This window comes from Stappia sp., from assembly GCF_965276915.1.
In the GTDB taxonomy this organism is placed as follows: domain Bacteria; phylum Pseudomonadota; class Alphaproteobacteria; order Rhizobiales; family Stappiaceae; genus Stappia.
In genome coordinates this window covers 3688526-3744296 of the sequence record NZ_OZ255709.1, presented here as the reverse complement: position 1 = coordinate 3744296, position 55771 = coordinate 3688526, and the positions used below count along the sequence as shown (strand labels likewise).

The following is a 55771-nucleotide window of genomic DNA, read 5'->3' as shown; positions in this document are numbered from 1 at the left end:
TGCGCGCGACGAGGCTTGATGTCTTCAGCGGCCCGGCGCGCACGGCAACATCGATGCGTTCGGCGAGAAGGTCGACGACCATGTCGGTCTGGACGAGATCGAGCGTAATTCCAGGGTGACGGTCGAGGAACTCAGGCAGGATTGGTGCCAGGATGTGCGTGGCATAGGAGGCGCTGGTGTTGAGCCGGATGCGGCCGGCCGGCTGTTCCCCCGCGCCGGCGCCGCGTTCGGCTTCTTCTATGTCTGCCAGAATGCGGGTTGTGCGCTCATAGAACGCACACCCCTCCGGGGTGAGTTGCAGGGCACGCGTCGAGCGGTTGACGAGCCGAGCGCCAAGCCGCATCTCCAGCCGCGCAACCAGCTTGCTGACAGCGGAAGGTGTCATGCGGCAAACGCGTGCGGCAGCGGAAAAGCCGCCCTGAGCGACAACCTGAGCGAACACCTCCATTTCACGGGCGCGATTGATCTCGGAACGGGTCATTGGTCCTTCAATTCATAAATGATGTGCCAATCGGCATACTATATCACCTTGCTTGCAGGTTCTATCTCTCGTCCAGGATTTCAAAATCGCGGGACAGGACATGCCACTCGCTCTCCACGCTCTGACGGCCGGTACCTTTGGCAGAGGCGCTACCGACTTCGCCAGCATGGGCCTTCTGTTGGAGGGCAGCCGCGATTTTTCCTGACCTTGCCATTGCCACCGCGCTGATTGCCGTTCGTTCCGGCAAGCGCATGGCGCCCACGCCTCCACACGCAATCTGATTTCACAAGGAGCATTCCCGTGGACTATCGATCACTCGGAAAGTCCGGCCTCAAGGTGCCGGTCCTCAGCTTCGGCGCTGGCACATTCGGCGGCTCCGGCCCGCTTTTCGGCAATTGGGGCACCTCCGATGCAACGGAGGCCCGCCGCCTCGTGGACATATGCCTGGAGGCTGGCGTCAACCTGTTCGATACCGCCGACGTCTACTCCGGTGGGGCTTCGGAGGAAGTGCTTGGCGAGGCAATCAAGGGCCGGCGCGATGCGGTGCTGATCTCGACCAAGACCAGCTTGCCGATGGGCGAGGAGCCCAACGATGCGGGTTCCTCGCGCTTCCGGCTTATCCGTTCCGTCGAGGATGCGTTGCGCCGTCTTCAGACCGACTATATCGACCTTTTGCAACTTCACGCCTTCGACTCGGGCACGCCGGTCGAGGAAGTTCTGTCGACGCTCGATACGCTCGTGCGCGCCGGCAAGGTCCGCTATGTCGGCGTGTCCAACTTTTCCGGCTGGCAGATCATGAAATCGCTGGCGGTCGCCGACCGCCACGGCTGGCCGCGCTATGTCGCAAATCAGGTTTACTATTCGCTGACCGGCCGCGACTACGAATGGGAACTGATGCCTTTGGGCGAGGATCAGGGCCTTGGTGCGCTGGTCTGGAGTCCGCTTGGCTGGGGACGGTTGACAGGGAAAATCCGCCGTGGCGCATCGCTCCCCGAAGGCAGCCGCCTGCACGAGACGGCAAGTTTCGGTCCGCCGGTGGATGAAGAACATCTCTATCGTGTGGTCGATGTTCTGGACGCCATCGCGGAAGAAACGGGCAGGACGGTGCCGCAGATTGCGCTCAACTGGCTCCTTCAGCGCCCGACCGTCTCATCGGTCATCATCGGCGCGCGCAACGAGGAGCAGCTTCGCCAGAATCTTGGCGCGGTCGGCTGGAAGCTGGAGCCCGGCCAGATTGCCCGGCTCGATGAGGTGAGCGTCGTCACCGCGCCGTATCCCTACTTCCCCTACCGCCGACAAGAAGGCTTTGCGCGGCTCGATCCGCCGATTGCAGGCTAGTTTGGTTTTATTGCAAGGACCGGCATCAGATGCCCCCTGGGGCGTCAGGCGCCGGCTTGCTCCGCAACTGCCTTTAAATCGGACCATGCGTTTTCCACTCAGGGATGGGGATCAGCAGCAACCTGGTTCAGGAGTGTCTTGTAGGGCTATGGCGTAGATGTAGTTCTCGGTTTCATCGTTCTCGTCCCGCCATTTTCTGACTTCGGGCTGTCGCCCTTCGGGCTGTCGCCCTTCGGGCTGTCGCCCTTCGGGCTTCGCTCCAGTCAGGGCCTCGCATAAGCTCGGGCGGCCCTTGGCCTTGCGAACCCGACGGGTTCGAAATGTCTGCGTGATGCGCCCTGATCCGGCTGCAGCAGGATGACACGGTCTGCTGTTGACCCTTTCGGGAGGCGGGGCTAATCATGCCGGGTCTGAAACAGGTTAGGTTCGGGAAGGTTGGCCCGGCCCCCGCTTCGCGGGTCCTTCCGCTGCGCATGCAGCGGCCCAAGACTGTCGTCAAGGTGCCTGCATCGTGCGGGTGCCGACAGGAAGGGTATATGGACATGCAACCACGTATTTCCGTTTTCACGCTCGGCGTGGCCGATCTCGAAAAATCGCTCGTCTTCTATCGCGACGGTCTCGGCCTGCCGACAGAGGGCATTGTCGGGCGGGAGTTCGAACATGGCGCGGTCGCCTTCTTCGACCTGTCGGGAGGGCTCAAGCTCGCGATCTGGGCGCAGAGCGACCTGGCATTCGACACCGGTCTTCCCCGGCAGCCTGTCAGCTCCACGGCTTTCACCATCGGTCACAATGTTTCGCGCCGCGAAGAGGTGGCGCGGATAATGGAGGCGGCGCGGCGCGCCGGCGCGGAGATTGTCAAGGAGCCGCAGGACACGTTCTATGGCGGCCATGCCGGGTATTTTCGCGACCCCGACGGGCATCTGTGGGAGATCGTCTGGAATCCGCAGATGCTTCCCCCGCAGGACTGATCCCCGTGTTCTGAAATGCCACGGGCTCCCGAAAGGGGAGCCCGTGCTCGCTCAGAAGCGCGATCCGGGTGACGTGTCACCGGATTTCGGCCCGCCATTGCCTCAAAGGGCGAAGGCTGGTCGTTCGTCCTGTCTCGCCGTCAGGCGGAGAACCGCTGGTCGTATTCCGCCCTGAGACGCTTCCAGCCATCCCAGAACGGCTCCGGCTCGCGCGCGTTCATGCGCGCCAGCAGAATGTCGAGATGCATGTGCCAGCCGGCACTCACCCCAAGAAGGGCGCCACGGCTTGCAAGGCGGTTGTGGACGATGGTCAACAGCGTCTCGTTGCCGCGCGGCGCGAGTTCGAAGGCGACTTCGCCATCGCCCTCCCAGGTGATGACGAGCCTGCGGGGCGGGTCCAGCTCGACGATGCGGCTGTCCATGCGCTCTTCATCGCCATATCCCTCCGGACGGTTTCCCGGTTGGGAGGGACGCGAGGCAAGCTCGTCATTGCGCCAGACGAGTTCGAAGGACGTTCCGGCCTTCATCGTCATGTCGCCCGAGGCGAGCCACTGGCGGCGCAGCTTGCTGTCTGTGAGGTAGTCCCAGACGCGCTCGACGGAGGCCGGCAGGACGCGCCGGATCTCCAGCGTCGCCGGTTCGATGAGCGTGCCGTGGGCTTCAAGGTTTGCCAGTTCCGTCATTTTCTTCTCCTTCGGGTTTCGTAAGGGGGGTGGAGGATTTCTCCTGGCGCAGGAGCCCTTCGAGCACGTCCAGACGTTCGGTCCAGAAGCGCTCATAGGCGCTGAGCCATTGGTGAGCACTGGCGAGCGGGCCAGGCTCGAGCGAGCAGACATGCGTGCGCCAGCGGACCTCGCGGCGGATGAGGCCGGCGTTTTCGAGGGCCTTGACGTGTTTCGAGGCAGCTGCGAGCGAGATGGCAAACGGTTCCGCAAGCTGGCTTACGGTCCTCTCGCCATCCGCGAGTTCGTGAAGCATCCGGCGGCGCGTGGCGTCGCCGAGTGCATGGAAGACAGCGTTGAGCTGGGGTGTGTTTAATTCAACCATGAGGTTTATTGATAGCGGGATTTTCGCATGAGTCAACCATTTGGTTTAATGAATGCGATTTTTGTTGGCACCGCCCTTGCTCGGCGGGCGCGGCGGGGCGATCCGGGCGTAGCGCGGGGCCGAAGGGTGCGCATCCTCTGAATGTGTTCCGAATTCACTCAATCTATGGGTGAAATTTTCAACTGGGCATGTAACCCGCATGGCCGCGATCGAGCGGTATCGAGGCGTTCTTCCTCTTTCTTTTTCAACGCGATCCAACTGGTTTGACAGGCTTGATCCCTGCGAATTTCTGCCATGTCATTCTTCTCATTCGTATAAATCTTAGTAATATCTAAAACATATTACCTGGACTGTTTTAATGTCATAGGTTCAATATTTCGACATAAGTCGAAAATGGGAAATGTGGTCTATTTATTTGTATTAACTATTTAAGTAGATCTTAGTTAAGTCATTGGAATTATTTCAAGGGTGCTTGGTATGTCGGAGCCTGCGAAGTTCGATGTCGTGCTGGAATTGACGGACCTGTCGCAGAACAGCCTGGAGGTCAGAAGTTCCAGCCTCTTGGCGTTTCTTGAGGGTGTGAAAACCGCCTATGCGGACGGATGCCCGGAAGGAAGGGTCCCTGATCCGGCAGCGGGGGACGACTACATCACGCTGAATTTCCATCTGGTCGTCGACCGGTCGGATTGCGGCGCCGGGGCGGGAGGGGACGGCGAGGAGGAGAGGACGTTGCTGACCAGACGCCAGACCGAAATCGCACATCTGCTCGAGCGCGGGCTGACCAACAAGGAAATCGCCAACAAGCTCAATATCAGCCCGGCAACGGTCAAGAACCATGTCCACGCCATCCTCGGCAAACTGGATCTGGACCGGCGCAGCAAGGTGGCCGCCTATCTCAGGTCGCGGTCCCAGCTCGTGGTCTCCGCGCAGGGTGCGGGCGCCTCCCACGGGGCGTCCCAGGGCGCAGGCTCTTGAGCCCTGTGCGGGTTGTGGTGCGGGCTGTGGCGCGGGTTTTGTGCGCACACCTGGGCGGGCATGAAATCACCGGAGCGTCTCGACCGTGTAACACAACCTGTGGTAAATTTTTCCGCGCCGCCAACTGGAGCAAGTTGTATTCGCCATGGCCGTTTCGAACAAGCTGAACGGAACGCTGCGGGACTTTGTCGTGCAGCGCGAGATGTTTTTCGTGGGGACCGCCGCGCCGCAAGGACGGGTCAATATTTCCCCGAAGGGGCTGGATACGCTGCGCGTCATGAGCGACACGCGGATCGTTTGGCTCAACCTTTCCGGGAGCGGCAATGAGACCGCCGCGCATCTGCGCGAGTCGAACCGGATGACACTGATGTTCTGCGCCTTCAACGGCGAGGCCCGGATCCTGAGGGTCTATGGCAAGGCCAGGGTGCTGCATCCGCGCGACGAGGGGTTCGGCGCGCTTGCCGCGCTGTTTGCGGAGATGGCGGGCACGCGCCAGATCTTCGACATGGAGATCGACATGGTGCAGACCTCCTGCGGCTCCGGCGTCCCGGTGATGACGTTTCAGGAGCAGCGGGGCGAGGAGGAACTCGTGCCCTTCTATGCCGAGATGGGCGAGGAGGGGGTCGAGGCCTATTGGCGGCGCAAGAACAGCCTCAGCATCGACGGAAAGCCGACGGGTATAGATCCGTGAGCGGTTCGGGCCTTCAGACGTTTCCCCTGACGGCGGAACGGTTCGCCGACTTTGAGCGGCTGATGGGGCCGAAGGGCGGATATGGCGGCTGCTGGTGCATGCTCTGGCGCCTGGGCAAGGGCACCTATGACGAGTTGCGGGGCGAGGGGACCCGCGCGGCGATGGAGGATCTGGTGCGCACCGGGCCGCCGCCGGGCGTGCTTGCCTATGACGGCGAGACGCCTGTCGGCTGGGTCTCCGTCGCCCCGCGCGAGGTTTTCGTTCGCCTGCGCACCTCGCGGGTGCTGAAGCCGGTCGACGCGCGGCCGGTCTGGTCGGTCTCCTGCCTCTATATCGCCCGCAGCCATCGCCGGAAGGGCGTGTCCGCGGCCCTGCTCGCGGGCGCGATCGAGCTCGGCCGGGAGCTTGGCGCGGAATGCCTGGAGGGCTACCCGGTGGCGCCGGAAAAGTCGTCCTATCCCGTCTCCTATGCATGGACCGGCTTTCGTGAGAATTTCCTGCGCGCCGGCTTCAAGGAGGTGGCAAGGGGCTCGCCGACCCGGCCGATCATGCGATACGACCTGGCCGACTGAGGCACCTTCCCCGGTTCTTTTCATCGCGGGCGCGGCGAGGGGAGATCCAGATGCGCGCTTATGGTGAGCGGATACTGCGCGCGCGCACCCGCAAGGCTGTCCCGCGACAGGTTGACGACAACGAGCGGATCGTCGGGCCTGGTGAGCGCAAGCACCTCGCCGCCCGGCGCCACCGCAAAGCCGCTGCCGCCGAAGGCCGGAACCGCCCCTCCGCCGCCGCTCCTGTTGGAGCTCAGCACATAGCAGCCGTTGACGATGGCGGTGGCCCGGGCGACCGCGATCCAGCGGTCGAGCCCGTCGGCGGTGCTGGCCCTCGGCACGAGCAGGACATCCGCGCCGGCGCGCACGAGCGAGCGGCCGACCTCCGGCACCATCAGCTCCGAGCAGATCGCGAAGGCGAAGCGAAAGCCGGCGTGATCGAGCAGGCCGAATGTCTGGTGTCCCGGCCGGAACCAGGTGTTTTCGTGAAAGCCCGCTTCTTCCGGCAGGCACAGCTTGTGATGAAGCGCGTGGTAGCGGGTCCCGATCCTGGCGAACCCCTCGTTGATCAGCCCGTCCGGCGCCGGCAGCGCCGTCGAGCCGAACAGCGCCGGCACCTCGATCGCGTCCAGAGCGGCGACGCCGGCCGCGTGTGCCGCCGCTGCCTGTCCGGCCTCCAGCAGGCTGAACCGGGGGGCGGCAGCCGGCCATGCGCCGAATGGCAACTCATTGAGCAAAAGGGCCTGCGGGCGGTGCGTGCCGACGAGGGCGACGAGGCGTTGCCATGCCGCATCGCCAGGGGTGAGGCCGTCCGGCAGTTCGCACACGGCCATGGCGAGCGAGGCATCGCCGTCCGGCGCGCGGGGCAGGGGGCTCATCGGTCGCTCTCCGCAGGCTTGCGCATCCGCATGGGGCAGGTTCCGGAGGGCGCCGTGTTGGTCTCCGCGAGCCCGTATTGCCACCATTCGATCTCACCGGCCTCGAAGCTGCCGAGTGCCGGGCTGTGCGGCAGTCCGTCATAGGCGTGGATGCGCTTGCGCAGCCGCTCGCGCACGGCGCGGCCGCGAGGATTGTCGCCGGCGACGATGTCGAAGCGTTCGCGCGGGTTGACGATGAAGGCGAAGGCGCGCCCGAGATTGCGGCTGCGGCGGATGCGGTGCGCCGGATTGCTCATGTTGACGAAGAGCTGCATGCCGGCAAAGCACATCGTCCAGAACGGGCTGGCGGGCACACGCGAGACCTCGTCGGGCCAGGCGGCCGGGTCAAGGTCATGCCAGGCCTGCAGCACCTGCCAGCCGATGTCGTGATAAGCCTCGACCGTATCGGCCGCGACCGTCGCGGGATCGAACAGCACGACCAGCGGTTCGGCGGTCGCGACGTCGCCGTCCCACTCCCTGGAGCGGCGCACATAGGCGCCGAGATCGTCGGCGGTGCGGGCAAGATCCCGAGGCGCGAGACTGTCGACGAAGGCAAAGAGGATGCGGCCCCGGCGGCAGGCGTTCTGGGAAAAGAAGCAAGGGAAGTTCGTCGGCATCCGCAGGCGCTCGAGAAAGCCGAGGGCCGCCGTTTGCTGCCACGGCGTCAGGTCGCCCGCGTCGGTCTCGACCTTTGTCTGGGCGGTCAGCGTCATGTCGTCGTCTCCTTGTTCGTGGTCGCCTGTGCCGCGGCGTCGAGGGCATCGCGCAACAGGGCCGGGCGATGCAGCAGGGCGAGATGGGTGGAGTGGTCGTAGTGGCGACGCATTGCCGGCGGCAGGGCCGCGATCCGGCGGGCCATGGACTTGCCGGCAAAGCCGTTCAGCTTCCGGTCCCGGCTGGCGATGGCAAAGCCCCAGGGGACGGCGAAGCTGGGGATGTACTGGTCGTAGATCACGACGTCGGCGAACAGGTGCCGCAGGCGCGCCGCCGTACGTGCCTGGAAGCCGACAGAGGCGGGATGGCTGTGGCCGACATGGGTGGCGAGGAGGCCGCCGGGGGCGAGCAGGTCGGCCGCGGCGGCAAGGGTGCCGGTCTCGAACACGGTGTTGGCGTAGGACGTTCCGGCGGCGTCCGGAAGGTCGAGCAGAACGAGATCCGCCCAGCCGGCGAGATCGCCGCGCTGGCGCGCAAGCCAGGCGTGCGGGTCGTCGAACTCCATCCGGTAGTCGAAGGGAAACGGCGTTTTCGGCTGCAGGTGCGGCATGTGATAGCGGCACAGTTCGGCGAGTGCCGGGTCGAGGTCGACATGGCGCACGGCGCGCAGGCCCGGCAGGTGCTGCAGCTTGTTGAGGATGCCGCCATTGCCGCCGCCGACCACCACCACCTTGCGCAGGTTGCCGTGAAGGGCGGCCGCCGGCGACATCAGCATCTCGTGGTAGAGGCCCTGGTCGAACTCGCTGGACTGGATCAGCCCGTCGATCAGCAAGGCCCGCCCATAGGCGGCGAGACGGGCGATCCGGTAGCTGGTCAGCCCGGTGTCGCCTTCCGCCAGGACGGCAGCGACCTCCAGCAGACGGCTGTCGGCCGCCTCGAGCACCGGATGCTGCAGGGGGGCAAGGCCTGTCACGAGACCGCCTCCGCGATCACCGCGGCATAGCCCAGAAGCCCCTTTTTCGAGACGTCGTGTTCATAGGCGGCCAGTGCCAGCGAGGTTTCGAAATAGTCCTGCGAGGTGGCTGCGACGATTTCCTCGCGCAGTGCCTTGCGGGCATCGACGGAGCGTTCCTGCCAGAGGCGGAAGCGCTCGGTCGTGTCAACGACATGGCGGACCCGGAAACCGGCGACGGCCAGGAGCTCCCCATATTCCTGCGTGGTGTAGACATGCGGGCATTTCCAGTCGCGGGTGAGCCGGTTCCAGTCGTCGGCATCGATGTCGCCGAGGCGGGTGCGTTCGAAGATGGCGAGCCGGCCACCGGGTCGCAGCAGCGCCCGGGCGCGGGCGAACAGCCGGGCCGCGTCGAAATGACAGGCGGCGCCGGTGCTGTAGATGCCGTCGAAGGGCCCGGGAAAGGCATGTTCGTAGACATTGCCGGCGATCAGTTCGACATCGTGATCCCGGTCGCGGCCGGCGGCCACGGAGACGAGCGAAAGGTCGATGCCCGTGACCGACCACTCCATCTCGCGCGCCAGGAACGCGGCGACGAGGCCGCGCCCGCAGCCAAGGTCGAGGACGCGGGATCCTGGCGCCAGCTGCATGAGCGAGCCCATCAGCCGCAACTCGTTGGCGCTGTTGTCGCTGAACTGGCCGATATACTGGTCCGGGCCGAAGACATGCGGGTAGATGAGGTCGTGGACGCGGGCATTGTCGGCCATGGTCTCGTCGTAGAGGGCCTGGACGCCTGCGAAGTCCTCGGGTGCGGGCGATGGATTGCCGTTCATGAAAGTTCCTCCTGAAAGGCCGACACGGGCGTGGTGCCGCGCGCGGCCAGGCGCGCCCGCAAGTCCTTGGGAAGCGACACCATGTGCCGGTGGGTGATGCCGTCGTAATAGGTCAGGGTCCCGTCCAGCCGGGTCGCCAGCAGCCGGTCGACGATGCTGGCGGAACGGCCTTCCAGATCGAGGTCGCGATGCGATCCGACGGAGAACAGCCACGAGGTGCCGTAGGACTGGGCGTGGCAGACAAGGCCTTCGGCGCGGGCGAAATGCTCGGCCGTCAGCGCGTGTATCCTTGATGCCTCGTGGCCGGAGCAGGGACCGGCGGCCCCGGCCCAGGTGACGAAGGCGCCCCGGGTCGAGACCAGTTGCGCCATCGCGGCGAAATGCTCCGGCGAGAACAGGAACTCGGCAGGGGAGCCGGGCAGGGGCTCGCTGACATCGTGGATGACGAGGTCGAAGGGCAGCGGCGCCGAGGCGAGGTAGTCGCGAATGTCGGCGATCACCAGGCGAAAGCGGGGATCATCGTGGAACCCCCTTGCGACATGCGTGAAGTGACGACGGGCAAGATCGGCCATCCGCTGGTCGATCTCGACCTGGACGACCTCCTCGACAGACAGGTGCTTCAGCGCCTCGCGCACCGCGCCGCCCGGACCTCCGCCGACGACGAGCACCCGCTTCAAGGCCTTGCCGACGGCAAGCGCCGCCGGATGCACGATCGCCTCGCTGTAGATGTATTCGTCGCCCTCCAGGTGCTGGATACGGCCGTCCAGCAGCAGCCCGCGCCCGAAGGAGCGGGTCCGCACGACCTCGATGCACTGGTCGCCGTCATCGGCCAGGAACAGGCGCTCGACGACCTCGTGGCAATGGGCCTCGCCGGAGGCGATGCCCTCGAAGGTCCATGTGCGGGGCCAGTCGGACGGCCGCGCACCCGATGCCGGGTGCGGGGACGCCGCGGGGTTGGCGGCCCGCCTCACTGGACCGCCTCCTCGGTCACGTCGCCCGGACGGATCAGCGTCAGCCCGCCGGACTTGCTCGCCAGGTATTCGGGCGGGTAGGTCTGGCCCAGAAAGCGGGTGATCATCGAGTAGCAGTAGGACCCGGCCTGGTCGAACTCGAGCCATTCGCCGATCTCGACCTGCGGGATCGTCTGCCGCCTTGTCAGGAAGTCGCGGGAATAGGTGGTGTTGCCGACAACGTCGACCGGCTGGTCGAAATCGGGGCGCGGGCCGCCGCCATTGCTCATCACGCGGACGGGGTTGTAGTCCTCGTAGAACATCGCGCGCGGGATCATCGAGGCGCTGGCATCGACGCAGACGAAGTAGTGGCCGTCCCGCTTCTTGATGTCGGTGACCTGGGCGTAGAAGCATGCCGCGTTGCCGAACATCGCCCGGCCCGGCTCGATGACCAGCCGTATCGGTCGCCCGCGCTTTTTGGAGAATTCCGTGAGCAGGGCCGTGATGCGGGCGTTATAGTCGTCGAAGTCGAAACGCGTCTCGTCGAGCGGGAAGCCGCCGCCGACATCGACATAGGCGAGATCGGGAAACCGGTCGGAGAGTTCAAGCGAGCGCTCGACGCCGGCGATCATCTCGTCGACATCGACAATGTCGGTGCCGATATAGACATGGCTGCCGGTTGCCGTCAGGCCGAGGCGTTCGCAGGTGTCGAGCGCCTCGTCGAGCTCGTGGTCCTGGATGCCGATCCGGCTGTCATTGCCCGAGAACGGGCTGATGCGGGAGCGTTCCGACGTGTTCAGCCGGAGCCCGACCTCGGCCTTGATGCCGAGCGTGCCGAACAGCTCGATCTGGCTGATCGAGTCCAGATGCAGCTTGATGCCGCGCGCAACCAGGTAGCGCATCATCGCGGCGGTCAGTCCGGTGCTGGCGAAGATCACCCGGTCGGCGGGAAAGCCGCAGGATTCCGCCAGGCGCAGGTGCTTCAGCGAGTTGACGAACAGACCCATGCCGCGCTCGCGGATCAAGGTCAGGAGGTGGGGATTGTCGTTCGCCATGGAGGCGAAGAAGACATCGGTGTTTCCGTAGGCAACACTTTCGAAACGGGCGAAGTTCTCCTCGATCTTCTCGGTGCTGTAGAGATAGAAAGCGGAATTGATCTTCGAGGCGCGCATGTCCATCAAGTAGGCGGTCTGATCCATGGTGTTCTCCAATGCTTGCGTGGGGGGTCAGCGATAGGTTGCGATCGGCGTGCCGAAGGCGTCCTCGTGGGGGGTGAGGCCGAGGCCGGGGGCTTCGCTCGGGACGACGAAGCCGTCGGTGATGTGCGATGCGCCGCAGGCGTAGGTTTCGGTGTTGAATTCGCGGCAGCTCCACAGGCCGAAGAGGTGATCGCGCGGCGTGGCGGCGGCGACATGCAGGGCCGCCATGTCGGCAATCTCCGTGCCGCCGGAGGACGCCCAGCTCAGAGAAAGGCCGGCGATCTCGCAAAAGGCGGCAAAGCGGCGGGCGGCGGCGATGCCGCCGATGCGCGACAGCTTGACGTGGACGATGTCGGCCGCGTTGTCTCGCGCCAGCCGTGCCAGCACGTCGCCGTCCAGCACGCTCTCGTCGAGCGTCACGGTCGCCCTGGTGGCGCGGCGCACCCGCAGGCAGGCCTCGTAGGTGCCGCAGGGCTGCTCCAGGTTGAAGCCGAGCGGCTCGATGGCGCGGGCCACCTTCAGCGCGTCGGTGAGCGTCCACAGGCGGTTGGCGTCGGCGATGAAGGTCTCTTGCGGCTGGCGGATTTCGGCAAGCCGCTCGTAGAGGCGGATATCGGAAACGGCTTCGCCGCCCGGCTTGGTGGAGAAGATCCGGTAGCCGGGTCCCTCCCGGTAGGCTGCGATCCGCTCCGCCATCTCGTTGAACGGGCCGTGATAGACGGCGCAGTTCATCGGAATGCGCTCGTTGGCGCGGCCGCCGAGAAGCCGGTAGACGGGCAGGTTGGCGGCCTTGCCGAGAAGATCGTGCGCGGCAATGTCGAAGCCGGACTTGATATAGGCGTGGCCGTCCAGGTGCCGGTCCATCAGGGCATGCAGCCCGGCGATGTCTGTGGGATCGGCGCCGATCAGGGCGGGTGCCAGGACGTCGATGCCGACGCGGGCGGCCTCCGCGAATTCCGGGAGATAGGTCCGTCCCCAGGGGCTGACCTCACCCCAGCCGGTGAGCCCCTCGTCGGTGTCGATCTTCAGGATCGTTCCGTCGACGCTGTCCTGCGCCTTGCCGGAGGAGCCCGTCGCATAGCGGGTCTCGCCGAAGCCGATCGCCAGGCGAAAGATGGTGATGCGGTCGATTTTCATGATGTTCCCTCCGCCGCCGGAGCCGGCGCGCGTTGGCTGTAGAGGATGGAGAAGACGACGGCGGTCATGACCACGAACCCGCCGATGACGGTGGCAAGCGGGGGCATGTCGGCGAAGGCGATCCATACCCAGAGCGGGGCAAGGGGGACGTCGAGCGTGCTGATCAGGGCCGCCTGGCCGGAATTCAGGTGGCGGGCGCCAAGCGTCAGGAAGAGGATGCCAAGGCCGAGCTGGGTGATCCCGAAGGCGACCAGCAGGACGAGGATCTCCCCGTCGATGGTGCCGAAGTCCGCCAGCGGTAGCGTGATCAGGAACGAGGCGAAGGCGGAGGCGCAGGCCATCGCCACCATCGAATGCGCCTTGCCCCAGCGCACCGCGACGATCATCAGCGCCATGAAGAAGGTCATGGCCATGGCGTAGGCATCGCCAAGCAGCCCGCCGCCTTCCAGCGAGCCGCCGACGATGACGACGACGCCGAGAAGGGCGACGAAGCTCGCCCACAGGGTCGAGGCCTGCACCGGCTCTCGAAGGAGGAGCCACGAAAAGCCGGCCGCGACGAAGGGGGCGGTGGCGTAGATCAGCACCACGTTAGCCACCGAGGTGTTCAGGTAGGCGTTGAGGTTGAAGATCATGGCGAGCACGCTGGCGGCGATCGCGACCAGTCCCGGAGCGCTCCGGAAGACGCCGAACTGGGCGAGGCCGGCGCGCCCCTCGCGCGCCAGCATGATGGCCAGGATGAAGAAGCCGGCCACCAGCCCGCGAATGCAGAGCATCGTCCAGACGCTGGTGTCGATCAGCCGGGTGAAGAGCCCGGCCGTGCTGTAGCAGGCCGCGGACAGCACCAGCAGGATGATGCCGATGCGTATCTGGCGGGCGGTGTCGGACATGTCCTGCATGGGGTCCGCCTCACTGCGCCGGCGCACGGCCGAGCCAGCCGTCGACGGTTGCCGGGTTTGCCGCAAGCCAGTCCCTGGCGACCTCGGCGGGCTCCTTGCCCTCGACGCCGGTCTCGGTGACCCAGCCGTTGATCACGGCGGGATCGAAGGAGACGCGGGTCAGGAATTCGGCCGCCTTCGGGAAGCGGGTTTCCAGCGAGCGGGAGTGGAAGACGTAGACGCGGCTGGTCTCGAAGGCGCAGGGGAAGGAGGAGGCCTCGAGCCAGTCGTCGCGCTCGGACGGGGTGAAGACCGTGTCGCAGCCCTTGTAATAGGCGGGCTCTGCGACCTGGGTGAGGTCGTGGACCGAGAACACCCATTCCGGCGTCCAGTGGTAGAAGATGACGGGGCGTCCCTCCTGCGTGGCGGATTTGAGCGCTGCCTTGAAATCCTCGTTGCTGGCGATCCAGGGCTCCCACAGGTCGTCGAGGCCGTAGGACTTCATCTTGATCCGGTTGAGCCGGGTCGCGCCCCAGCTTTCCTCGCCGGCCCAGTATTCGCCGAGCCCGTCGCCGTCCGTGTCGAACCGGCGCGCGATCTCGGGCGATTTCAGGTCCTCGATGGTGGAGATGCCGAGCGCCTGCGCCGTTCCGGTCGGCAGGAAGAACCCCTGGACGGCGTCGTAGCCGGCATTGTGGCCGATGGTCTTGCGGGTATCGATGTAGGTCTCCCAGGCCTTCTGCTGGTTCGGCATCCAGATGTCGGGGAAGACGTCGAGCTTGCCGTCGCCCGCATCCATCGAGATCAGCGAGGTCTTGGTGTCCGCCTCGAGGATCGCGGTCGGGGCGCCGAGTTCGTTCTTCATCACCTGCGTCAGGACCTGGGAGATGACCTTGGCGGCGTCCCAGTTGAGGCCGGTGACCGTGATCTTGTCGGCGGCGGTGGCGGGAAGCGCGGAGGGCAGCAGCGCGACGACGGTGCCGAGCAGTGCGAGGCGGCGGGAGATGCGGGACATGGAAGGTTCCTCTCGGGTTTTGGATGCCGGATTTCGGGCGCAAGTGTCCTGATGCGCGCGCGGGATCGGCTCGCGCGGGCAAGGGTCAGTCGGTGTTTTCGTGCAAAGGCCGGTGGCCGGGCGGCGGGGCTATTCGCGCTGCGCCGCCAGAAGGTGCTCGATGATCGCGGCGCGCACCGGAACGCCGTTATGGGCCTGCTCGAAGTAACGGGCCTGGGGCATGCCGTCGACGTCGTGGGCGAGATCCTCGACGCGGGGCAGGGAGTGCATGACGATCGCGTCGGCGCGCATCTCGGCGAGCCTCGCCCGGTCGAGGGCGTAGAAGCTGTCGACGGGCTCGCCGCGACGTTCGGTGATGCCGTTGTGATAGATCACGTCGACATTGCGCTTCACCTCGTCGAGATGACCGATGCGGGTGAAGCGGATGCCGGCGCGGCGGTAGTGTTCCGCGTCCGCGAACTCCATCCAGAACTTGTCCGGGCACAGGACGAAGAGCTCGACCTGCGGGAAATGCGCCAGCGCGCGGATCTGGGAGCGGAAGGCGCGCAGATGCGTGCCGCCGATGATCAGGATCTTCAGCCCGTCGATCCGCCCGAAGGCCTTTTCGATGGTGAAGAGGTCGATCAGGGCCTGGGTCGGGTGCTCGGCGCGCAGTCCCATGCCGTTGCCGGCATTGATCACCGGGATCGTGCTGGCTTCGGCGAAGTCGTAGACCCCGTCCGCCTCGGAATGGCGGATCACCGCCAGGTCGGCGAAGCCGGAGAGGACGCGGGCCGTGTCGGCAAGGCTCTCGCCCCAGTTCGATCCGGCCCGCGAGTTTTCCAGGTCGACGCTGATCACCCCGCCGCCGGCCCGCAGCACGCTCGACTGGAACCCGTACTGGGTCCGGGTCGAGGGAGAGAAGAACAGCAGCGCGGCGATGGCGCCCCGGGCGCGGCTCTGCGCCCCCGCCGCCAGCTCCCGGGACCGGGCGAGGATCGCCCGGATGGTGTCGCCGTCAAGATCGTCGATGGACAGCAAGTGGCGTGTGGTCGATTGACCAGACATGGCGAGCTCCCGGTATGGGCTGGTGGGACAGGCGGCGGGGGGCGGGATCAGCTGGCGGCGCGCCAGTCGAAACCCGGGGCGAAATGCTTCTCGTGAACCCCGTCATTGGCCCAGTCGCCATCGAAGGCGTAGAAGCCGGCGTCGAAGGTGGCGGTGTCGACCAGGTAGTAGGCGGGGATCGGCGGCAGCGGCTCGCAATAGGGCGCCTTCTCCAGGTCGCACAGGGCAAGGACGGAGCGGGCGGCGACATAGCCGCAGGCGATCGGGGGAACCGCGCCGAGGATCGGGATGTTGCCGATATCCTCCATCCATTCGTAGACGGTGTCGCGCCCGGGGAAGCGGGGGAAGTAGTTGGCCTGCATCTTGATCAGGCGCTCGACGTCGTCGCGGTCGAGCGTCTTGTCCTCGGGAATGCCGAGCAGGTCCTCGTAGGTGACGCCGTCCTTGTCGAACTTGTAAACGGTCGAGGCCCAGCCCCAGACGCAGGCGCACAGCATGGTGATCGCCGTGGGGCTGGCCCGGTAGGCCCTGTGCAGCGCGTAGCGTTCGGAGATCAGGTAGAAATCCGTCATGTCGAGCAGCAGGTCACAGCCCTCGACGAAATCCTCGGCGGTATGGCGCTGAATGCCGTCAGGATAGATCTCGACGGTCACGTCGGGCGTCATCTCGTGCACCATCTCGCCGACGACCATCGCCTTGTTGCGGCCGACCGTGTTCTTGCCCGAGCCGAGCTGGCGGTTGATGTTGGAAGCGTCGAAGTGATCGGGATCGGCGAGCTTCAGGTGGCGCACGCCCATCCGGGCAAGCTGCACCGCCAGGTAGGAGCCGATGCCGCCGCATCCGGCGACGCCGACCGTGGCGTTGGCCAGCTTTTCCTGCGAGAGCCGGCGCTGCTCCTCGTCGATGCCGAGGAAACACAGCGAGCGCGATACCCGCTCGTTGTAGAAGGTCTCGTCATAGATGCCGTCCAGTTTGATCTTGCGTGCTTTCTTGAGCATGTGAACTGTCCTTTCGCTCAGGTGTCGAAACCGTCCCCGTCGGGGTATTCCTCGAGATTGGTGTAGCGGATGGTCACTTCGGCGCCGGCCGCGACCGGCTTCAGGACGCGCAGCTGCAGCCACAGGCCGTCGGCCTCGAAGCTCCACTGGATGACGGCGTTGTTGTCCGCCGCATGGTTGCAGTAGGACATGCCGCCATTGATCAGCGCGTAGGTGTTGCCCGGATTGCCGGGAGCGTAGTCGGCGGGATTGGCGAGCAGATGGTCGAAGACGGCCGTCGGCTTGAGTTCGGCGCTTCTTGGTGCGTCGAAGAAGATCCCCGGCGCCCGCTCCAGAAGATCGCCGGCGGCGAGATCCTTGAGTGCATAGACGCCGCGCCCCTTGCGACCTGCAGCCCGAACCTCGATTTTCATTTCTGAAATCGAAGTTTGTTCTTCCTGGAGTGCTGAAACGTCTTTGAAGGACGACATGATTTCTTCCTTGAAGGGGTGATGTCCCGCTGTTCAAGGAGAGACTATTGTGCATGAACACGTGCGGATATGATCCGCACGGTTCATTTTGTGCCTACCTGTGCGTGTGATTTCGATTGATGCGCGCCGGTTTTCGGCGCTCAGGCCTGGCCGCGGCAGAAGCGTTCCAGGAACCGTGTCTCGCCGTCCGGCGTGAAGGAGACGATCCGGGTCTGCCGGTCGCGGCGGGCCCAGCCAAGGTCCTCGATCCGCCCGAGGATGGCACGGCCAAGGCTGCCGGCGAGATGCGAGCGGCGCTCGCTCCAGTCGAGGCATTCGCGGCAAAGCCGGGATTTGCCGGCGTCGAGCGCGGGGAGGTCTATGCCGAAATCCCCGGCGAATATGCGTCCCGACGGGGTGAGGGCGAGGTCGTCCGCATCGCGCTCGATGAGACCGCGTGCCAAGAGGCTGTCGAACATGCGCGTGCCGAGATCGCCTGCCAGATGATTGTAGCAGACCCTGGCCTTGCGCAGCGCCGGGTCGCGGGGACCTGGCCGGTTGCGCAGGTGGCCATGGCCGGCGGCCAGTCCCATCAGCCCTTCCAGCACCCGGGCGACGTCGTCGCTGGCGAGGCTGAAATACTTGTGCCGGCCCTGCTTGCGGGGCGTCGCCAGACCGCCATCGCAAAGTTTCGCCAGATGGGAACTGGCGGTGGGCAGGGTGACGCCCGCCTCGGCCGCCAGCTCGCTGGCGGTCAGCGCCCGCCCGCCCATCAGCGCCGACAGCATGTTGGCGCGGGCGGGGTCGCCGATCAGAGCGGCAATCTGGGCGATATCCGGACCTTCCTTCATGGTTCGATCATAGTCGAACCATGAGTGTTCGGCAATCGGCTAGCGTGGCGCCGTGTTCAACCGACAAGGAGCCCGACATGCTGACCTGCGTCATCCGTTATCACATCGACCCGACGAAGAAGGCGCAGTTCGCGCAATATGCCCGCAACTGGGGGACGGCGATCCCGCGCTGCGGCGCCGACCTTGTCGGCTATTTCGCCCCGCACGAGGGGTCGAGCACGCTCGCCTACGGGATCTACAACATCGCCAGCCTTGCCGATTACGAGGCCTACAGGGCGCGGCTTGCCGCCGATCCGCTCGGCCGCGAGAACTACGAGTTCGCGCAGGCCGAGCGGTTCCTGCTGCGCGAGGATCGGACCTTCGTGAAGCTCGTCTCGGCGCCGCATGGAGAAGGCTCGTGATCGCGGTGATCTTCGAGGTCGTGCCGGCGAAGGGCGGCGGACGGGAGCGCTACATGGAGATCGCCGCAAGCCTGCGGCCGGTGCTGGAGAAGATCGACGGGTTCATCTCGGTGGAGCGCTTCCAGAGCCTCTCCGATCCGGACAAGGTGTTGTCGCTCTCCTTCTTCCGCGACGAGGCGGCAGTGCGGACCTGGCGCAACCTTGAGAGCCACCGCTCGGCGCAGGGACACGGGCGCGGCGGGGTGTTTAGCGACTACCGGCTACGCATCGCGGACGTATCGCGCGACTACGGCATGTTCGAGCGGGCGCAGGCGCCCACCGACAGCCGGGCTGTCCACGACGACGGCGGCTGAGCCGCCGCGACGAGGTCCCGGCTCAGGCCGGATCGAGGAACCAGCGTCTGGCGTTGCCGTAGCAGATGTCGCGGACGAGCCGGTCGGCAAGCTCCGTGTCCGGCGGCATCAGCCCGCTCTCGATCCAGCCGCCGACCATGTTGCACAAGAGGCGGCGGAAATATTCGTGGCGCGGGAAGGAGAGGAAGGAGCGGCTGTCGGTGAGCATGCCGACGAAGGTGGAGAGGAGGCCCATCTGGGCGAGCTGCGTCATCTGCCGCTCCATGCCGTCGAGCTGGTCGTTGAACCACCAGCCGGAGCCGGCCTGCACCTTGCCCGGTACAGTGCCGTCCTGGAAGTTGCCGGCGGTGGTGACGATCACCTCGTTCTTCGTCGGGTCGAGGCAATAGAGGATGGTGCGCGGCAGTTCGCCGGTGCGGTCGAGCCGGTCGAGCAACGCGTTGAGCGGCCCGGCAAGCGGCAGGTCGGCGATGGAATCGCCGCCGACATCGGCGCCGAGGCGGGAGAGGAGCGCGCCGCGGGCATTGCGGATCGCGCCGATATGGAACTGCATGACGAGGTCGCGGGCCGCGTAGGCGCGGCCGAGGGCGACGAGCACGGCGGTCTGGAAATCGGCGACTTCGTCCTCGTCCGGCGTGGCACCCGAAAGCCGCTTCGACAGGATGGCGTCGAGCCGGGCCGCGCCGCATTCGCGGCCGTGGCGAAGGACCTCGATGCCGTGGTCGGCGGCGCGGCAGCCGGCGGCGACGAAGTGATCGAGTCGGGCGACAAGCGCGCCCATCAGGTCTTCGAAGGTGGCAATCGGCTGACCGCAGGTCTCGGAAAGCCGGGTGAGATAGTCGGCAAAGCCGTCGAGCTCGATCTTGAAGGCCTTGTCCGGACGGAAGCTCGGCACCATGCGGAAGCCGAGCGCCGCGTCGTCCTTCAGGGCCATGTGGTGTTCGAGCGTGTCGCACGGATCATCGGTCGTTCCGACCAGCTCGACTTTCATGCCCTGCAAGAGGCCGCGCGCCGAATGTTCCGGGCCGGCGAGCTGCCGGTTGGCCTCGTCCCAGACCTCGCCGGCGCTGCCCGCATTGAGCACGACGCCCTTGAGGCCGAAATAGCGGGAAAGCTCCAGATGCGACCAGTGATAGAGCGGGTTGCCGACGAAACGCGGCATCGCGGCGGCGAAGGCCTGGTATTTCTCGCGGAAATCCGCCTCGCCGGTGACAAGCCGCTCGTCGATGCCGGCCCAGCGCATCGCGCGCCACTTGTAGTGATCGCCCTCCAGCCAGATGCGCCCGAGCGTGTCCCAGCGCTTGTCGGCAGCGATCTCCGCCGGCGGCAGATGGTTGTGATAGTCGACAATGGGCAGCGGGGCGGCGATCTGGTGGAAGAGACGGGCGGCGTGGTCGGTTTCGAGCAGAAAGTCGTCGCCGAGGAAGGGCTTGGTCATGCGGGGCTCCGGGGGGCGTCGGCAAGGCGGGCAAGGGTGGCGCGCACGCCCTCGCGGCGCAGTTCCAGATAGGCGGCCTCCACCAGCGAAACAAAGTCCGCGTTCGCGGCAAGATCGGCCGGGACAACCGCATCGAGGGCGAGGATGGCGCGCACATAGCCTGGGCCGTCGTCATTGCCGGCGACAATCTCCGCGATGCGTCCGGACAGCGGGTCGTTGAGGGCGAGGGCAACGCCTGCCTCGTCCTTGCCGCGGCAGAAGGCGAGCCAGCCGGCGACCCCGAGCGCCAGGCGCGGCCAGGGCGTGCCGGCGGCAAGGTGCCGGCGGATCGGCGCCAGCAGGCGCTGGGGCAGCTTCTGGCTGGTATCCGTCGCGATCTGGGCGGTGCGGTGTTTCAGCCGGGAATTGGAGAAGCGGGCAAGCAGCGCCTCGGCATAGGCGGCAAGGTCGTGTCCGTCCGGCAGGGAGAGCGTCGGGGCCTGTTCTTCCAGCATCAGGCCGCGCGCGGCGGCGCGAAACAGCGGGTCGTCCATGCATTCGGCAATGGTCGCGTGGCCGGCGATCTGGCCAAGGCAGGCCAGGAACGTGTGGCTGCCGTTGAGCATGCGCAGCTTCATCTCCTCGAAGGGGCGCACATCATCGACGAACCGCGCCCCGGCAATGGAGAAATCCGGCCGCCCGGCGGCGAAATCGTCCTCCACCACCCATTGCCGGAAGGGTTCGCAGACGATACCTGCATCGGCGGCGATGCCGGCGCGCGCCAGCATGTCGCGCCCGTCCGTATCAAGCGCCGGCACGATCCGGTCGACCATGGTGCAGGGGAAGGAGACATTGGCCTCGATCCAGGAGGCAAGGCCTTCGTCGCGGGCGCGGGCGAAATCGAGCACGGCGGCCCGGCAGACATGGCCGTTTTCCGGCAGGTTGTCGCAGGAAAGGACGGTCAGTCCGGCAAGCCCGGCGGCGCGGCGCAGGCGCAGGCCCTCGACGATGACGCCGATGGCGGTGGCGGGTGCAAGCGGCGTTGCGAGATCGCGAAGGATGCCGGCATTCTCCGGATCGAGACGGCCGTCACGCGTGCAATAGCCCTTCTCGGTGATGGTCAGCGAGACGATGGCAAGCTCCGGCCGGGCGAAGCGGCCGAGCAGGGCTGCAAGGCCGTCGCGGAGCGGATGGCAGGTGGCGACGACGGCATCGATCCGGCGAACGTCCGTGCGTTCGTCGTCGGCGGCAAGCACCCAGTGCCGGCAGTCCTCGCGCTCCAGCGCGTCGAGATCCTCGACACCGGAGTTGAGGCGCACGGCGACCATGCCCCAGTCGCGGTTCTCCGGTTCGCCGTTAGCATCCAGCGTCTCGTCGAGGATCGTCGTCAGGAAAGCGCGGGCGAAGGCGCCGAAGCCGATATGCAGGATGCGCTCCCGCAATGCCGCACGCTCGTAGGTGGGGAGGGTGCGGTCGGTGTCGCCGCCCGTTTTCTCCAGCTTTTGCATGGAACTATCCTTGATCATTCATCCGGGATGACAACGCTGTCGCCGGAGGAAATCTCCGCGCCATTGACGCTGAGACGGCGGGTCTCGCCGGCCGGCAGCTCGATGCGGGCGCTGGCATGGGCCGGCCGATAGGCGCCCTTGCGGCGCAGTGTCAGGCGGAGCGTGTCGGCCTGGCAGGCGAGCGTCATCCCGGTGATCGCGTGGTTTGTGGCAAGCGCGTCGGCGGAGAGGCCGTCATCGGCATATTCGGTGCTGGTCGCGGTGATGTCGCCGGGCGCGGGGAAAAGCGCCAGCACCCGCTTCGTGTCGCGCGCGGCATCGGCGCGGGTGAGCCCTTCGGCGAGGGGGAGCACGGCGCCGGCCCGTACGAAGAGCGGCATGGAGGCGAGCGTGACGGGCACGGTGATTTCCTGTCCTCCCGCATGCCAGGTTCCGGTCCAGAAGTCCCACCAGCCGCTGCCGTTGGCGGGCAGGTAGACGCGCCGCTCGCTCTGGCCCGGATCGATGACATTGGCGACGAGCAGGTCGCGGCCGATCATGAAGTCGTCCGGTTCCCCGAAGCAGCGCGCATCGTGCTCGTGGTCGAGGAAGGTCGGCCGCAGCATCGGCTCGTGGCGGGTCACGGCCTCATGCAACGCCGTGTAGAGATAGGGCAACAGGCGGTAGCGCAACCGGATCGCGTCGCGGACGAGCGGCGTCACCTCCGGGTACATCCAGGGTTCGTTGACCGTGCCGTCGTCGTTCCAGGAATGGATGGTGAAGCGCGGGTGGAAGATGCCGTTCTGCACCCAGCGCACGAACAGTTCCGGGTCCGGCTTCGGTCCGGCGAAACCGCCGACATCGTGGCCGATATTGTAGAGGCCCGACAGCGACATGCCGAGACCCATGCGGATGTTGTAGCGCAGTGTCTTCCATTCGGTGCGGTTGTCGCCGGACCAGGTCTGGGCGTAGCGCTGCAGGCCCGGCGCGCCGGAGCGCGAGATCAGATAGGGGCGAAGGTCCGGCGCATGCGCCACCTGCGCCTCGCGGCTGGCGCGGTTCATCAGCAGCGGCATCAGGGGGCGGACGAGACCGACCTCGATCTCCTCGCCGAAGCCGTTGCAGCGCGCGCCCGCGTCCCAGACCTCGAACTCGTTGTTGTCGTTCCAGGTCGAGCCGATGCCGTTCTCGAGCAGCTTTTCCGTGACGTTCGCCTGCCACCAGGCGACGGTCTCGGGATTGGTGAAGTCGAGATGCGAGCCCTCGTCGTCCCAGAAGGAGGAGCGCTCCGGCGCATCGCTCTCGCTGTCGCGGATGAAGAGGCCGCGCGCCGCGACCTCGTCATACATGGGGTGGTCCTGCAGGAGGCAGGGCTTGATGTTGGCGGCAAGATGCAGGCCGGCCCGGGCGAAGGTCGCGGCCATCGCCTTCGGGTCCGGCACCTTGTGGTGGTTCCAGGTGAAGACGTAGCGCTTCGGCCCGATCGAGGAATAGCCGGAGGAGAGCTGGAAGCTGTCGCAGGGAATGTCGTGCTCGTCGACGAGACGGACGAAGCCCTCAAGCTGCTCCTGCGCGTTCTCCGCATCCGTGTAGTGCATGGTCGAGCCTGAATAGCCAAGGCTCCAGAGCGGGGGAAAGGCGGTGCCGCCGGTCAGGCGAACATGCCCCTTGACCACGTCCAGCACCGTCGGCGCCCAGCTCATGTAGTAGTCGAGATCGCCGTCGGCGGCGCGATAGGCCCGGTAGGGCTTGTGATAGTTGTCGAGCTCGTTACCGAGATCGAACCAGCAGCCCGCAAGATTGTCGTAGAAGAGGCCGAAGGCGCCGGCCTTGGGCGTGCGGGTGAGCGTGAAGGGGATGTGCTTGTAGAGCGGGTCGGTCGAGCTTGCGTCATAGCCCATGGCGTCGAGATTGCGCATCTCGTAGCGCCTGCCGGAGCGCTCCAGGTCGCCGGCCTTCTCGCCGAGGCCATAGACCCGCTCGCCCGGTTGCCTCAGCAGGAAATGGCCATGCGCGTGGTCGCGCAGGCCCAGCATGTAGGCGCCGGTGGGACGTTCCTCCGCGAAGACCGCAAAGCTCCCGTCACCCTGCCGGGCGCTCCAGGTGAAGGCGAGCGGCTCGGCGATTTCCAGGCGCAGGCTGTCGGTGGCGATACTCAGGCCGGTGGCGGTCTCCTCCAGCGTGAAGGCGGGGCAGGGGAAACCGGAAAGATCCATCCGGTCGCGGCCTTCCCAGGGAACATCGTCGCCACCCGATGCGAGTTCGGGCGCAACGGTCCAGGTGCGGGCGAGCCGGAAGGCGCCGTCCTTGCGCAGCACGACACGGAACAGCGTCTCGTCGAGGACATGGATCGCCAGCAGATGCCGGCCGTCGACAAGGAGATCGACACCTGTCTCCGATCGGGTGTCGAGACGGTAGGACTTGAGCGGTTTCATATGAGCGAGTGTCCGGTGATCAGTAGCCGAGGAGCAGGCGGGGCAGGGTCAGGCTGAGCGCCGGCACGAAGGTGACGAGCAGCAGCATCGCCGCCAGCACCGCGTAGAAGGGCAGCAGCGGTTTGAGCACCTTGCCGATCGAGACATTGCCGACGGAGCAGCCGACGAAGAGGGCGGAACCCACCGGCGGCGTGCAGATGCCGATGCACAGGTTGAACGTCATCATCACGCCGAAATGGACCGGGTCCATGCCGAGATCCTTGACCACCGGCAGGAAGATCGGCGTGAAGATCAAAAGCGCCGGGGTCATGTCCATGAACGTGCCGACCACCAGCAGCGCAAGGTTGATCACCAGCAGCAGCACGAGCGGGTTTTCCGAAAGCCCGAGCAGGATGTCGGAGATCGTGTAGGGGATGTCGGCGAAGGCCATCACCTTGGACATGGCGATCGAGCAGCCGATCATCAGCAGGACGATGGAGGTGGTGACGGCCGATTCCAGGATGATCCCGGGCAGGTCCTTCACGCCGATTTCCCGATAGACGACGAGCGCCAGCAACAGGGTGTAGACGACGGCGGCAGCGGAGGCCTCCGTCGCGGTGAAGACGCCGCCGATGATGCCACCCATGACGATGACGATCAGACCGAGCGGCAACACCGCATCGGCTGTCTTGTGGAGGACTTCCCGCAGGCTCGGGCGCGGGGCGACCGGGTAGCCGCGCTTCTTGGCGATGATGCCGGCGACCAGCATCAGGCCGAGGCCCATCAGGATGCCGGGCACGTAGCCGGCGACGAAGAGGGCTGCAATCGAGGTGCCGTTGGTGATCAGCGAATAGACGATGAAGGTGGTGGACGGCGGGATCAGCAGGCCGGTCGGGCAGGAGGCGATGTTGACGGCGGCCGAATAGGCGGGGTCGTAGCCTTCCTTCTTCTGCAAGGGCGCCATGACGCCGCCGACGGCGGCGGCGGAGGCGACGGCGGAACCGGAGATCGAGCCGAACATCATGTTGGCCAGCACGTTGCAGTGGGCGAGGGAGCCGGGCAGGCGGCCGCCGAGCACCTTGGCGAACTCGATCAGGCGCAGCGCGATGCCGCCGCGATTCATGATGTTGCCGGCCAGGATGAAGAAGGGGATCGCCAGCAGGGTGAAGCTGTCGAGACCGGAGGCCATCTGCTGGGCGGTGATGTAGACCGACTGGTCGAAGGTCATGAACAGCGTGAAGGTCACGACCGAGGCGATGCCGATGGCGAAGGCGATGGGCACACCGAGGACCATCAGCAGGCCGAATACGCCGAAGAGGGTGAGAGCGCTTTGCAGTTCCATGGGTCGCTATCCTCAGTCGAGCGGGCCGCCGGGCGTATCGCCGGCCGGGGTGTCTGGAGTTTCCCCGCGGGCAAGGCCGACCAGGAAGAAGCCGCAGTAGAAGACGATCATCGCGCCGGAGAAGGGGATGGCGCCGTAGACGTAGCCCATGGGGATGCGCAGGGCCGGGGAGAGCTGGCCGGTGGCGAGCGTCTTGTCGACCAGTTGGAGACCGCCATAGACCATGACGACGGCGGCGAAACCGGCGATCAGCAGCATCACGAGTGCTGCAAGGAGTTGCGCGTTGCGGCCGCTGAGCATCAGCGGAAGGACGTCGATGGCCAGATGCCGGCGTTGCCCGAGCGTGTAGGCGGCGCCGACAAGACCCACCCACATGAACAGGAACCGGGCCATCTCGTCGGTGACGGTGCTGGGGGTGCCGAGCACGTAACGGGACACCACCTGCCAGACGACGCAGGCGACGAGGACCGCGAAAACGGCGGCGATGAGCATCCCCAGAACGCGGTCGATGCGGGTCTTCAGCGCGTGCATGGCGACCTACCTCCTGCCGGAGCCGTCGCCGCTTCGAGTGTTGCGACCATCCTTGTCCTCCCGGTTCCGGATCGTGCCGGACCTGTTTCTTCCCGCGCGCATTGTGCCGCGTCGCTTGAGGTCCTGACATTGCGCATTTAAAAAAATTGGTCAACCAATTTTCAAAACTGGTTGACATGTTCGCGTCGTTGAAGAAGTCTTCGCGGCAGTGTTGGCCATGATTGGTCGGCCAATTTGCGCAAAGGCTGGCAGTGCCGATGCGCCGCGACGTCCGGATCGGGGGTACTGATCCGGATGAAGAAAACCCGGGAGGAATTCACATGCGCATGTCCTATCGCGCCGCCGCCATCGCCGGCGCGGCCCTTTTCGCCTTCGCTTCGGTCGCCGAGGCGCGGACCCTGAAGCTCAATCACAACAATCCGGAAGACCATCCGCTTCACAAGTCGATGGAGTTCATGGCCGAGCGGGTCAATGAACTGACCAACGGCGACGTCAAGATCCGCGTCTATGCCAATGCCCAGCTTGGCAACCAGCGCGAGTCCATGGAGCTGATGCAGAACGGCACGCTCGACATGGCCCGCTCGAACGCCAGCGAGCTGGAAGCCTTCGAGGAGTCCTATTCGGCTCTCAACCTGCCCTTCATCTTTGCCGACGAGGAGCACTACTACAAGGTTCTGTCCGGCGAGATCGGCGACGACATCCTGACCTCCTCGCGCGACAAGGGCTTCATCGGCGTCGCCTATTACGTCGAGGGCGCGCGCTCCTTCTACGCCAACAAGGAGATCCGCACGCCGGCCGACCTTGAAGGCATGAAGATCCGCGTGCAGCCGAGCCCCTCGGCCATCCGCATGGTCGAACTGCTGGGCGGCAGCCCGACCCCGATCGCTTGGGGCGAGCTTTACAGCGCGCTTCAGCAGGGCGTTGTCGACGGTGCCGAGAACAACCCGCTGGCGCTGACCTCGGCCCGCCACGGCGAGGTCTCCAAGGTCTATTCCAACAACGAGCACACCATGATCCCGTCGGTCGTGATGATTTCGACCCAGACCTGGGATGCGCTCTCCGAGGACCAGCAGAAGGCCGTCAAGCAGGCCGCCCGCGAATCCATGGACTTCCACCGCAAGAACTGGAACGAGCAGGTCGCCGAGGGCATCGAGCTCGCCAAGAAGGAACTCGGCGTCAAGTTCGTCGAGGTCGAGAAGGGCCCGTTCGTGGAAAAGGTGCTGCCGATGCACGAGGAGGCCGCCGCCAAGTCCGAGCGTGTCGCCGACCTGATCAAGCGCATCAAGGCCGCTGCCGAATAAGTCCTCCCAAGGACTGCCCGCGCCGCGCCTTCGCGCGCGGCGCGGGTTTGCTCTCGTTTTTCGCCCAACTGATTTTTCCGGAGTTCCGTCGTGCTCGAACGTTCCGCCCTTGCCGAGAATGCGCTCCAGGCGCTGCATGACGAGGACTACGACCGTCCCTTCAACACGCAGTCGCTCAATCACGAGACGATGATCTTCACCGGCGGGCGCCGTGGCATCAGTCTGGATGGCGACTGGAACTTCTGTGTCGACCTGCTCGACACGGGCCTCAGGCAGAAATGGTTCTCGATGCTGCCGATGCCGGCCGAGGAGCGGACCGAACCCTGGGATTACGATCCTTACGAGGGCGAGACCGTTCCGGTCCCCTCCTGCTGGCAGATGCTGAAGGAGAAGTGGTACTTCTTCGAGGGCAGCACCTGGTACACGCGGCCGCTCGACATGGCCGGAGAGCTTGCCGGAAAACGCCGCTTCCTGCGCGTCGGTGCGGCTCAGTACGACTGCAAGGTGTTTCTCAACGGCGTGTTCCTTGGCAACCACTATGGCGGCTCGACGCCGTTTTTCTGCGAGCTCACCGATCATCTGCAACCGGGCCGCAACTGGCTGATGCTGATGGTCAACAACACCCGCACGCTCGACCGTGTGCCGATGCGCAACACCGACTGGTTCAACTATGGCGGCGTCTATCGCGAGGTCGAGCTTTACGAGACCCCGGAAACGGTGATCCGCGACCTCTTCGTTCATCTGGTGCCCGACGGCGCGTATTCCCGCATCCGGGCCGAAGTCGAGGTCGACGGCGATGCCTCCGAGGCGGTGCTCGAGATCCCGGAACTCGGCCTCAGCGAGACCATCGCGCTGGATGCGGACGGTCGCGGAACCGTGACGGTCGAGACGCGGCCGGAACTCTGGTCGCCCGAGACCCCGAAGCTTTACGGCGTCGTCCTGACGGCGGGCGGGGACCGGGTCGAGGACCGGGTCGGCTTCCGCCAGGTGGAGCGGGTCGGGGACGAGATCCTGCTGAACGGCAAGGCGCTGTTCCTGCGCGGCATCTCGGTGCACGAGGACGACCGCGACATGGGCAAGGTGACAAGCGAGGCGGATCTGCGCCGGCGCTTCGAGCATGCCAGGGCGCTGAACTGCAACTACCTGCGGCTGGCGCATTATCCGCATCACGAGATGGCGGCGCGGCTGGCCGATGAACTCGGCTTCCTGCTCTGGGAGGAGATCCCGGTTTACTGGGCCGTTGCCTTCGACAATCCGGCGACCTACCGGGATGCCCGCAACCAGCTGATCGAGCTCGTCAAGCGCGACCGCAACCGGGCCAGCGTCGTCATCTGGTCGGTCGGCAACGAGAACCCGGACACCGACGCGCGCCTTGCCTTCATGAAAGGCCTTGCCGAGACGGCGAAACAGTTCGATCCGACCCGGCTGACGTCGGCCGCCTGCCTCGTCAACCACGCGCGCAACCGCATCGAGGACCGGCTGGCCGAGCATATCGATGTGATCGGCATCAACGAGTATTACGGCTGGTACGAGGAGAATTTCGAGGATCTCGTCGCCATCGGCCGCAACTCCGACCCCGGCAAGCCGGTGGTGATCTCGGAAACCGGCGCGGACGGGGCGATCGGCGAGGGCGCACCGGCGCGCGGCCTGTTCAGCGAAGCCTACATGACCGAGGTCTACCGGCGGCAGATCGCCACCTTGCGCGACTTGTCCTATGTGAAAGGCATGTCGCCCTGGATCCTTTACGACTTCCGGGTTGAACGCCGGCAAAATATCTTTCAGCGTGGTTACAACAAGAAAGGCCTGATCGCGGCCGACAAGACCACCGTGAAAGAGGCCTTCGGCGTATTGGCGGCCTATTATGCCGAGCGCCGCGAGGCGGAGGCCGCCGGGGAGGGGGACGCATGATCGAAGGCGGCGGCAAGCGGCGCTACGAGGAAGTGGCCGAGGCGCTCAAGCAGGAATTGCGCGCCGGCAATTACCGCATCGGCGACCGGCTCAAGACGGAGCGCCAGATCTCCGAGGAGATGGCCGTCAGCCGCTCGCTCGTGCGCGAGGCGGTGATCATGCTGGAGATCGAGGGCTTCGTCGACGTCCGCAAGGGATCGGGCATCTATGTCGAGCGGCTTCCGTCCGGTGAAAGCGAGGAGCCGCGCGGCGATATCGGGCCGTTCGAGCTGCTGCAGGCGCGCCAGGTGCTGGAAAGCAGCATCGCCGCGTTTGCCGCGACCATGGTGACGAAGTCGGACATCCTGCGCATGCGCGAGGCGCTCGATCTGGAGCGCAAGGCAATCGAGGCCGGTTCCGGGGACTATTCCGGCGATGAGCTTTTCCATCACCTGATCGCCGAGGCGACGCAGAACAGCGTGCTTGTCGACATGATCGACGAGCTCTGGCGCAAGCGCGAACAGAGCCCGATGTGGGCGCGCCTGCACACGCGCATCTTCGACCGGGGGTACCGGGGCAAGTGGCTCGAGGATCACCAGGCGATCCTCACGGCACTGCAGTGCCGGGACCCGGGCGCGGCCCGGCAGGCCATGTGGCGGCATCTGGAAAACGTCCGGCTGACGCTTCTTGAACTGTCCGATGTCGATGACCCGCAATTCGACGGCTACCTCTTCGACAGCGGCCCGGCCACGGCGGCGGGAACCTGAAACGATCCGACGAACGAACGTATCCGTATCCACCCAATCCCCGAGGGATCCTTCGAAATGCAACAGTCCTGGCGCTGGTTCGGCCCGACCGACCCGGTCACCCTTTCCGACATCCGCCAGGCGGGTGCGCGGGGTGTCGTGACGGCGCTTCATGATGTGCCCAACGGCACGGCGTGGCCGGTCGAGGCGATTGCCGCGCGCAAGGCCGCCATCGAGGCTGCCGGCCTTGACTGGTCGGTTGTCGAGAGCATTCCCGTGCACGAGGACATCAAGACAGGTGCCCCGGGCTGGGAGCGGCACGCAGAGGCCTGGTGCGGTTCGCTTGTGAACCTTGCTGCCAATGGCATCCGCACCGTCTGTTACAATTTCATGCCGGTGCTCGACTGGACGCGGACCGAACTGGCGCACGAGCTTCCCGACGGCGCCCGCTGCCTGCGTTTCGACCAGGCACGCTTCGCGGCCTTCGATCTTTTCGTCCTCGCGCGCGCGGGCGCGGCGGCCGACTATACGGGCGCCGAGATCGAGGCGGCGCGTGCCCTGCATGCCGGCATGTCGGACGAGGAGACCAAGGTCCTCACCGACACGATCATCGCCGGACTGCCGGGAGCGGAGGAGAGCTATTCGCTCGACACGTTCCGCGCCCGGCTTGCAGCCTATCAGGGGACGGATGCGGACGGTCTGCGCGAGCGGCTGGCGGCGTTCCTGGAGATCGTCGTGCCGGTGGCGGAAAAGGCAGGCATCGTCCTTGCCATCCATCCCGACGATCCGCCACGGGCCCTATTCGGCCTGCCCCGCATCGTCTCCACCCAGGACGACATGGCGGCGATCGCGGCGATGTCCGACAGCCCGGCGCACGGTTTCACCTTCTGCACCGGTTCCTACGGCGTGCGGGCCGACAACGATCTCGTCGCCATGCTGGAGCGGTTCGGCGCGCGGGTGCATTTCCTGCATCTGCGCACGACGAAGCGCGAGGGCGACGGCAAGAGCTTCCATGAGGCGGCGCATCTGGACGGCGACGTCGACATGGTTGCCGTGGTGCGCAAGGTGGTGGAGATCGAGCGCCGCCGGGGCGTATCGCTGCCGATGCGGCCCGATCACGGCCACCAGATCCTCGACGACCTGAGGCGTGTGTCGACGCCGGGCTATCCGGCCATCGGCCGCCTGCGGGGACTTGCCGAACTGCGGGGCGTCGAAATGGCCGTCGCCGCGCTCGTGCCCGGCTGAGAAGGCAGCGCCAGTACGGCGGCAAGGTTGAGCGGGCGAAGGGGGCGAGGCAAGGGCAGCCGGCCGCCGGGATGCAGGGCCTGCCCGGAACCTGCGGGCAAAGGCGGGCTTGCCCGCATGGCCACTGGTCTGCAATACCTGTCTGTCAAACCTGTCAGGTACGGAACGGACATGCATCTGGCCTATACGACGTCGCCCGGGCGCGGCGACATGGATCTCGTGCTCGCGGGCGTGGCGGACGCCCTGGCCCGGCGGGGCATCCGCACCTGCGGCGTTGTCCAGATCAACTCGGATTGCGACAGCGGGCGGCACTGCGACATGGACGTCAAGGTCCTGCCGGCCGGGCCGATGTTCCGTATCTCCCAGTCGCTGGGCAAGGACGCGCGAGGCTGTCGCCTCGATCCGCACGGGCTGGAGATGGCTGTCGGAGCGACCGCCCGGCAGCTCGCCAGCGGCGCCGAGGTGCTGATCGTCAACAAGTTCGGCAAGCAGGAAGCCGAGGGGCGCGGGTTCCGCGACCTGATCGCCGAGGCGCTGGCCGCCGACATGGCGGTGATCGTGGGCGTCAACGGCCTCAACCGCGATGCGTTCCTGGAGTTCTGCGGGGGAGAGGCGACCGCGTTGCCACCGCAGGTCGAGGCGATCACGGGGTGGATTGCAGATGCGGTATCGCCTGCGGAGGTTGTCGGCTGAGCTGCAGCCGGGATCCGCTCTCACCCCATTGCAAAGCCCGCAACCACCCGCGCGGGGTGAAACCGCACCAGTTCCAGCCGGGAGGCTCGTAGCCTGAGCGGCCAGGCGCTGCCGGCCAGCAAGGCCGGGATCGCCGCGGCAGGGTCCTCCGCCGCTTCGCATAGCGTCACGTGAGGCACGAAGGCGCCAGGCAGGTAGTGCCCGGCGCGGGCCAGCTCCGGATGCCGGGCCGTGAGCGCGTCGTCGAGGTTCTTGTGGAGATCGAGGAGATCGCGTCGGGGAACCGGCGCTAGATAGACCACCGCCGGGGGGCCGGGAAAGATGCCCGGGCCGCTCAGCGTCAGCTCGAGCGGGGCGCAGCCGCCGGCGAACCCGGTCAGCGTTTCCGCGATGGCGTCTTCCTCGTCAGGGGCGTCAGGAAGAATGGCAAGGGTCAGGTGGGGCGCATAGGCGAAGTTGCGCCGCGTCGCCTCCAGGCCCCGGGCCAGCAGCATCTCCCAGATCGCGGTGATGGAAGCCGCGTCCGGATCGTCGAGGCGCAGCGTAACGGCCAGCGGCATGTCGTTCTCCCGCAAGCGCCCGGCCTGCCGTGGGCGGACGTCAGGTGTTCCCGACGGCGACCGTCGCATCGCCGACGCTGACCGACTGGCCGGCATCGTCCTGCACGGTCAGCCGGATGATCATTTCCGGAACCTCGCCGGGAAGCAGCTTGGCAACCCGGCCGGCAATCGTCATCCGCGCACCGACCGCGAGCGGCCTCAAAAAGCGTATCTGCAGGCTGCGGATGTCGGTGCCGGGCAGCCAGCCTCTCAGTGCCCGCTCGAAATGGCCCATCATCAGCATGCCATGCACGATGGTGCCTGGCAGGCCGGCGGCGCGGGCGGCATCCTCGTCGAGATGAATGCGATTGCGATCGCCGGAGGCATCCGCATAGGCCGCGACGCGGGCGGCGTCGAGCAGCGCCGGCTCGGTATCGGCAAACTTGTGTCCGACGGAAAACGCGGCTTCGCTCATGATCCGGCTCCGTCTGTCCGTCTGTTCTGGAACAGGACGATATCCGCAAGAAACTCCTGGCAGTGGCGACCGGCCGCGTCACGCACGCGTCCGCGCACCACGATCCGGTCGTCCCGGTCGGGGTTGCGCCGCCAGTCCACGGCCACCTGGTAAGGGCGCCCGACCTCGAGCGCATGCTCGTAGCGGAATTGCTGGGCCTGGTGAACGAGGACGGCCGAACGATCGGCGGCGACGCTTTCAAGCGCGCCCAGGACCTCCGGCCTGGAGAGCACGGTGAAGGCGAAGGTCGCGGGGACGTGGTCGCCGGCCTCCATGCCCGTCCCGCCAACCGCGGCCGCGAATGCGGCGATCCGGTCGGGGGCCGTGGCAAGTTCCACCTCCGCGATGAGGGTCCAGTCCGGCTCGCTCATACCGCGCTCCAATCCTGAATGCCGATACGTCCGTTACCGGACGGTCCGTATCGCGAGTGTCGCGTTGATCCCGCCGAAGGCGAAGGAGTTGCTCAGCGCGGCGTCGATCTGATGGGGGCGGGCCGTATTGGGCACCGGATCAGGCAGGCATTTGGGATCCGGCTCCAGCCAGTTGATCGTTGGCGGGGCGATCTTTTCGCGCAGCGCGTTCACCGTGATGATGAGCTCGATCGCGCCGGCGGCGCCGAGGGCGTGGCCGTGGATTGGCTTGGTCGACGAAACCGGCAGGCTCTCGGCATAGTCGCCGAAAACCTTGCGAACGGCTTCCGTCTCGGAAATATCGTTGAGGATCGTGCCGGTGCCGTGGGCGTTGACATAGCCGATGTCTTCGGGCCGCAGGCCGGCATCGGCAAGGGCATTGGCCATGGACGACGCGGGCCCCTCGACCGTTGGCCGCAGCAGGTCGCCGGCATCGCTCGTCGTGCCGTAGCCGGCGATCTCGGCCAGCGGCGTCGCGCCGCGCGCCAGCGCATGCTCGAGTTCCTCGATCATCAGCACGGCCGCACCTTCGCCGAGCACCATGCCGTTTCTCTTGCCGGAGAAGGGGCGGCAGGCTTCCGGCGCCATCACGCGCAGGATCTCCCAGGCGCGGAACGTCGCCGGTGTCAGCAAGGCCTCGCTGCCGCCGACAAGGGCCGCGTCGATCATGCCGGAACGGATCATCTGGAACCCGTAGCCGACCGACTGGGTGCCGGAGGCGCAGGCGCTCGAAACGGCGAGCGAGGGGCCGCGAATGCCGTAGCGCATGCTGATCTGCGATGCGGCTGCGTTCGGCATGACCTTGGCGATGCTCATCAGGTCGGGGCGGGTCTCGGTGACATAGAACCCGTAGTGCCCGTCATCCGTGGTCCATGAGCCGCCGATGCCCGATCCGATGATCGCGCCGACGCGGGAGCCGAGCGGTTCGGAGGTATCGATGCCGGCGTGGCGCAGGGCTTCTTCGGCGGCGACCAGCGCGAGCTGCGCGAAACGGTCGGTCGTCTTGATCTCCTGCGGCGTCAGATGCGCCTGGGGATCGAAGTCCGGGATATGCGCCGCCTTGGTGATGCGCTGACGCGGATAGCGGTCGAGTTGAAAATGCGAAACGCCGGTCCGGCCGTCGCGTGCTGCCGTCCACAGCGCGTCGGCGCCCATGCCCGCGGCGGTGATGGCGCCCATGCCCGTGACGACGATGCGCCTGTGTTTGCTCGTCACGCGGCATCTTCCTTCATGCGGGCCGCGAGAACCTTGAGGAAGTCCCCAACCGTCCGGGCCTCAGCGAGGTCGCCATCGACGGGGATGTAGACGCCGAATTCCTCTTCGATCGCCATCAGGATGACCACCATGTCGGCGGACTGGATGCCGAGATCGTCGAAGGTCGCGTCGGCCGTGAGTTTTTCACGCTCGACCATTCCTTCCTTGGCGACCAGATCGAGAAGCCTCTCGAGGGTTGCGGGATCAATCCCTTCGGCCATCTGTTCCATGATGAGTCTCTGTCCCTGTCATTTCCGCGTCTTTTGCGCTTGTCATAAGGGCTAAGCCGGTTCTGTTCCAGCTTGAAGTTATCGAAAAACGGCCGTGATCGGCAGTGGCGACCGACGATGGACAGTCGAATAACCCCGCTGCCCTTGCGGCGGCATTGTGCGTCTACTATGCACAGCACTGTTCGCGAGGCTTGCGGGATGGGCCGGGACATCGCGGGCGGGGGTCTGGCTTGGTTGCCACTGTGCCAGGAAAAACTGCTGTGCGATGCGGGGCTTGAGCATGTCCAAGGAACGGGCGTCTAATTTCGCTGCGGCTGCGGGCCTGCTTCTTGCAGCTCCCGTTGTGATCGTGCCCGGATCGGCAATCATCATGATGATCTGGGCCCGTTGGGCCTTTTACCAGCGCCACCCCGACTACGTCCAGCATAGTGCGCCGACGGTTAGCCGTGCAATCAGCGATCCGTTCATCGGCGAGCCCTTCGCGGCCGTCATTCTCGCGGTCGCCTGCGTCATGGCGCTGGCGCTCGTGCCACTGTGCAATGCCTATTTGGCCACCATCCGGCTGCGTACCGAGGGCAACCCGGCGGCGCGCGCCAGCCTGCGCCGGCTGATGTATGTGTTCATGGCGGTACAGGCCTGCGGAACGGCCGGCATGGTCGTTTGCACGCAGGTCACCTTTCGGCAAGACCATGACATCCACATGGTCGGGAGCTATTTCTTTTTTGTTTTTCAGGCGATAGCCATTCTTCTCAGCGGTATCGTGGCAACCCGCCTGGTACGTTTGCCGAGCCGCGAGGGCTGTCCCTACCTGCGTCTTGAATCGACCTATTCGCGTATTCGCCGCTATCTTGCCTTCGTGACCGCGGGGTTCGCCGTCTTTTATCTTGTCCTGTTCGTGATCAAGGGCTTCGATCTGCCGATCCCCGAATATGACGTCTACAATTTCTACACGATCCACGAGATCGTGACGATCTCGGCCTACATCTTCCACTTCATGCTTTATGCGCCGGAAGTCTTCCGGATGACCCGCAGCCTGGTCTCGACAGGATCCTGGCGACTGGAAGCGCGGACGATGGCCTGAACGGGCTGGCGCCAGTCTGGCGTCAGTCTGGCGCTGGTCTGGCGTCAGTCTGGCGCCAGGGCGGCGGCAACGAGTTCCGTCGTGCGGCTCTCGATCGCGTTTTCGAGCCGGGCCGAGAAGCTGACCGAATCGAGGCCGGCAGGGATCGCCGGCAGAATCTCGACGACGATCGTGCCCGGGAAGCGCCAGAGGCTGTTGCGTGGCCAGAACACGCCGGAATTCAGCGCGATCGGCACGCAGGGAACCTTCAGCGCGCGGTAGAGGGCGACGACGCCCGGCTTGTAGTCGGGGGCGGCGAAGGGGGCCGCGCGGGTGCCTTCGGGAAAAATCACCACCGGGCGGCCCTCCGCCAGACGCTGCCTGGCCTGGCGGACAAGATCGACAAGCGCGGCCGCTTTCGCCTTGCGGTTGATGCCGATATGGCGCAGCCGCCACATGGTCCAGCCCGCCACGGGGATCCGGGTCAGTTCCCGCTTCAGCACGATCGCCGGATCGTCGAGGATGATCTGCAGGGCAAGGGTCTCGAAGGCGGACTGGTGCTTGGAGGCGACCAGGCAGGCGCCGGCCGCGGCCAGGTTCTCCCGGCCGCGCACCTCGTAGCGCAGCCCGGTCACCGCGGAAAGAAGCCAGAGCCAGAATCGGACGATCCTATTGGCGCAGGCAAGCACATGGCGGCGGGGCATCACGAGCAGCGGGGTGAAGGGAGCGAAGAGCACAAGGGTGACGAGGGCGAGGGCGAGGAACACCAGCGAGCGCAGGGCGGCGAGGAACGCGCGCCAGCCGCGCGGACGCCGCAGGCGCGGCCGGGCGCCGTCTCCGGAACCGGTCGCATGATCCACCTTGGCCGGCGGAAGTTCGCTCATCCGGGGCATGTCCTTTCGCGGCCGTATGTCAGCGCCGTTCGGCGATTGTCACGGCAAGGGAGGCGACCCCCTCGATCGATCCCTCGAGCCGGTCCCCGGGCCGCGTCGCGCCGACGCCGGCCGGCGTCCCGGTGAAGATCAGGTCGCCGGGGCGCAGGATGACCGAGCGGCTGCAGATGGCGACAATGTCGGCGACAGGCCAGATCTGGTCGGCAAGATCGCCGTCCTGGCGGGTCTCGCCATTCACGGCAAGGGTGATGCGGCCGGAGGTCGGATGACCGCAGCGGCTCCAGGGAACCAGCGGCGAGCAGGGGGCGGAGAAGTCGAAGCCCTTGGCCCAGTCCCAGGGGCGGCCCATTTCCTTCGCCTGCGCCTGCAGGTCGCGGCGGGTCAGGTCGATGCCGGCGCCATAGCCCCAGATGTGGCCGGTTGCGTCAGCCGGATCGATGTTGCTGCCGCCGATCCCGATGGCGACGACGAGTTCCATCTCGAAGTGAAGGTCCTCGGTCAGCGGCGGGTAGGGCACCGTGCCGCCGGCATCGCAGACCGCGTCGGCCGGCTTGGTGAAGAAGAACGGCGGCTCCCGGTCCGGATCCTTGCCCATTTCCCTTGCATGGGCCGCATAGTTCCGGCCGACGCAGAAGACGCGCCGGACGGGAAAGCGTGCGCTGCTTCCCTCCACGGCGACACTCGGCACGGGCGGCGGGGCAAGGACGAACTCTGACAAGGCCTGTCTCCTGGTGAGGTGGCGATGATGGCTGGTACCTGTGCGGACAGGCGCGGACGATGGCAGGCAGGCTGTCCGTTCCGCCGCGGCCGGTCCGCGCCCTCCGGTTTACGTGTTGCCGCTTTCGCGGTCCAGCACTCGCTGAGATCGTCATTGTCATTGACGTGGTGCAGTGCAACAGTAGTCGGCAACAGCAGCTTGGGCGAGAGTGAAGAATGGGCGGTCGCATCATCTCCGTTGCACAGCAGAAGGGCGGTTCGGGCAAGACGACCCTTGCCGCCCATCTTGCCGTTGCCCTTGCCCTGAAAGGCGAATTTCCGGTGGCGCTGGTCGATGTCGACCCGCAAGGGTCGCTCGGCACATGGTACGAGGCCCGGGAAGACGCCTTCGGGGATGTCGGCACGGGACTGACCTTCCGCACCTCCAGCGGCTGGGGGGCGCGCCGCGAGGCCCGTTCGCTGGCACGCGACCACGGGGTGGTGATCGTCGATACCCCGCCCAAGACTGATTCCGACGTTCGCCCGGCCATCGAGGCGGCCGACATGGTCATCATTCCCGTCCAGCCGACGCCGGTCGATCTCTGGGCGACCGGCCAGACGGTCGAGCTTGCCCGCCGGGAAGGCACGGGTTCGCTGGTGGTGCTCAACCGCGTGCCGCCGCGCGCCGCGCTGACGGAGGAAGTGATGGCCGCGATCGGCGAGAACGGCTTCCGCGTGGCCGTGGCCCGGCTCGGCAACCGCACGGCCTTCGCCGCGTCGATGGGAAGCGGGCGGACGATCCTGGAGACCGATCCGCGTGGCAAGGGGGCGGAGGAGGCGCGTCATCTCGCCGAGGAAATCGCGCGCCTGATCGGACCGGCCTGATTTTTTCCGAATTTTGCCCTTGAAGCTATAGTGGCTAGAGGGATTATGTCTCATGTCAGATTCCAGAAAGCCTCCGGTCCGGCCGGAGAGGAAGGACTGACATGAGTGAGAAGACAGCTGGCGTCGCGACCGCCGAAACCCGGTACGAATGGACCGTCGAGGGCATGGACTGCGCCTCCTGCGTCGCCAAGGCGCGCGGGGCGGTGGAGCGCGTTTCCGGTGTCAGCGGGGTCGAGGTGTCGCTGATGAAGGAGCGGCTCCGGGTTTCCCTCGACGAGGCACGCACCCGGCCGGAGGCCGTGGAGCGGGCGATCGGCGCCATCGGCTACAAGACCAGCGCGCGCCGGCGCCTCGATCCTGAAGGCGCGGGCGAGGATGCGAGCGGGCGCGAGGCCGAGGACCACGGCGCGTGCGGATGCGGTGGCCACGACCACAGGAACGACAACAGGAACGACAACGGGCACGGCGGCCACAAAGACGGCGACCACAAACACGGCGACAGCCACAGCCATGCCCATGATCATGACGATCCCTCTGAGCGGGGCCAGTCCTGGTGGCGGACCGGCAAGGGGCGGCTGGTCATCCTGACGGGCGCGCTGCTCGCGGCGGCCTGGGCAACCGAGCTGCTTGTTTCTCCCGGGATCTCCCGCTGGGCCTTCGTCGCGGCGTGCCTCATCGGCCTGTTTCCCGTTGCCCGGCGCGCCTTTGCCCTGCTTCGTGCCGGCATGCCGTTCACCATCGAGATGCTGATGACCATTGCCGCGACCGGCGCGCTGTTCATCGACGCGTCCGAGGAGGCGGCACTCGTGGTGTTCCTGTTCGCTGTGGGCGAGCTGCTGGAGGGGGTCGCGACCGATCAGGCCCGCAGCGGCATCCGCTCGCTGGTGAAGCTCCTGCCCAAGACGGCGCTGCTTCTGGAGAGCGGGCGTCCGCGTGAGGTCCCGGCGGACAGTCTTGCGGTCGGAAACGAGGTGCTGGTGCGTCCCGGCGACCGGGTGCCCGCGGACGGGACGGTCGTTGCGGGGAGCTCCGGCGTCGACGAGAGCCCTGTCACGGGTGAAAGCATGCCGCAGACGCGCTCGCCCGGCGACGACGTCTTCGCCGGCTCGATCAATGCGGAGGCGGCGCTCACCATCCGCGTCACCCGCGAACCGTCCGACAACACGATCGCGCGCATTATCCGCCTGGTGGAGGAGGCGGAGGAGGCACGCGCGCCGACGGAGCGCTACATCGACCGGCTGAGCCGGGTCTACATGCCCTTCATCGTCGGCATTGCCGTTCTGGTCGCCCTTGTTCCGCCGCTTGCCCTCGGCCTGCCCTGGGACGTGTGGATCTACCGGGCGCTGGCCCTGCTTCTGATCGGCTGCCCCTGCGCGCTGGTGATCTCCGTGCCGGCGGCCATTGCCTCCGGGCTTTCGTCGGGCGCGCGGCGCGGGCTTCTCATGAAGGGCGGCTCCGTCGTCGAGGCGGCGGCGGCCACGCGGCTGGTGGCTTTCGACAAGACCGGGACGCTGACGCAAGGACGGCCCGTCGTCACCGACATCGTCCCCTTTGGCAGCACGCCGCAGGCAGAGGTGCTGATGCTGGCAGCGGCGGTGGAGAACGGCTCGAGCCATCCGCTTGCAAAGGCAATCCTGATCAGGGCGGAGAATGACGGACTTGCGCTTCCCGCCGCCAGTGCGGCGCGGGCGCTTCCCGGACGCGGCGTGGTGGCCGAGCTTGCCGGGCGGGGCGAGATCCACGTGACCAGCCCGGCCCAGGCGCTGGAGGCAGGCCGCTTGCCGGACGATCTGGAGCGGGAGGCGAGCGCGCTGGAGAATGCCGGCAAGACGGTCGTGGTCGTCCATGGCGCGGAAGGTCCCATCGGCCTGGTTGCCATGCGCGACGAGCCCAGGGAGGACGCGGCCCGCGCGATCCGGGAGCTGGCGCGCCTCGATGTCTCGGCCGTCATGCTGACGGGCGACAATGCCCGCACGGCAGCCGCGATCGGCGATGTCATCGGCATCGAGCAGCGGGCCCGCCTCCTGCCGGAAGACAAGCTGGTGGCGATCCGCGAACTGTCGCAGGGCGGGCCGGTGATGATGGTGGGCGATGGCATCAACGATGCGCCGGCGCTGAAGCAGGCGAGCCTCGGCGTTGCCATGGGCTCGGGAACGGATGTGGCGCTGGAGACGGCGGATGCGGCGATCCTGCGCGACCGGGTGGGCGATGTCGCCGCAATGATCCGGCTGGCGAGGGCGACCATGTCGAACATCCACCAGAACGTGGCCATCGCGCTGGGATTGAAGGGCGTGTTCCTCGTGACCTCGGTGCTCGGGATCACGGGCCTGTGGATCGCGATCCTGGCCGACACGGGTGCGACGGTGCTTGTCACCGCCAATGCGCTCAGGCTGCTCGCCTATGATCCGGTGCGCGCCGGCGGGCAGTCCGGGACGTAGCCTCCTGCATCATGAACGTCGTCGACGGCCGCAGGTCACACGCCCGGCGCGCGCATGTCGAGCGTGTCGAGCACCATGCGGCCGTCGGCGGCGGCAGGCAGGACGGAAAAATCCCCGAACCGGTTCAGCGCCGCCTCGAGCATCTTGTCATAGCGTGCCTTGGGAAGCTCGAGCGTGCCGAACTGCGAGAGGTGGCCGGTGACGAACTGGGTGTCGAGCAAGGCATAGTTGCCGGCGATGAGCCGTGCGATCAGATGGCTCAGTGCGACCTTCGAAGCATCGCGCTCGAAGGCGAACATGCTCTCGCCGAAAAACGCCGCCCCGAGCGAGACCCCGTAGAGGCCGCCGACCAGTCTGCCCTCGCGCCAGGTCTCGACGGTGTGGCAATAGCCCATGTCGAAGAGGGCGCCATAGAGTCGCCTGATCTCCGCGTTGATCCAGGTCTTGCGGCGTCCCTCCGCGGGCGCGGCACAGCCGTCGATGACGCCCTGGAAATCGCTGTCCACCCGGACCTCGAACTGGTCCTGGCGGATGGTTCGCCGCAGGCGTTTGGGGATGTGGAACGCATCGAGCGGCAGGATCCCGCGCTGCTCGGGCTCGATCCAGAAAAGGTTGGCGTCGTCCGCCGATTCCGCCATGGGAAAGATGCCGCAGGCATAGGCCTTGAGCAGGACGTGCGGCGTGATGACCAGCGGATCGTTCTTGTTCCCGGCCATGGCAACCTTTCGGGCGGGAGACGCAGCCGCAAAGCCCGCCTCCCGCGGTCTCAGTCGTCCGACTTGGCGGCGAGATACTTCTCGAGCCAGTGAATGTCGTACATGCCGTTGGCGATGTCCTGATTGTCGACGAGATCACGAAACAGCGGAATCGTCGACTCGATTCCATCCACCACGAACTCGTCGAGGCAGCGGCGCAGGCGCATCATGCACTCGACGCGGTTGCGGCCGTGGACGATCAGCTTGCCGATCAGGCTGTCGTAATGCGGCGGGATCCGGTAGCCCTGATAAACGCCGGAATCGACACGCACGCCCAGACCGCCCGGCGGGTGGTAATAGGTGATCCGGCCCGGCGAGGGCGCGAAGGTGCGCGGGTTCTCGGCATTGATGCGGCATTCGATGGCGTGGCCCTCGAACAGCACATCCTCCTGGCGAAGCGTCAGCTCGGCGCCCGAGGCGATGCGGATCTGCTCGTTGACGAGGTCGATGCCGGTGATCATCTCGGTCACCGGATGCTCCACCTGCAGGCGGGTGTTCATCTCGATGAAATAGAACTCCCCGTTCTCGTAGAGGAACTCGATCGTGCCGACGCCGCGATACTTGAGCTTGCGCATGGCATCGGCAACGATCTCGCCGATTTCCTTGCGCTGGGCCGCGTTGAGGGCGGGCGAGGGCGCCTCCTCGAGGACCTTCTGGTGGCGGCGCTGCAACGAGCAGTCGCGCTCGCCCAGGTGGATCGCGTTGCCGCGCCCGTCGCCCAGCACCTGGATCTCGATATGGCGCGGCTTGCCGAGATACTTCTCCATGTAGAGAGCATCGTCGCCGAAGGCGTTCTTGGCTTCCGTGCGGGCCGTCGACAGCGCCGTGTCGAGGTCCTTTTCGCTCAAGGCAACCTTCATGCCGCGCCCGCCGCCGCCGGCCGCGGCCTTGACGAGCACGGGGTAACCGATCTCGCGCGCGATCGCATGGGCATCGTCGCCCGGCTTCACCGCGCCGTCGGAGCCCGGCACCACGGGAATGCCGAGACGCTTCGCCGTCTGCTTGGCCGCGATCTTGTCACCCATGATGTGGATGTGTTCCGCGGTCGGGCCGATGAAGGTGATCTTGTGCGCTTCGAGGATCTCGGCGAACCGGGCGTTCTCCGACAGGAAGCCGTAGCCGGGATGCACGGCGTCGGCGCCGGTGATCTCGCAGGCGGCCAGAAGCTGGGGAATGTTCAGATAGCTGTCGCGCGCCGGCGGCGGGCCGATGCAGACGCTTTCGTCGGCGAGGCGCACATGCATGGCGTCGGCATCGGCGGTCGAATGCACCGCCACGGTCTGGATGCCGAGCTCCTTGCAGGCGCGCAGCACGCGCAGCGCGATCTCGCCGCGATTGGCGATGAGGATCTTCGAGAACATGGGTTCGGCCCCCGTCACTCGAGGACGACGAGCGGTTCGCCGTATTCCACCGGCTGCCCGTCCTCGACCAGGATCGCGGTGACGCGACCGGAGCGGGGAGAGGGGATCTGGTTCATGGTCTTCATCGCCTCGACGATGACCAGCGTGTCACCGACGTTGACGGTGTCGCCGATCTCGACGAAGTTGCGCGCGCCGGGCTCGGCCGCGCGATAGGCGGTGCCGACCATGGGCGAGGGGACGGCGCCGGGATGACCGGCCGGGTCGGCGGAGGCGGGAGCCGCCGCGGGAGCGGCCGGGGCGGCGGGCGCCGCGCGGGCGACCGACACCGGCGCCTCGACCGTGATCTGGCGGGCGACGCGGACGCGGAACTCGTCGCGCTCGAGCTCGATCTCCGTCAGGTTGGTCTCGTCAAGCAGAGCCGCGAGCTGGCGAATCAAGTCCTGATCGAATTGGTCTTTCTTTTCCGACATTTGCCTGTCTTGATCTTTTCGTGGTTGAACGGGCCGCGTGGGCCGTGGTCAGGGCCTGATGACGGTCGACAGCGCTTCGAGCGCAAGCCGGTAGCCAGTCGGACCAAAGCCGCAGATCACGCCGAGCGCGACCGGCGACACGTAGGAATGATGCCGAAAGGCTTCCCGCGCGAAGACGTTCGAAAGGTGAACCTCGACGGTCGGTATCTCGGCGGCGCGGATGGCATCGTGCAGCGCCACGGACGTGTGCGTGAAGGCGGCGGGATTGATCACCAGTCCTTGCGCGAGATCGCCCGCCTCCTGGATCCAGTCGACCAGCATGCCCTCGTGGTTGGACTGCCGGAACTCGATCTCCAGGTCGAGATCCTCCCCGACATCGCGGCACAGGCTTTCGATATCGCCAAGGGTTGCCGTTCCGTATGTGGAAGGCTCCCGTGTGCCGAGCCGGTTGAGGTTCGGACCGTTGAGGACATAAATCGAGGCGGACATTCATTCCCCGCAAGGGTGACGCGACACGGGTGGCGCGTCACGTGGCATCACTGTGCCCCTTATAGGGACTTGGGAAGCGCAGGAAAAGACCTGTTGTCGCCTCCCGCGGTCTCGCACAGGCCGTTGCGGGCGGCGCGAGACCGAGGCGCCGACCGACGGGCCGGGAGGGAGACCCGCTCCGCCTTCAGCAGGTCGCCTGGCCGCAATTGCGCATCGAGTCGATCTTGCCCTTGAGCTGGTCGTAGCCGACGGCGCCCATCACCACGTCGTCGCCGATGACATAGGAGGGGGTCCCGGTCAGGCCGAGCCGGTTCGCCAGCATGTAGACTTCCTGGATCGAGGTCTTGACCTCCGGATCGTCGAGGGAGGCCTCGACCTTGTCCATGTCGAGCCCGGCTTCCCTGGCGGCGGCCAGCGCGCTCGCCTTGTTGGCCTGGCTGCGGGCGCCCATCAGATTACGGTGGAAGTCGTGATACTTGTCCGGCGCGATCATGTTGACCGCGACCGCGACCTGTGCCGCCTCGACCGACCCCTGGCCGAGAACCGGGAATTCCTTCAGCACGACGCGGAGCTTGTTGTCTTCCTGGAGCAGCTTTTCCATGTCGGCCATGGCGCGCTTGCAGTAGCCGCAATTGTAGTCGAAGAACTCGACCAGCGTGACGTCGCCGTCCGGGTTGCCGAGTTCGACCTGACGGGTGGAGTCGAAGAGGATGTCGGCCACGCCCGACAGGGCCTCTGTGCGCGCCTTGCTGGCCGCCGCCATCTCGCGCCGCTCCAGTTCCTGAAGCGCCTCGCGGATGATTTCCGGGTTCCCGATCAGGTACTCGCGGACGATCTTCTCCACGTCGCCGCGCGCCAGGGGCGTGTCCTGGGCCTGCGCCAAGGGCGAAAAGACGAAGGCCATTGCGGCGATGGTGGCCAGAAGCAGCTTCTTCATTCGGGTCTCCAGAGACCGGGGGAACGCCCTCAATCCGGTCCGTTAGGTGTCGTTCGCAATGCGTCCCGCCATCAAGAGCGGCCGGGAAGCTTCGGAGGCTTATAGGACACGATATCATCTGCCTGTAGCCAGGATGGCGTTCCGCGCTTCAATTTTTTTTGTGCTCGGGCCGCGTAGCGTTTCGCCGCGCTGAAATCGCCCCGTGCCATCAGGCCGCGCGCGGTGGCAAGGTCCGCCTCGGCCGTCTTGCCCTGGCGGCCGAGGGCGATGGCGAGCTGCGAATATCCGATATGGGAGTTGGGATCCATCTGCAGGCCGAGCTTGAGGACCCGCTCCGCCTCCCCCAGCGCGGACGTCTCGTTCGCGGCGACGAGCGCGAAGCCCAGCCAGATCTGAAACTGTGGCTCCCTGGGACGCAGGGCGACGGCCTGGCGGAACGGGCCGATCGCTGCCTTCGGACTGCCCGATTCGAGAAGGGCCTGTCCCTTGAGCTCATGAAAATACGGATTGTCCGGCTGCCGGCGCAGCAGCTTGTCGATGACCTCGACCGCCTGGCGGCGGCTCTGGGTGCGCATGGTCACGACGGCGCGCGCATATTCGGCGGGCAGGGAGCCGTCGGATCTCGGATAGGCCCGGGCAACCACGTTCGGGTGGCTGGTGTAGGCGATCAGCTTGGCCCGCACCATGTCGTGGCGGAGCTGCAGCTCGGGGTTGGCGGGCGTGTCCCAGTAGCGGCTCTTGCGGGCAAGCGTTTCCAGCGCATTGAGGCGTTCGCGCGGCATCGGATGGCTCTGCGCGTAAGGGTCGGTGTACTGGGCGGAGAACAGCAACTGGTCGGCGAAACGGCTGAAGGTCTTCAGCATGCCCTTTGCCGACTGGCCGGTCTTTTCCAGGAAGGTGATCGCGGCGCGGTCGGCAATGGACTCCTCGCCGCGCCGGTAGGCAAGCAGGCTGCGCTGCGCGATCCCGGTGCCGGCTGTCAGGGCCCCGGCGCCGCCCTGCGCGATGCCCGACTGTCCGGACGAGGCGCCGGCGGCCATGGCGCCGACGCCCAGGATGGTGCCGAGAACCGCCATGATCTGCGCGTTGGCAAGGGCCTGGCGCAGGCGGACGAGATGATTGCCGGTGATGTGTCCGGTCTCGTGCGCAAGGACGCCGATGACCTCGCCCGGGGTCTCGGCCTCGGTGATCACTCCGACATTGATGAAAATGCGCCGGGCATCCGCGACGAAGGCGTTGAAGTCGTTGCGGTTGACGAGAATGATCTCGACCTGCTGGCGGGCAATGCCGGCGGCGTCGAAAATCGGTCCCGCATAGTCGCGCATGAGGGCCTCGGTTTCCGCGTCCCGCACCAGCGGTATACCCCCTTGCGCGCGTACCGGTGCGCTCAGCGGGCCGAGCGCCACCGCGCCGGCCACCGCCGCCGCCGCCAGGTTCTTCACAAACGCGCGTCCGGGCCTGCCGCGGCCTGTCGCCATTTCCGTTCGGGGAGTGGAAGAAAGGGACGGGAGCATGGGCAGGCCTTTGTTCACGGTCTTGCTGGTCTCGTTCGCGCCGGCCGCAGGTTGGGGGCCGGGGCAAGGGCTCGGCATCGGGCAACACCCCTCGACAGGTGCGCGAGCGAAAGGTAGGTGACCGGGACGAGGCCGGTCAACTGTCCGCGACGACATGTGCTCCCGCCCTCTTAACGCTGTAAATGCGGCACCAGATTGGCGCGCTTGCCGCCGGCTCGCCGGCCGGCGGGGAAAGCGCGCCCCGACAGCTCTTGAAACAGGAAGCCATCCATGCCCGACGTGTCCCGCCGATCCGAGGTCGAACCGTTCCTTGCAATGGACGTGCTTGCCCGGGCCAACGCCCTGGAGGCGGCCGGCGCGCGCGTCCTGCACATGGAGGTCGGCCAGCCGGGCGCACCGGCGCCGCGTGCGGTGCTCGACGCTGCCCGGGCGGCTCTGGACGGGGGCCGCATCGGCTACACCGAGGCGCGCGGCCTGCCGCTGCTGCGGCGGGCGATCGCCGAGCACTACCGCGCGGCCTACGGCATCGAGGTGAGCGATCGGCGCATCGTCGCGACGACGGGCTCGTCGGCGGGGTTCAACCTGGCGTTTCTCGCCGCCTTCGATCCGGGCGACCGGGTGGCGATCACCGCACCCGGCTATCCGGCCTATCGCAACATCCTGCGGGCGCTGGGGCTTGTTCCCGTCGAGATCGAGGTCGGTGCCGACACCCGCTGGGCGCTGACGCCGGAGCTGCTGGAGGCGGCCCATCGCGAGGCGCCGCTGAAGGGCGTGCTGGTCGCCTCGCCGGCCAATCCGACGGGCACGATGATGACGCCGGAGGCGCTGAAGGCGCTCAACGCGGCCTGCGAGGCGCTCGACCTGTGGTTCATCTCCGACGAGATCTACCATGGCCTCGTCTTCGAGGGGCGACAGGAAACGGCGCTCGCCTTCACGGACAAGGCCATCGTCATCAACAGTTTCTCGAAATATTACTGCATGACGGGCTGGCGGATCGGCTGGATGGTCCTGCCGGAGCAACTGGTGCGGCCGGTCGAGCGGATCGCGCAGAGCCTCTATATCTCGCCGCCGGAACTCTCGCAGCGGGCCGCGGCGGCGGCTTTCGGCGCGAGCAGCGATCTGGAGATCGTCAAGGCGGGCTACACGCGCAACCGGGCGGTGCTGCTGGAGCGGATGCCGGGGCTCGGTTTCACCGAGATGCTTCCCGTCGACGGTGCCTTCTACCTCTATGCGAGCGTCCGGCCGTTCTCCAATGACAGCGTCGCCTTCGCAGGCCGCATGCTGGAGGAAACCGGGATCGCGGCGACGCCGGGACCGGATTTCGATCCCGTCAACGGGCGTTCCTACCTGCGCTTTTCCTTCGCCGGCGACACTGCCGTCATCGAGGAGGCGATGGAACGGCTGGCCGGCTGGTTGCCGAAACAGGGATAGGAGGGCAGGGGGCACCCGGAGGCGGCCGATCAGGCTCAACGCTCACAAAAAAGGCAGGCAGATTTTACAATCTGCCTGCCTGATTTTTGAAATACTGATCCAGAACTTATCGGAATTGCACCCTCCGATATCCAAAGTTCGCTCAGAGCCTGCCAGGGCGTGAGACGACCCCCGGATTCGGGCGCCTAGAAGAAGCTGCGGCGCTGCCACCAGCCCGAGCGCTTGGGCTCGGAATCATCGCTTTCCCCGGTCGATCCGTCGCCGCTGACCTTCTCGCGCACAACGACCGGCTCGGCCGGTGCCGACGGTTTGGCGGGTTCGGCGGCCACCGGCTCGGCTTCAGCCGGCTCTTCGGCCTTGACCTCGGCCTGGGCGGGCTCCGCGGCAGCGGCTTCCTCGGCTTCGCTCGACGCGTCGACAGGCTCGGCCTCTTCGGCCACCGCCGCCGGGGTCTCTTCGGTCACGGCCGGCTCGGCATCGGCAGGTTCTTCGCCAGGTTCTTCGGCAGTCGTATCGACGGTCGCGGAAACTTCAGCCCCGGCCTCGACCTCGGCCTGCGAACCGGCATCGGCCTCACCGAGGTTGGCGTCGGCGTCGACACTGGCCTCGCCATCGCTTTCGGCAACCGGTGCCGGGTTCTCGATCTCGGCGACCGTGGCGTCATTGGCCTCGGCCGCGATGGCGGGAGCTTCGGATGTCTGCTCGGTGTCGTCACCACCTTCGCCGTCGCGGCGGCTGCGGCGACCGCCCCGGCGGCCCCGGCGACGCTTGCGGCGGGCGCGCTCGTCGTCATCGCCATCCGTTTCGGCATCGGCATCGGCCTCGGTTTCTTCGGCAGCGTTCTCGCTGTCGGAACCGTCATCGGACGCTCCGGCCTCGTTGTTGCCGGCCTCCGAGGCCTGCTGCTCGTCGCCGTTCGCGGGCTTGCGGCGGCGACGGCGGCGGCGGCGCTTGCGGTTGTTGCCGTCCTCGTCCGCATCGTCGCGATCACGCGGCGCGCGTGCTTCGGTCTCTTCCTCTTCCTCGTCCTCTTCCTCGACCGGCTCCTCGATGTCGTCGTCCTCGTCGATGGTGATCGGCATGACGGTGGAGGGCTGGATCAGCCGGGGCGTGTCGTCCGGACGCGGCTCGACGGGGTCGCCACGCTCCAGCACGTAATGCTGGCCGCTTTCCATGGCGCCGGCCTGTACGGCGATCTCAAGGCCGAAGCGGGCCTCCAGGTCGGCCAGGTGGGCGCGCTTCTGGTTGAGGATGTAGAGGGCCGCCTCGGTGGTGGTGCGCACGATCAGGTTGTGCGTCGCGCCCTTCAGCAGGCTGTCCTCGAGCGAACGCAGCACATGGAGGGCGACCGACTCGACCGAGCGGATCATGCCCGTGCCGTGGCAATGCGGGCAGGGGGTCATCGAGCTTTCGAGAACGCCCGTGCGAATGCGCTGGCGCGACATCTCCAGCAGGCCGAAATGCGAGATCCGGCCGACCTGGATGCGGGCCCGGTCGTTCTTCAGGCAATCCTTGAGCTTGCGCTCGACCGACCGGTTGTTCTTGTTCTCCTCCATATCGATGAAGTCGATGACAATCAGGCCGGCGAGGTCGCGCAGGCGCAACTGGCGGGCCACCTCCTCGGCGGCCTCCAGATTGGTCTGGACGGCGGTGTCCTCGATATTGTGCTCGCGGGTGGACTTGCCCGAGTTCACGTCGATGGCGACCAGCGCTTCCGTCTGGTTGATGACGATGTAGCCGCCCGACTTCAGCGTCACCTGGGGCGAGAACATCGCATCGAGCTGCGATTCCACCATGAAGCGCGAGAAGACCGGCGTCGCGTCCTTGTAGGGCTGGACGTTCTTGGCATGGCTCGGCATGAGCATGCGCATGAAGTCCTTGGCCTCGCGGTAGCCTTCGTCGCCGGCGACAAGGACCTGGTCGATATCCTTGTTGTAGAGGTCGCGGATCGAGCGCTTGATCAGCGAGCCTTCCTCGTAGACGAGATAGGGCGCGGAGGATTGCAGCGTCAGGTCGCGCACATTCTCCCAGAGCCGCATCAGGTATTCGAAGTCGCGCTTGATCTCCGCCTTGGTGCGGCTCGCACCGGCTGTGCGCAGGATCACGCCCATGCCCTGCGGCACTTCCAGCTCGGAGGCGATCTTCTTCAGCCGCTTGCGGTCGGTCGGGGTGGTGATCTTGCGGGAAATTCCGCCACCGCGCGCGGTGTTCGGCATCAGCACCGAATAACGGCCGGCGAGCGACAGGTAGGTGGTGAGCGCCGCGCCCTTGTTGCCGCGCTCTTCCTTGACGACCTGCACCAGCAGAACCTGCCGGCGCTTGATCACTTCCTGGATCTTGTACTGCTTGCGGTGCCTGCGGGCCCGCTGCGGCACTTCCTCAAGCGCATCCTCGGCTCCGACGGATTCGACATCGTCCTCGCCGCCTTCGCCGTTTTCCGCCTCGTCGCCGGAGCTGACCTTGGCCTCGCCATCGTCTTCGCTTCTGGCCGCGCGGGAGCGCCGGCGCGCCGGGCGTTCCTCGTCGTCGTGGCGGGCTTCCGCCTCCTCCTCGTCGAGCAGAGCCTGCCGGTCGGCGACCGGGATCTGGTAGTAGTCGGGATGGATCTCGCCGAAAGCGAGGAAGCCGTGCCGGTTGCCGCCATAGTCGACGAAGGCCGCCTGAAGCGACGGCTCGACACGTGTTACCTTGGCCAGGTAGATGTTGCCACGAAGCTGCTTGCGATTGGCAGCCTCGAAATCAAATTCCTCGACCCTGTTGCCACGCACGACGACAACCCGGGTTTCCTCCGGGTGCGCGGCATCGATGAGCATTTTGTTCGCCATAGATGGGGATCTCCACGACCGGCGCTTCCGGGCGGCTTGGTGCGCTCGCCCGGAGTTGCGCAATTGCGGTCGTTCTGTTCTTCAGTGTGAAAGGGGACGTCGGGGCGCGCCGCGCGGCGGTCCGAGCGGAACCGGCGATGCCTGAAACGGCCGCCTTGTGTCCCTGTCGGATCGTCTTCGCGCAAAGGTTCATTGCAGCGCCTAATGGACCATATCTGTAGGGCACCGGCCAAAATGGCGGGCCGTGATTGCATCATGCCAGTTGCCGGGTTGGCGCGCGGGCGGCCGTGGAGCCGGCAAACTGATAAACGGGTCCTGCTCTGGCCCGCCCCTGTTGCCATCATGCGCTCCGGAGCCGGCTTGCGCCGCCAGGGAGCTTTCGTACGGATCGATCCTGTTTCCGTCCCGGCGCGATACCGCGTTCGCGAGACCGGGACATTGCAGGCCGCCAGCCGCAGCGCACCGCGCTTCCGGCCGGACCCCCGGATTTCCGGCGAGAGCCGTAGATCAAGGGACGCACAATTTTGATGGTCACCCTGACGGGTTCCGACGCCAATTGATCGATCGCGGGTGACGCAAGGACAGTTGGCTGGGCCGGACGCCGTTTCGGGGCACCAGGACGTCCCGACATGAATCATCTTCATAGTCGGGACCCGTTCGGTTTCTTTTACGGTCGCGGGCGTCATAAGGCAAGTACGCATACGCGCTTCCCTCGACTTGTGCTTGCGGCTCGCGTCAGGACATGAAGGGGCGTATTGTCAATGAAAGGTTAACTTGCCTAAGGGTATTCCTTGAAACGGCTGGCCCTTGCCACAAGGGCGGGGCGAACAGGATCGGCAAGAGGCGAAATCCGGTGACGAGCTTCGGATGCATGGCGCGGCTTCTGGCTTGCGCAATCACGTTGGCATTGCCCGCGGCAACCTGGTCCGTGCTGGCCGTGGCCGCCGCCGCGCCCGTGCGCGCCGAAACGCCGGACGTGCCGGATGTGCCCGTGGCGCGCGAGGCGCGCGTGGCCGGGGACGAGGCGCGCACCCGTTTCATCATGGACCTTTCGTCACCGGTGGAATTCGCCGTGTCGACGCTGTCCGACCCCTATCGCATCGTCATCGACCTGCCGCGTGTCGCCTTCGATCTGCCGGAGACCGCCGGGCAGGAGGGGCGGGGGCTTCTCTCCGCCTGGCGTTTCGGGATGTTCGCCGCCGGAAAATCCCGGGTTGTGCTGGACGCCAAGGGGCCGGTCGCCGTCGACAAGGCCTTCGTCCTGCCGCCGGTTTCCGACCAGCCGGCCCGCTTCGTCCTCGATCTGGTCAGCACCTCCCGCGAGGCCTTCCTTGAAACGGCCCGTGAAAGCGCCCCGGCACCGGCCGTGGCGCGCAAGGGCGACCGGCTGGCGCCCCAGCCGGAGGGCAAGAAGGGATTGCCGATCATCGTTCTCGACCCCGGACACGGGGGGCTCGACACGGGTGCGACCGGCAATGGCGGCACGCTGGAAAAGGCCGTGGTGCTCGATTTCGCGCTGATGCTGCGCGACAAGCTGATCGCCACCGGGCGCTACGATGTGCGCATGACGCGCGACACGGACGTGTTCATCCCCCTGCGCGAGCGGGTGAAGATCGCACGTTCCCTGGAGGCGGACCTGCTCCTGTCGGTCCATGCCGACTCGGTGCGAATCGGTCGCGACCAGGTGCGCGGCGCCGGCGTCTACACCCTGTCGGAGAATGCCAGCGACGAGGTCGCGGCCGCATTGGCCGAGCGCGAGAACCGCTCCGACATCATCGCCGGCATCGATCTTGCCGACGAACCGGACGATGTGACGGACATCCTGATCGACCTGGCGCGCCAGGAAACCAAGAAATTTTCCTACCTGTTCGCCCGCACCCTGGTCGGCGAGTTGCGCGGCACCGCGCAACTGGTCAAGAACCCGCAGAGATCGGCCGGATTTCGCGTTCTGACCGCGCATGACGTGCCGTCCGCGCTGGTCGAACTCGGCTATCTGTCGAACAAGCTCGACGAGAAGCTGATGACCACGGACGAATGGCGCGGCCGAATGTCGGCCGCTCTGGTGGCCGCGATCGACAACTATTTCGGACGCCGTTTCGGCAAGCCCGGCGTGAAGCTGTCGCAGAGCGCGACCGGCACGCAGGACGGGGAAGAGGATACCAAGGTCGAGCAATAGCGGCGAACGCCTCAGCATCGCCATATTGGTCAAGGATTGAGAGGGTCTGGGCGGGGCTGTTTGCGAGCCTTTCCGGTCCGTCCCGCAAGGGGGGCCGGCTCCGCAGGCAAAGACAGGGCGACGAAGGTCGGCGAATCCTGTACCCGCTTGGCTCCGGAACCGGGCATGGCGTCGCAATCGACGTTTCCCCGGTCCGCCGCAACGCGCTGCCCGGACGATCGGTCCCGGCCGCGAGGACTGACAGGGGCATCCCCAGGCCGCGCCCTCCCGCGCGGATGGGGCGATGCCAACGGAACAACCGACTTTTCGGGATAGACGAGCCGGATATATGAAGGTCTTGATCAAACTCTTCGGCTACCTGTTCGGCATCGGCGCCGTCCTGGGGCTTCTGGTCGCCGCCGGCGTCTGGATCTACCTGCAGGACATGTCGCAGGATCTGCCGGACTACACCGCGCTGAAGAACTACGAGCCGCCGGTGATGACCCGCGTGCATGCGGCGGACGGCCAGCTGATGGCCGAATATGCCAAGGAGCGCAGGTTGTTCCTGCCGATCCAGGCTATCCCGGAGATGCTGAAGCAGGCGTATCTGTCGGCCGAGGACAAGAATTTCTACTCGCATCTGGGTATCGATCCGGAGGGTATCGCCCGCGCGGCGCTGGCCTATGCGCGTAATTACGGCTCCGGCCGTCGTCCGCAAGGCGCCTCGACGATCACCCAGCAGGTCGCCAAGAACTTCCTGCTGACCAACGAGGTGTCCGTCGAGCGCAAGGTGAAGGAGGCGATCCTGTCGCTCAGGATCGAGCAGGCCTACACCAAGGAAGAGATCCTCGAGCTCTATCTCAACGAGATCTACCTGGGGCTGGGCGCCTATGGCGTCGCCGCCGCATCGCTGCTTTATTTCGACAAGTCGGTGCACGAACTGACGCTCGAAGAGGCGGCCTATCTCGCGGCCCTGCCGAAGGGCCCCAACAACTACCATCCCTTCCGCGAGCGCGAAGCGGCCATCGTCCGGCGCAACTGGGTCATCGACCGCATGGTCGAGAACGGCTATGTCGACAGCGTCGCCGGCGAGGAGGCCAAGGCCAAGCCGCTCGACGTGACGCCGCGCACCCGCGGTTCGCAGCTCTTCGCCTCGGAGTATTTTTCCGAGGAAGTACGACGCAAGATCGGCTCGCTCTATGGAGAGGAACGTCTCTACGAGGGTGGCCTTTCGGTTCGATCGACACTCGATCCCAAGCTCCAGGTGAAGGCCCGCAAGGCGCTGATGGACGGGCTGATCGCCTTCGACCAACGCCGCGGCGGCTGGCGCGGACCCATCACGCGCATCGAGCCGGGCGCCGGCGACTGGGGCGGCGAGCTGGCCAAGGTCGAGGGCATGTCCGACGTGCCCGAGTGGCTTCCCGCGGTGGTGCTTTCGGTCTCCGGCGAGACCGCCGAGGTCGGCCTGCGCCCCAAGCGGCTGGTGGGCGGCGAGCTTTCGACGGAGCGCGAGCGGGTGACCCTGTCGCTGTCGGCGATGAAATGGGCCCGCGTCAGCGGCCGTGCGCCGAACAGCGTCGATGATGTTCTGAATGTCGGCGATGTGGTCTATGTCGAAGGCGTCGACGGTCCGGCCGGCCTCGTCTACGAACTGCGCCAGTTTCCGAGCGTCTCCGGCGCACTGGTCGCGATGGATCCCTATACGGGCCGGGTGCTGGCCATGGTCGGCGGCTTCTCCTTCGCGCAGAGCGAATTCAATCGCGCGACGCAGGCCTATCGCCAGCCAGGATCGGCGTTCAAGCCGTTCCTTTATGCCGCTGCGCTCGACAATGGCTACACGCCCTCCAGCGTGGTGCTCGACGCACCGGTGGAGATCGCGCAAGGGCCTGGCCTGCCGGTCTGGCGCCCGCAGAACTACGGCGGCAAGTTCTATGGTCCCTCGACCCTGCGCCTTGGCATCGAGCTGTCGCGAAACGTGATGACGGTGCGCCTGGCGCAGGACATGGGCATGCCGCTCGTGGCTGAGTATTCCAAGCGATTCGGCATCTATGACGAGATGACGCCGGTGCTTTCGATGTCGCTCGGTGCGGGCGAGACCACCGTGATGCGCATGGTCACCGCCTATGCGATGATCGCCAATGGCGGGCGCAAGGTCACGCCGACGCTGATCGACCGTATCCAGGACCGCTATGGCAAGACCGTCTATCGCCACGAGGAGCGGGTCTGCGAGACTTGCGCCGCCGACCACTGGGCCGGGCAGGGCGAGCCGGAACTGATCGACAATCGCGAGCAGGTGCTCGATCCGATGACCGCCTACCAGATCACCTCGATGATGGAAGGCGTCGTGCAGCGCGGCACGGCGACCAGCGTCAAGGCAGTCGGCCGGCCGGTCGCCGGCAAGACCGGCACGACCAACGACGAGAAGGATGCCTGGTTCGTCGGCTTCACGCCGGACCTGACCGTCGGCGTCTTCGTCGGCTACGACACGCCCAAGCCGATGGGCCGCGGTGCGACGGGCGGCCAGGTGGCAGCGCCGATCTTCACCGAGTTCGTCAGGACGGCGCTCGAAGACACGACCCCGGTCGAGTTCCGCGTGCCCAAGGGGCTGCAGCTGATCCCGATCAACCGGCGCACGGGCCTCAGGGCCGCGGCCGGCACTCCGGGCACCATCCTGGAGGCGTTCAAGCCGGGCACCGCCCCGCCGGACGAGTACTCGATCATCGGCTTCCAGGACGATATCGGCATCCCGCGCACGGTTTCCCCGGAAGCCGGGCAGGCCGTGATGAGCGGCACCGGCGGTCTCTACTGAACCACGGACGTGGCGGCCGGGCGCGTGTTTGCGAAAGCCCGGCCGATCCATTATGGTCCGGCGCCGAAACGGGTGGTCCGGCTTCGCGAACGCTTGCGGGCGGCTTGCCGAAGCGGGCGTCCGAACCCACCTGCCGGACACCGTTCCCTTTTTCCGAACATCGACTGCAACACGAGAACAGAAGGACGAGCGATGCGTGCCGAAACCGAGGCCGTCGTTGACGAAATCAAGCAGGCCATAAGCCTGCTGAGGAGGCATCTTTGACTGGGACAATGCGGTTGTCCGACTTGATGAACTGAACGCGGCTTCCGAGGATCCCTCCTTCTGGGACGACCCGGCCAAGGCGCAGAAGCTGATGCGG

The 55771-nt window shown here is 66.3% G+C and carries 54 protein-coding genes (2 of these 54 cut by a window edge); 19 read left to right on the top strand and 35 right to left on the bottom strand.

The features are described 5' to 3' along the window. Window positions 1–481 carry the 5' portion of a LysR family transcriptional regulator gene (locus ACQY46_RS17270; RefSeq protein ID WP_428697241.1) on the bottom strand. 425 nt of this gene lie to the left of the window's left edge, so 481 of the gene's 906 nt are visible here — the first part of the coding sequence; its start codon is at window positions 479–481; its stop codon lies beyond the left edge, outside the window. Between the two features lie 300 nt (window positions 482–781). Between ACQY46_RS17270 and ACQY46_RS17265 the strand changes: the two genes are divergently transcribed. Both ACQY46_RS17265 and ACQY46_RS17260 read left to right on the top strand, forming a co-directional pair. Next, window positions 782–1819: an aldo/keto reductase gene (locus tag ACQY46_RS17265; protein WP_428700517.1), complete on the top strand. Its 1038-nt coding sequence runs from the start codon at window positions 782–784 to the stop codon at window positions 1817–1819. Between the two features lie 542 nt (window positions 1820–2361). Further along, complete coding sequence (locus ACQY46_RS17260; protein ID WP_428697240.1) at window positions 2362–2787, top strand: VOC family protein; 426 nt, start codon at window positions 2362–2364, stop codon at window positions 2785–2787. A gap of 140 nt (window positions 2788–2927) precedes the next feature. Here ACQY46_RS17260 and ACQY46_RS17255 read toward each other — a convergent pair whose 3' ends face one another. Further along, the gene (locus ACQY46_RS17255) at window positions 2928–3470 is read right to left on the bottom strand and encodes an SRPBCC family protein (RefSeq protein ID WP_428697239.1); all 543 of its coding nucleotides are present in this window, start codon (window positions 3468–3470) and stop codon (window positions 2928–2930) included. After that, window positions 3448–3834 (bottom strand): ArsR/SmtB family transcription factor, encoded by a 387-nt coding sequence (locus tag ACQY46_RS17250; protein WP_428697238.1) that lies wholly within the window; start codon window positions 3832–3834, stop codon window positions 3448–3450. The genes ACQY46_RS17255 and ACQY46_RS17250 overlap by 23 nt, the downstream gene beginning before the upstream one ends. A 477-nt stretch (window positions 3835–4311) precedes the next feature. Between ACQY46_RS17250 and ACQY46_RS17245 the strand changes: the two genes are divergently transcribed. The 3 genes from ACQY46_RS17245 to ACQY46_RS17235 all read left to right on the top strand — a co-directional run bounded on the left by ACQY46_RS17245 (window position 4312) and on the right by ACQY46_RS17235 (window position 6072). Further along, window positions 4312–4809, top strand: coding sequence for a response regulator transcription factor (locus ACQY46_RS17245; RefSeq protein ID WP_428697237.1), 498 nt, complete (start codon window positions 4312–4314; stop codon window positions 4807–4809). Window positions 4810–4954: 145 nt separating this feature from the next. Then, complete coding sequence (locus ACQY46_RS17240) at window positions 4955–5500, top strand: pyridoxamine 5'-phosphate oxidase family protein (protein ID WP_428697236.1); 546 nt, start codon at window positions 4955–4957, stop codon at window positions 5498–5500. Continuing rightward, window positions 5497–6072 (top strand): GNAT family N-acetyltransferase, encoded by a 576-nt coding sequence (locus ACQY46_RS17235; protein WP_428697235.1) that lies wholly within the window; start codon window positions 5497–5499, stop codon window positions 6070–6072. The genes ACQY46_RS17240 and ACQY46_RS17235 overlap by 4 nt, the downstream gene beginning before the upstream one ends. A 20-nt stretch (window positions 6073–6092) precedes the next feature. On the opposite strand, the gene ACQY46_RS17230 is transcribed toward ACQY46_RS17235, so the two are convergent. The 13 genes from ACQY46_RS17230 to ACQY46_RS17170 all read right to left on the bottom strand — a co-directional run bounded on the left by ACQY46_RS17230 (window position 6093) and on the right by ACQY46_RS17170 (window position 17928). Further along, window positions 6093–6929, bottom strand: a complete 837-nt coding sequence (locus ACQY46_RS17230; RefSeq protein ID WP_428697234.1) for a carbon-nitrogen hydrolase family protein — start codon at window positions 6927–6929, stop codon at window positions 6093–6095. Beyond that, window positions 6926–7681, bottom strand: a complete 756-nt coding sequence (locus ACQY46_RS17225) for a YqcI/YcgG family protein (RefSeq protein WP_428697233.1) — start codon at window positions 7679–7681, stop codon at window positions 6926–6928. Before ACQY46_RS17225 ends, ACQY46_RS17230 begins: the two co-directional genes overlap by 4 nt. Beyond that, window positions 7678–8595, bottom strand: a complete 918-nt coding sequence (locus ACQY46_RS17220) for a hypothetical protein (protein WP_428697232.1) — start codon at window positions 8593–8595, stop codon at window positions 7678–7680. The genes ACQY46_RS17225 and ACQY46_RS17220 overlap by 4 nt, the downstream gene beginning before the upstream one ends. Next, window positions 8592–9407 carry an SAM-dependent methyltransferase gene (locus ACQY46_RS17215; protein ID WP_428697231.1) on the bottom strand — a complete coding sequence of 272 codons (816 nt, stop codon included), beginning with the start codon at window positions 9405–9407 and terminating at the stop codon, window positions 8592–8594. Before ACQY46_RS17215 ends, ACQY46_RS17220 begins: the two co-directional genes overlap by 4 nt. Further along, entirely contained in the window at window positions 9404–10378 is a 975-nt protein-coding gene (locus ACQY46_RS17210; RefSeq protein WP_428697230.1) for a hypothetical protein, read from the bottom strand. Before ACQY46_RS17210 ends, ACQY46_RS17215 begins: the two co-directional genes overlap by 4 nt. Further along, window positions 10375–11556, bottom strand: a complete 1182-nt coding sequence (locus tag ACQY46_RS17205; protein ID WP_428697229.1) for a diaminopimelate decarboxylase family protein — start codon at window positions 11554–11556, stop codon at window positions 10375–10377. Before ACQY46_RS17205 ends, ACQY46_RS17210 begins: the two co-directional genes overlap by 4 nt. Window positions 11557–11583: 27 nt before the next feature. Continuing rightward, window positions 11584–12693 (bottom strand): mandelate racemase/muconate lactonizing enzyme family protein, encoded by a 1110-nt coding sequence (locus ACQY46_RS17200; protein ID WP_428697228.1) that lies wholly within the window; start codon window positions 12691–12693, stop codon window positions 11584–11586. Continuing rightward, the gene (locus ACQY46_RS17195; RefSeq protein ID WP_428697227.1) at window positions 12690–13589 is read right to left on the bottom strand and encodes a DMT family transporter; all 900 of its coding nucleotides are present in this window, start codon (window positions 13587–13589) and stop codon (window positions 12690–12692) included. Before ACQY46_RS17195 ends, ACQY46_RS17200 begins: the two co-directional genes overlap by 4 nt. Before the next feature lie 10 nt (window positions 13590–13599). After that, complete coding sequence (locus ACQY46_RS17190; RefSeq protein WP_428697226.1) at window positions 13600–14583, bottom strand: glycine betaine ABC transporter substrate-binding protein; 984 nt, start codon at window positions 14581–14583, stop codon at window positions 13600–13602. A gap of 129 nt (window positions 14584–14712) precedes the next feature. Continuing rightward, complete coding sequence (locus ACQY46_RS17185; RefSeq protein WP_428697225.1) at window positions 14713–15630, bottom strand: aspartate/ornithine carbamoyltransferase family protein; 918 nt, start codon at window positions 15628–15630, stop codon at window positions 14713–14715. A 47-nt stretch (window positions 15631–15677) separates the two neighbouring features. Further along, complete coding sequence (locus ACQY46_RS17180; RefSeq protein ID WP_428697224.1) at window positions 15678–16628, bottom strand: HesA/MoeB/ThiF family protein; 951 nt, start codon at window positions 16626–16628, stop codon at window positions 15678–15680. Between the two features lie 17 nt (window positions 16629–16645). Then, on the bottom strand, window positions 16646–17041 hold the full coding sequence (locus ACQY46_RS17175; RefSeq protein WP_428697223.1) for an SET domain-containing protein-lysine N-methyltransferase: 396 nt from the start codon (window positions 17039–17041) through the stop codon (window positions 16646–16648). A 197-nt stretch (window positions 17042–17238) separates the two neighbouring features. After that, window positions 17239–17928, bottom strand: coding sequence for an ArsR/SmtB family transcription factor (locus ACQY46_RS17170; protein WP_428697222.1), 690 nt, complete (start codon window positions 17926–17928; stop codon window positions 17239–17241). A 77-nt stretch (window positions 17929–18005) separates the two neighbouring features. Between ACQY46_RS17170 and ACQY46_RS17165 the strand changes: the two genes are divergently transcribed. Together ACQY46_RS17165 and ACQY46_RS17160 are read left to right on the top strand one after the other, a co-directional pair. Continuing rightward, on the top strand, window positions 18006–18329 hold the full coding sequence (locus tag ACQY46_RS17165) for an NIPSNAP family protein (protein ID WP_428697221.1): 324 nt from the start codon (window positions 18006–18008) through the stop codon (window positions 18327–18329). Beyond that, window positions 18326–18682 carry an antibiotic biosynthesis monooxygenase family protein gene (locus ACQY46_RS17160; RefSeq protein WP_428697220.1) on the top strand — a complete coding sequence of 119 codons (357 nt, stop codon included), beginning with the start codon at window positions 18326–18328 and terminating at the stop codon, window positions 18680–18682. Before ACQY46_RS17165 ends, ACQY46_RS17160 begins: the two co-directional genes overlap by 4 nt. A gap of 22 nt (window positions 18683–18704) precedes the next feature. Here ACQY46_RS17160 and uxaC read toward each other — a convergent pair whose 3' ends face one another. The 5 genes from uxaC to ACQY46_RS17135 are packed head-to-tail and all read right to left on the bottom strand — an operon-like array spanning window position 18705 to window position 25873. Then, the gene (gene uxaC / locus ACQY46_RS17155; RefSeq protein ID WP_428697219.1) at window positions 18705–20120 is read right to left on the bottom strand and encodes a glucuronate isomerase; all 1416 of its coding nucleotides are present in this window, start codon (window positions 20118–20120) and stop codon (window positions 18705–18707) included. After that, a complete protein-coding gene (locus ACQY46_RS17150) occupies window positions 20117–21607 on the bottom strand; it encodes a mannitol dehydrogenase family protein (RefSeq protein ID WP_428697218.1) in 1491 nt (496 codons plus the stop codon). The genes uxaC and ACQY46_RS17150 overlap by 4 nt, the downstream gene beginning before the upstream one ends. Before the next feature lie 14 nt (window positions 21608–21621). Next, window positions 21622–24021: a TIM-barrel domain-containing protein gene (locus tag ACQY46_RS17145; protein ID WP_428697217.1), complete on the bottom strand. Its 2400-nt coding sequence runs from the start codon at window positions 24019–24021 to the stop codon at window positions 21622–21624. Window positions 24022–24040: 19 nt separating this feature from the next. Further along, window positions 24041–25342, bottom strand: a complete 1302-nt coding sequence (locus tag ACQY46_RS17140; RefSeq protein WP_428697216.1) for a TRAP transporter large permease — start codon at window positions 25340–25342, stop codon at window positions 24041–24043. 12 nt (window positions 25343–25354) lie between these two features. After that, window positions 25355–25873 (bottom strand): TRAP transporter small permease, encoded by a 519-nt coding sequence (locus ACQY46_RS17135; protein ID WP_428697215.1) that lies wholly within the window; start codon window positions 25871–25873, stop codon window positions 25355–25357. A 320-nt stretch (window positions 25874–26193) separates the two neighbouring features. Here ACQY46_RS17135 and ACQY46_RS17130 point away from each other — a divergent pair, with 320 nt between their 5' ends. From ACQY46_RS17130 to ACQY46_RS17110, 5 genes are all read left to right on the top strand, one after another. Continuing rightward, the gene (locus tag ACQY46_RS17130; protein WP_428697214.1) at window positions 26194–27174 is read left to right on the top strand and encodes a TRAP transporter substrate-binding protein; all 981 of its coding nucleotides are present in this window, start codon (window positions 26194–26196) and stop codon (window positions 27172–27174) included. A gap of 90 nt (window positions 27175–27264) precedes the next feature. Then, window positions 27265–29082, top strand: a complete 1818-nt coding sequence (locus ACQY46_RS17125; RefSeq protein WP_428697213.1) for a glycoside hydrolase family 2 protein — start codon at window positions 27265–27267, stop codon at window positions 29080–29082. After that, on the top strand, window positions 29079–29828 hold the full coding sequence (locus tag ACQY46_RS17120) for an FCD domain-containing protein (protein WP_428697212.1): 750 nt from the start codon (window positions 29079–29081) through the stop codon (window positions 29826–29828). The genes ACQY46_RS17125 and ACQY46_RS17120 overlap by 4 nt, the downstream gene beginning before the upstream one ends. Before the next feature lie 57 nt (window positions 29829–29885). Beyond that, entirely contained in the window at window positions 29886–31052 is a 1167-nt protein-coding gene (gene uxuA, locus ACQY46_RS17115; RefSeq protein WP_428697211.1) for a mannonate dehydratase, read from the top strand. Window positions 31053–31223: 171 nt separating this feature from the next. Beyond that, complete coding sequence (locus tag ACQY46_RS17110; protein WP_428697210.1) at window positions 31224–31745, top strand: DUF2478 domain-containing protein; 522 nt, start codon at window positions 31224–31226, stop codon at window positions 31743–31745. 20 nt (window positions 31746–31765) lie between these two features. Here ACQY46_RS17110 and ACQY46_RS17105 read toward each other — a convergent pair whose 3' ends face one another. From ACQY46_RS17105 to ACQY46_RS17085, 5 genes are read right to left on the bottom strand one after another with little or no spacing between them, the layout of a single operon-like run. Further along, window positions 31766–32305: a 2'-5' RNA ligase family protein gene (locus ACQY46_RS17105; RefSeq protein ID WP_428697209.1), complete on the bottom strand. Its 540-nt coding sequence runs from the start codon at window positions 32303–32305 to the stop codon at window positions 31766–31768. Window positions 32306–32345: 40 nt separating this feature from the next. Beyond that, a complete protein-coding gene (locus ACQY46_RS17100; protein WP_428697208.1) occupies window positions 32346–32759 on the bottom strand; it encodes a MaoC family dehydratase in 414 nt (137 codons plus the stop codon). Beyond that, complete coding sequence (locus ACQY46_RS17095; protein ID WP_428697207.1) at window positions 32756–33169, bottom strand: hypothetical protein; 414 nt, start codon at window positions 33167–33169, stop codon at window positions 32756–32758. The genes ACQY46_RS17100 and ACQY46_RS17095 overlap by 4 nt, the downstream gene beginning before the upstream one ends. A gap of 33 nt (window positions 33170–33202) precedes the next feature. Then, a complete protein-coding gene (locus ACQY46_RS17090; protein ID WP_428697206.1) occupies window positions 33203–34423 on the bottom strand; it encodes a beta-ketoacyl-[acyl-carrier-protein] synthase family protein in 1221 nt (406 codons plus the stop codon). Then, window positions 34420–34692: a phosphopantetheine-binding protein gene (locus ACQY46_RS17085; protein ID WP_428697205.1), complete on the bottom strand. Its 273-nt coding sequence runs from the start codon at window positions 34690–34692 to the stop codon at window positions 34420–34422. Before ACQY46_RS17085 ends, ACQY46_RS17090 begins: the two co-directional genes overlap by 4 nt. 280 nt (window positions 34693–34972) lie before the next feature. On the opposite strand from ACQY46_RS17085, the gene ACQY46_RS17080 reads away from it, so the two are divergent. Beyond that, window positions 34973–35773 (top strand): hypothetical protein, encoded by an 801-nt coding sequence (locus ACQY46_RS17080; RefSeq protein ID WP_428697204.1) that lies wholly within the window; start codon window positions 34973–34975, stop codon window positions 35771–35773. 44 nt (window positions 35774–35817) lie between these two features. On the opposite strand, the gene ACQY46_RS17075 is transcribed toward ACQY46_RS17080, so the two are convergent. Together ACQY46_RS17075 and ACQY46_RS17070 are read right to left on the bottom strand one after the other, a co-directional pair. Then, entirely contained in the window at window positions 35818–36636 is an 819-nt protein-coding gene (locus ACQY46_RS17075) for a lysophospholipid acyltransferase family protein (RefSeq protein ID WP_428697203.1), read from the bottom strand. 28 nt (window positions 36637–36664) lie between these two features. After that, window positions 36665–37363, bottom strand: coding sequence for a fumarylacetoacetate hydrolase family protein (locus tag ACQY46_RS17070; protein WP_428697202.1), 699 nt, complete (start codon window positions 37361–37363; stop codon window positions 36665–36667). Window positions 37364–37578: 215 nt separating this feature from the next. On the opposite strand from ACQY46_RS17070, the gene parA reads away from it, so the two are divergent. Then, window positions 37579–38226 carry a ParA family partition ATPase gene (parA, locus tag ACQY46_RS17065; protein ID WP_428697201.1) on the top strand — a complete coding sequence of 216 codons (648 nt, stop codon included), beginning with the start codon at window positions 37579–37581 and terminating at the stop codon, window positions 38224–38226. 101 nt (window positions 38227–38327) lie between these two features. Then, on the top strand, window positions 38328–40664 hold the full coding sequence (locus tag ACQY46_RS17060) for a heavy metal translocating P-type ATPase (protein ID WP_428697200.1): 2337 nt from the start codon (window positions 38328–38330) through the stop codon (window positions 40662–40664). Between the two features lie 35 nt (window positions 40665–40699). On the opposite strand, the gene aat is transcribed toward ACQY46_RS17060, so the two are convergent. The 6 genes from aat to ACQY46_RS17030 all read right to left on the bottom strand — a co-directional run bounded on the left by aat (window position 40700) and on the right by ACQY46_RS17030 (window position 46118). After that, window positions 40700–41380 carry a leucyl/phenylalanyl-tRNA--protein transferase gene (gene aat / locus ACQY46_RS17055; protein ID WP_428697199.1) on the bottom strand — a complete coding sequence of 227 codons (681 nt, stop codon included), beginning with the start codon at window positions 41378–41380 and terminating at the stop codon, window positions 40700–40702. A 50-nt stretch (window positions 41381–41430) separates the two neighbouring features. Continuing rightward, the gene (gene accC / locus ACQY46_RS17050) at window positions 41431–42780 is read right to left on the bottom strand and encodes an acetyl-CoA carboxylase biotin carboxylase subunit (RefSeq protein ID WP_428697198.1); all 1350 of its coding nucleotides are present in this window, start codon (window positions 42778–42780) and stop codon (window positions 41431–41433) included. Between the two features lie 14 nt (window positions 42781–42794). Further along, window positions 42795–43250, bottom strand: a complete 456-nt coding sequence (accB, locus tag ACQY46_RS17045; RefSeq protein ID WP_428697197.1) for an acetyl-CoA carboxylase biotin carboxyl carrier protein — start codon at window positions 43248–43250, stop codon at window positions 42795–42797. Between the two features lie 48 nt (window positions 43251–43298). Further along, a complete protein-coding gene (gene aroQ / locus ACQY46_RS17040; protein ID WP_306028540.1) occupies window positions 43299–43739 on the bottom strand; it encodes a type II 3-dehydroquinate dehydratase in 441 nt (146 codons plus the stop codon). 184 nt (window positions 43740–43923) lie between these two features. After that, complete coding sequence (locus ACQY46_RS17035; RefSeq protein WP_428697196.1) at window positions 43924–44676, bottom strand: DsbA family protein; 753 nt, start codon at window positions 44674–44676, stop codon at window positions 43924–43926. Window positions 44677–44747: 71 nt separating this feature from the next. Further along, on the bottom strand, window positions 44748–46118 hold the full coding sequence (locus tag ACQY46_RS17030) for a M48 family metalloprotease (protein WP_428697195.1): 1371 nt from the start codon (window positions 46116–46118) through the stop codon (window positions 44748–44750). Between the two features lie 342 nt (window positions 46119–46460). Here ACQY46_RS17030 and ACQY46_RS17025 point away from each other — a divergent pair, with 342 nt between their 5' ends. Next, on the top strand, window positions 46461–47621 hold the full coding sequence (locus ACQY46_RS17025; RefSeq protein ID WP_428697194.1) for a pyridoxal phosphate-dependent aminotransferase: 1161 nt from the start codon (window positions 46461–46463) through the stop codon (window positions 47619–47621). Window positions 47622–47806: 185 nt separating this feature from the next. Here ACQY46_RS17025 and ACQY46_RS17020 read toward each other — a convergent pair whose 3' ends face one another. Further along, the gene (locus ACQY46_RS17020) at window positions 47807–50446 is read right to left on the bottom strand and encodes an Rne/Rng family ribonuclease (RefSeq protein WP_428697193.1); all 2640 of its coding nucleotides are present in this window, start codon (window positions 50444–50446) and stop codon (window positions 47807–47809) included. Between the two features lie 853 nt (window positions 50447–51299). Here ACQY46_RS17020 and ACQY46_RS17015 point away from each other — a divergent pair. The 3 genes from ACQY46_RS17015 to prfB form a co-directional block, all read left to right on the top strand. Continuing rightward, window positions 51300–52622, top strand: a complete 1323-nt coding sequence (locus tag ACQY46_RS17015; RefSeq protein WP_428697192.1) for an N-acetylmuramoyl-L-alanine amidase — start codon at window positions 51300–51302, stop codon at window positions 52620–52622. Between the two features lie 328 nt (window positions 52623–52950). Continuing rightward, a complete protein-coding gene (locus ACQY46_RS17010) occupies window positions 52951–55410 on the top strand; it encodes a penicillin-binding protein 1A (RefSeq protein WP_428697191.1) in 2460 nt (819 codons plus the stop codon). Window positions 55411–55602: 192 nt separating this feature from the next. Beyond that, a protein-coding gene (gene prfB, locus ACQY46_RS17005; RefSeq protein ID WP_428697190.1) for a peptide chain release factor 2 occupies window positions 55603–55771 on the top strand; the annotation gives its coding sequence in 2 pieces (ribosomal slippage) (window positions 55603–55671 and window positions 55673–55771; 1131 coding nt in all) (it continues 963 nt past the right edge of the window).

Bases quoted from the DNA above. Each gene is read 5' to 3' on its own strand.
- ACQY46_RS17245 (WP_428697237.1), top strand. From the start codon at position 4,312: ATGTCGGAGCCTGCGAAGTTCGATGTCGTGCTGGAATTGACGGACCTG.
- accB (WP_428697197.1), bottom strand. From the start codon at position 43,250: ATGTCGGAAAAGAAAGACCAATTCGATCAGGACTTGATTCGCCAGCTC.
- ACQY46_RS17095 (WP_428697207.1), bottom strand. From the start codon at position 33,169: ATGAGCGAGCCGGACTGGACCCTCATCGCGGAGGTGGAACTTGCCACG.
- ACQY46_RS17140 (WP_428697216.1), bottom strand. From the start codon at position 25,342: ATGGAACTGCAAAGCGCTCTCACCCTCTTCGGCGTATTCGGCCTGCTG.
- ACQY46_RS17240 (WP_428697236.1), top strand. From the start codon at position 4,955: ATGGCCGTTTCGAACAAGCTGAACGGAACGCTGCGGGACTTTGTCGTG.
- uxuA (WP_428697211.1), top strand. From the start codon at position 29,886: ATGCAACAGTCCTGGCGCTGGTTCGGCCCGACCGACCCGGTCACCCTT.
- ACQY46_RS17215 (WP_428697231.1), bottom strand. From the start codon at position 9,407: ATGAACGGCAATCCATCGCCCGCACCCGAGGACTTCGCAGGCGTCCAG.
- ACQY46_RS17170 (WP_428697222.1), bottom strand. From the start codon at position 17,928: ATGAAGGAAGGTCCGGATATCGCCCAGATTGCCGCTCTGATCGGCGAC.
- ACQY46_RS17205 (WP_428697229.1), bottom strand. From the start codon at position 11,556: ATGGATCAGACCGCCTACTTGATGGACATGCGCGCCTCGAAGATCAAT.
- parA (WP_428697201.1), top strand. From the start codon at position 37,579: ATGGGCGGTCGCATCATCTCCGTTGCACAGCAGAAGGGCGGTTCGGGC.
- ACQY46_RS17255 (WP_428697239.1), bottom strand. From the start codon at position 3,470: ATGACGGAACTGGCAAACCTTGAAGCCCACGGCACGCTCATCGAACCG.
- ACQY46_RS17195 (WP_428697227.1), bottom strand. From the start codon at position 13,589: ATGCAGGACATGTCCGACACCGCCCGCCAGATACGCATCGGCATCATC.
- ACQY46_RS17060 (WP_428697200.1), top strand. From the start codon at position 38,328: ATGAGTGAGAAGACAGCTGGCGTCGCGACCGCCGAAACCCGGTACGAA.
- uxaC (WP_428697219.1), bottom strand. From the start codon at position 20,120: ATGACCAAGCCCTTCCTCGGCGACGACTTTCTGCTCGAAACCGACCAC.
- ACQY46_RS17080 (WP_428697204.1), top strand. From the start codon at position 34,973: ATGTCCAAGGAACGGGCGTCTAATTTCGCTGCGGCTGCGGGCCTGCTT.
- ACQY46_RS17180 (WP_428697224.1), bottom strand. From the start codon at position 16,628: ATGCTCAAGAAAGCACGCAAGATCAAACTGGACGGCATCTATGACGAG.
- ACQY46_RS17200 (WP_428697228.1), bottom strand. From the start codon at position 12,693: ATGAAAATCGACCGCATCACCATCTTTCGCCTGGCGATCGGCTTCGGC.
- ACQY46_RS17010 (WP_428697191.1), top strand. From the start codon at position 52,951: ATGAAGGTCTTGATCAAACTCTTCGGCTACCTGTTCGGCATCGGCGCC.
- ACQY46_RS17035 (WP_428697196.1), bottom strand. From the start codon at position 44,676: ATGAAGAAGCTGCTTCTGGCCACCATCGCCGCAATGGCCTTCGTCTTT.
- ACQY46_RS17250 (WP_428697238.1), bottom strand. From the start codon at position 3,834: ATGGTTGAATTAAACACACCCCAGCTCAACGCTGTCTTCCATGCACTC.
- ACQY46_RS17190 (WP_428697226.1), bottom strand. From the start codon at position 14,583: ATGTCCCGCATCTCCCGCCGCCTCGCACTGCTCGGCACCGTCGTCGCG.
- ACQY46_RS17260 (WP_428697240.1), top strand. From the start codon at position 2,362: ATGCAACCACGTATTTCCGTTTTCACGCTCGGCGTGGCCGATCTCGAA.
- ACQY46_RS17025 (WP_428697194.1), top strand. From the start codon at position 46,461: ATGCCCGACGTGTCCCGCCGATCCGAGGTCGAACCGTTCCTTGCAATG.
- ACQY46_RS17135 (WP_428697215.1), bottom strand. From the start codon at position 25,873: ATGCACGCGCTGAAGACCCGCATCGACCGCGTTCTGGGGATGCTCATC.
- ACQY46_RS17230 (WP_428697234.1), bottom strand. From the start codon at position 6,929: ATGAGCCCCCTGCCCCGCGCGCCGGACGGCGATGCCTCGCTCGCCATG.
- ACQY46_RS17020 (WP_428697193.1), bottom strand. From the start codon at position 50,446: ATGGCGAACAAAATGCTCATCGATGCCGCGCACCCGGAGGAAACCCGG.
- ACQY46_RS17175 (WP_428697223.1), bottom strand. From the start codon at position 17,041: ATGAAAATCGAGGTTCGGGCTGCAGGTCGCAAGGGGCGCGGCGTCTAT.
- ACQY46_RS17105 (WP_428697209.1), bottom strand. From the start codon at position 32,305: ATGCCGCTGGCCGTTACGCTGCGCCTCGACGATCCGGACGCGGCTTCC.
- ACQY46_RS17130 (WP_428697214.1), top strand. From the start codon at position 26,194: ATGCGCATGTCCTATCGCGCCGCCGCCATCGCCGGCGCGGCCCTTTTC.
- ACQY46_RS17075 (WP_428697203.1), bottom strand. From the start codon at position 36,636: ATGAGCGAACTTCCGCCGGCCAAGGTGGATCATGCGACCGGTTCCGGA.
- aroQ (WP_306028540.1), bottom strand. From the start codon at position 43,739: ATGTCCGCCTCGATTTATGTCCTCAACGGTCCGAACCTCAACCGGCTC.
- ACQY46_RS17185 (WP_428697225.1), bottom strand. From the start codon at position 15,630: ATGTCTGGTCAATCGACCACACGCCACTTGCTGTCCATCGACGATCTT.
- ACQY46_RS17145 (WP_428697217.1), bottom strand. From the start codon at position 24,021: ATGAAACCGCTCAAGTCCTACCGTCTCGACACCCGATCGGAGACAGGT.
- ACQY46_RS17120 (WP_428697212.1), top strand. From the start codon at position 29,079: ATGATCGAAGGCGGCGGCAAGCGGCGCTACGAGGAAGTGGCCGAGGCG.
- ACQY46_RS17150 (WP_428697218.1), bottom strand. From the start codon at position 21,607: ATGCAAAAGCTGGAGAAAACGGGCGGCGACACCGACCGCACCCTCCCC.
- aat (WP_428697199.1), bottom strand. From the start codon at position 41,380: ATGGCCGGGAACAAGAACGATCCGCTGGTCATCACGCCGCACGTCCTG.
- ACQY46_RS17225 (WP_428697233.1), bottom strand. From the start codon at position 7,681: ATGACGCTGACCGCCCAGACAAAGGTCGAGACCGACGCGGGCGACCTG.
- ACQY46_RS17165 (WP_428697221.1), top strand. From the start codon at position 18,006: ATGCTGACCTGCGTCATCCGTTATCACATCGACCCGACGAAGAAGGCG.
- ACQY46_RS17085 (WP_428697205.1), bottom strand. From the start codon at position 34,692: ATGGAACAGATGGCCGAAGGGATTGATCCCGCAACCCTCGAGAGGCTT.
- ACQY46_RS17110 (WP_428697210.1), top strand. From the start codon at position 31,224: ATGCATCTGGCCTATACGACGTCGCCCGGGCGCGGCGACATGGATCTC.
- ACQY46_RS17100 (WP_428697208.1), bottom strand. From the start codon at position 32,759: ATGAGCGAAGCCGCGTTTTCCGTCGGACACAAGTTTGCCGATACCGAG.
- accC (WP_428697198.1), bottom strand. From the start codon at position 42,780: ATGTTCTCGAAGATCCTCATCGCCAATCGCGGCGAGATCGCGCTGCGC.